Origin of the sequence: Paraburkholderia sp. A3BS-1L (genome assembly GCF_051125215.1) — a bacterium.
Taxonomy (GTDB): Bacteria; Pseudomonadota; Gammaproteobacteria; order Burkholderiales; family Burkholderiaceae; genus Paraburkholderia.
On record NZ_CP120445.1, the window covers coordinates 114,041 to 171,711 of the forward strand.

44 protein-coding genes and 1 pseudogene (2 of these 45 running past the window's edge) are annotated in these 57,671 nt (G+C 60.3%); 36 read left to right on the forward strand and 9 right to left on the reverse strand.

What is annotated here, in order from left to right:
- The 4 genes from P5W99_RS31355 to P5W99_RS31370 all read left to right on the forward strand — a co-directional run.
- Positions 1-235: the final stretch of an SDR family NAD(P)-dependent oxidoreductase gene (locus P5W99_RS31355; RefSeq protein WP_434666137.1), read on the forward strand. The gene continues 566 nt to the left of window position 1, outside the view; only the last 235 of its 801 coding nucleotides appear in the window; the start codon falls outside the window, past its left edge; the stop codon is at positions 233-235.
- 712 nt (positions 236-947) lie between these two features.
- Complete coding sequence (locus P5W99_RS31360; protein ID WP_434666139.1) at positions 948-2,327, forward strand: MFS transporter; 1,380 nt, start codon at positions 948-950, stop codon at positions 2,325-2,327.
- A gap of 398 nt (positions 2,328-2,725) precedes the next feature.
- Positions 2,726-3,544 (forward strand): enoyl-CoA hydratase, encoded by an 819-nt coding sequence (locus P5W99_RS31365; RefSeq protein ID WP_434666142.1) that lies wholly within the window; start codon positions 2,726-2,728, stop codon positions 3,542-3,544.
- 105 nt (positions 3,545-3,649) lie between these two features.
- Positions 3,650-5,191 carry a 2-isopropylmalate synthase gene (locus tag P5W99_RS31370; RefSeq protein ID WP_434666145.1) on the forward strand — a complete coding sequence of 514 codons (1,542 nt, stop codon included), beginning with the start codon at positions 3,650-3,652 and terminating at the stop codon, positions 5,189-5,191.
- 406 nt (positions 5,192-5,597) lie between these two features.
- Here the strand turns inward: P5W99_RS31370 and P5W99_RS31375 are convergent, their stop codons facing one another.
- Positions 5,598-6,749, reverse strand: a complete 1,152-nt coding sequence (locus P5W99_RS31375; RefSeq protein ID WP_434666148.1) for an acyl-CoA dehydrogenase family protein — start codon at positions 6,747-6,749, stop codon at positions 5,598-5,600.
- 251 nt (positions 6,750-7,000) lie between these two features.
- On the opposite strand from P5W99_RS31375, the gene P5W99_RS31380 reads away from it, so the two are divergent.
- The 5 genes from P5W99_RS31380 (at position 7,001) to P5W99_RS31400 (ending at position 13,372) form a co-directional block, all read left to right on the forward strand.
- Positions 7,001-7,876, forward strand: a complete 876-nt coding sequence (locus P5W99_RS31380) for a MaoC/PaaZ C-terminal domain-containing protein (RefSeq protein ID WP_434666151.1) — start codon at positions 7,001-7,003, stop codon at positions 7,874-7,876.
- A gap of 25 nt (positions 7,877-7,901) precedes the next feature.
- Complete coding sequence (gene fabG, locus P5W99_RS31385) at positions 7,902-8,651, forward strand: 3-oxoacyl-ACP reductase FabG (RefSeq protein WP_434666154.1); 750 nt, start codon at positions 7,902-7,904, stop codon at positions 8,649-8,651.
- 100 nt (positions 8,652-8,751) lie between these two features.
- A complete protein-coding gene (locus P5W99_RS31390; protein WP_434666156.1) occupies positions 8,752-9,960 on the forward strand; it encodes an acetyl-CoA C-acetyltransferase in 1,209 nt (402 codons plus the stop codon).
- A gap of 23 nt (positions 9,961-9,983) precedes the next feature.
- On the forward strand, positions 9,984-11,936 hold the full coding sequence (locus tag P5W99_RS31395; protein ID WP_434666159.1) for an AMP-binding protein: 1,953 nt from the start codon (positions 9,984-9,986) through the stop codon (positions 11,934-11,936).
- A gap of 254 nt (positions 11,937-12,190) precedes the next feature.
- On the forward strand, positions 12,191-13,372 hold the full coding sequence (locus P5W99_RS31400) for a CaiB/BaiF CoA transferase family protein (protein ID WP_434666162.1): 1,182 nt from the start codon (positions 12,191-12,193) through the stop codon (positions 13,370-13,372).
- Here P5W99_RS31400 and P5W99_RS31405 read toward each other — a convergent pair.
- On the reverse strand, positions 13,369-14,298 hold the full coding sequence (locus tag P5W99_RS31405) for a LysR substrate-binding domain-containing protein (protein ID WP_434666165.1): 930 nt from the start codon (positions 14,296-14,298) through the stop codon (positions 13,369-13,371). The two genes, P5W99_RS31400 and P5W99_RS31405, sit on opposite strands and share 4 nt — an antisense overlap.
- Positions 14,299-14,409: 111 nt before the next feature.
- Here P5W99_RS31405 and P5W99_RS31410 point away from each other — a divergent pair, with 111 nt between their 5' ends.
- The 6 genes from P5W99_RS31410 (at position 14,410) to P5W99_RS31435 (ending at position 20,923) form a co-directional block, all read left to right on the forward strand.
- Positions 14,410-15,582: an acyl-CoA dehydrogenase family protein gene (locus tag P5W99_RS31410; protein WP_434666168.1), complete on the forward strand. Its 1,173-nt coding sequence runs from the start codon at positions 14,410-14,412 to the stop codon at positions 15,580-15,582.
- A gap of 22 nt (positions 15,583-15,604) precedes the next feature.
- Positions 15,605-16,354 (forward strand): electron transfer flavoprotein subunit beta/FixA family protein, encoded by a 750-nt coding sequence (locus tag P5W99_RS31415; protein WP_434666170.1) that lies wholly within the window; start codon positions 15,605-15,607, stop codon positions 16,352-16,354.
- A gap of 13 nt (positions 16,355-16,367) precedes the next feature.
- Positions 16,368-17,300: an electron transfer flavoprotein subunit alpha/FixB family protein gene (locus tag P5W99_RS31420; protein ID WP_434666173.1), complete on the forward strand. Its 933-nt coding sequence runs from the start codon at positions 16,368-16,370 to the stop codon at positions 17,298-17,300.
- A 42-nt stretch (positions 17,301-17,342) separates the two neighbouring features.
- Complete coding sequence (locus P5W99_RS31425; protein WP_434666176.1) at positions 17,343-18,197, forward strand: FAS1-like dehydratase domain-containing protein; 855 nt, start codon at positions 17,343-17,345, stop codon at positions 18,195-18,197.
- Positions 18,198-18,317: 120 nt separating this feature from the next.
- Entirely contained in the window at positions 18,318-19,172 is an 855-nt protein-coding gene (locus P5W99_RS31430; RefSeq protein WP_434666178.1) for an HpcH/HpaI aldolase/citrate lyase family protein, read from the forward strand.
- Positions 19,173-19,228: 56 nt separating this feature from the next.
- Positions 19,229-20,923, forward strand: coding sequence for an electron transfer flavoprotein-ubiquinone oxidoreductase (locus tag P5W99_RS31435; RefSeq protein ID WP_434666181.1), 1,695 nt, complete (start codon positions 19,229-19,231; stop codon positions 20,921-20,923).
- Positions 20,924-21,098: 175 nt separating this feature from the next.
- Here the strand turns inward: P5W99_RS31435 and P5W99_RS31440 are convergent, their stop codons facing one another.
- From P5W99_RS31440 to P5W99_RS31455, 4 genes are all read right to left on the reverse strand, one after another.
- Positions 21,099-22,169, reverse strand: a complete 1,071-nt coding sequence (locus P5W99_RS31440) for a zinc-dependent alcohol dehydrogenase family protein (RefSeq protein WP_434666184.1) — start codon at positions 22,167-22,169, stop codon at positions 21,099-21,101.
- Positions 22,170-22,224: 55 nt separating this feature from the next.
- Positions 22,225-23,694 (reverse strand): aldehyde dehydrogenase family protein, encoded by a 1,470-nt coding sequence (locus P5W99_RS31445; RefSeq protein ID WP_434666187.1) that lies wholly within the window; start codon positions 23,692-23,694, stop codon positions 22,225-22,227.
- Between the two features lie 212 nt (positions 23,695-23,906).
- Positions 23,907-24,797 carry an SMP-30/gluconolactonase/LRE family protein gene (locus P5W99_RS31450; protein ID WP_434666190.1) on the reverse strand — a complete coding sequence of 297 codons (891 nt, stop codon included), beginning with the start codon at positions 24,795-24,797 and terminating at the stop codon, positions 23,907-23,909.
- A gap of 62 nt (positions 24,798-24,859) precedes the next feature.
- Entirely contained in the window at positions 24,860-25,669 is an 810-nt protein-coding gene (locus tag P5W99_RS31455; RefSeq protein ID WP_434666193.1) for an enoyl-CoA hydratase/isomerase family protein, read from the reverse strand.
- Between the two features lie 394 nt (positions 25,670-26,063).
- On the opposite strand from P5W99_RS31455, the gene P5W99_RS31460 reads away from it, so the two are divergent.
- The 7 genes and pseudogenes from P5W99_RS31460 to panD all read left to right on the forward strand — a co-directional run bounded on the left by P5W99_RS31460 (position 26,064) and on the right by panD (position 32,467).
- Positions 26,064-26,990, forward strand: a complete 927-nt coding sequence (locus P5W99_RS31460) for a LysR family transcriptional regulator (RefSeq protein WP_434666196.1) — start codon at positions 26,064-26,066, stop codon at positions 26,988-26,990.
- Positions 26,991-27,472: 482 nt separating this feature from the next.
- Positions 27,473-28,342 carry an IclR family transcriptional regulator gene (locus P5W99_RS31465; RefSeq protein ID WP_434666199.1) on the forward strand — a complete coding sequence of 290 codons (870 nt, stop codon included), beginning with the start codon at positions 27,473-27,475 and terminating at the stop codon, positions 28,340-28,342.
- A gap of 7 nt (positions 28,343-28,349) precedes the next feature.
- Positions 28,350-29,138 (forward strand): IclR family transcriptional regulator, encoded by a 789-nt coding sequence (locus P5W99_RS31470; protein WP_434666201.1) that lies wholly within the window; start codon positions 28,350-28,352, stop codon positions 29,136-29,138.
- 320 nt (positions 29,139-29,458) lie between these two features.
- The gene (locus tag P5W99_RS31475) at positions 29,459-30,214 is read left to right on the forward strand and encodes an IclR family transcriptional regulator (protein ID WP_434666204.1); all 756 of its coding nucleotides are present in this window, start codon (positions 29,459-29,461) and stop codon (positions 30,212-30,214) included.
- A 59-nt stretch (positions 30,215-30,273) separates the two neighbouring features.
- Positions 30,274-30,441, forward strand: a pseudogene (locus P5W99_RS31480) (helix-turn-helix domain-containing protein); the annotation flags it as partial.
- Between the two features lie 39 nt (positions 30,442-30,480).
- Complete coding sequence (locus tag P5W99_RS31485) at positions 30,481-31,056, forward strand: IclR family transcriptional regulator (protein ID WP_434666584.1); 576 nt, start codon at positions 30,481-30,483, stop codon at positions 31,054-31,056.
- Between the two features lie 1,024 nt (positions 31,057-32,080).
- Entirely contained in the window at positions 32,081-32,467 is a 387-nt protein-coding gene (panD, locus tag P5W99_RS31490; RefSeq protein ID WP_434666207.1) for an aspartate 1-decarboxylase, read from the forward strand.
- A 1,158-nt stretch (positions 32,468-33,625) separates the two neighbouring features.
- Here panD and P5W99_RS31495 read toward each other — a convergent pair.
- Positions 33,626-37,042, reverse strand: a complete 3,417-nt coding sequence (locus P5W99_RS31495; RefSeq protein ID WP_434666210.1) for an adenylate/guanylate cyclase domain-containing protein — start codon at positions 37,040-37,042, stop codon at positions 33,626-33,628.
- A 1,224-nt stretch (positions 37,043-38,266) separates the two neighbouring features.
- Positions 38,267-38,629, reverse strand: coding sequence for a helix-turn-helix domain-containing protein (locus tag P5W99_RS31500; RefSeq protein ID WP_434666212.1), 363 nt, complete (start codon positions 38,627-38,629; stop codon positions 38,267-38,269).
- A gap of 165 nt (positions 38,630-38,794) precedes the next feature.
- Here P5W99_RS31500 and P5W99_RS31505 point away from each other — a divergent pair, with 165 nt between their 5' ends.
- The 8 genes from P5W99_RS31505 to P5W99_RS31540 all read left to right on the forward strand — a co-directional run bounded on the left by P5W99_RS31505 (position 38,795) and on the right by P5W99_RS31540 (position 45,236).
- Complete coding sequence (locus tag P5W99_RS31505; protein WP_434666215.1) at positions 38,795-39,325, forward strand: hypothetical protein; 531 nt, start codon at positions 38,795-38,797, stop codon at positions 39,323-39,325.
- A gap of 30 nt (positions 39,326-39,355) precedes the next feature.
- Positions 39,356-39,493, forward strand: a complete 138-nt coding sequence (locus P5W99_RS31510; protein ID WP_434666218.1) for a hypothetical protein — start codon at positions 39,356-39,358, stop codon at positions 39,491-39,493.
- Positions 39,494-39,499: 6 nt separating this feature from the next.
- Positions 39,500-39,880, forward strand: a complete 381-nt coding sequence (locus P5W99_RS31515; protein WP_434666221.1) for an HAD domain-containing protein — start codon at positions 39,500-39,502, stop codon at positions 39,878-39,880.
- A gap of 562 nt (positions 39,881-40,442) precedes the next feature.
- On the forward strand, positions 40,443-40,961 hold the full coding sequence (locus P5W99_RS31520; RefSeq protein WP_434666224.1) for a hypothetical protein: 519 nt from the start codon (positions 40,443-40,445) through the stop codon (positions 40,959-40,961).
- A 101-nt stretch (positions 40,962-41,062) separates the two neighbouring features.
- Entirely contained in the window at positions 41,063-42,103 is a 1,041-nt protein-coding gene (locus P5W99_RS31525) for a helix-turn-helix domain-containing protein (protein ID WP_434666227.1), read from the forward strand.
- Positions 42,104-42,221: 118 nt separating this feature from the next.
- Positions 42,222-42,668 (forward strand): hypothetical protein, encoded by a 447-nt coding sequence (locus P5W99_RS31530; RefSeq protein WP_434666230.1) that lies wholly within the window; start codon positions 42,222-42,224, stop codon positions 42,666-42,668.
- Positions 42,669-43,883: 1,215 nt separating this feature from the next.
- Positions 43,884-44,255 carry a TIR domain-containing protein gene (locus P5W99_RS31535; protein ID WP_434666232.1) on the forward strand — a complete coding sequence of 124 codons (372 nt, stop codon included), beginning with the start codon at positions 43,884-43,886 and terminating at the stop codon, positions 44,253-44,255.
- A gap of 9 nt (positions 44,256-44,264) precedes the next feature.
- Positions 44,265-45,236, forward strand: a complete 972-nt coding sequence (locus P5W99_RS31540) for a caspase family protein (RefSeq protein ID WP_434666235.1) — start codon at positions 44,265-44,267, stop codon at positions 45,234-45,236.
- Positions 45,237-45,521: 285 nt separating this feature from the next.
- Here the strand turns inward: P5W99_RS31540 and P5W99_RS31545 are convergent, their stop codons facing one another.
- Positions 45,522-46,091 carry a hypothetical protein gene (locus tag P5W99_RS31545; protein WP_434666238.1) on the reverse strand — a complete coding sequence of 190 codons (570 nt, stop codon included), beginning with the start codon at positions 46,089-46,091 and terminating at the stop codon, positions 45,522-45,524.
- Between the two features lie 633 nt (positions 46,092-46,724).
- On the opposite strand from P5W99_RS31545, the gene P5W99_RS31550 reads away from it, so the two are divergent.
- The 6 genes from P5W99_RS31550 to P5W99_RS31575 form a co-directional block, all read left to right on the forward strand.
- Positions 46,725-47,192 carry a hypothetical protein gene (locus tag P5W99_RS31550; protein ID WP_434666241.1) on the forward strand — a complete coding sequence of 156 codons (468 nt, stop codon included), beginning with the start codon at positions 46,725-46,727 and terminating at the stop codon, positions 47,190-47,192.
- Positions 47,193-48,153: 961 nt separating this feature from the next.
- Positions 48,154-50,040: an AAA family ATPase gene (locus tag P5W99_RS31555; RefSeq protein ID WP_434666243.1), complete on the forward strand. Its 1,887-nt coding sequence runs from the start codon at positions 48,154-48,156 to the stop codon at positions 50,038-50,040.
- Positions 50,037-51,338: a hypothetical protein gene (locus tag P5W99_RS31560; protein ID WP_434666245.1), complete on the forward strand. Its 1,302-nt coding sequence runs from the start codon at positions 50,037-50,039 to the stop codon at positions 51,336-51,338. The genes P5W99_RS31555 and P5W99_RS31560 overlap by 4 nt, the downstream gene beginning before the upstream one ends.
- Before the next feature lie 2,750 nt (positions 51,339-54,088).
- Complete coding sequence (locus tag P5W99_RS31565; protein ID WP_434666247.1) at positions 54,089-56,839, forward strand: transposase; 2,751 nt, start codon at positions 54,089-54,091, stop codon at positions 56,837-56,839.
- 26 nt (positions 56,840-56,865) lie between these two features.
- A complete protein-coding gene (locus P5W99_RS31570; protein WP_434666249.1) occupies positions 56,866-57,039 on the forward strand; it encodes a hypothetical protein in 174 nt (57 codons plus the stop codon).
- A protein-coding gene (locus P5W99_RS31575) for a hypothetical protein (RefSeq protein ID WP_434666252.1) crosses the window boundary here: on the forward strand, positions 57,026-57,671 show its 5' portion. Its footprint extends 551 nt past the window's final position; 646 of the gene's 1,197 nt are visible here — the first part of the coding sequence; the start codon lies at positions 57,026-57,028; the stop codon falls past the right edge of the window. The genes P5W99_RS31570 and P5W99_RS31575 overlap by 14 nt, the downstream gene beginning before the upstream one ends.

Consider the following 57,671-nt stretch of genomic DNA (forward strand, 5'->3'; position numbering starts at 1 on the left):
TTGCGTCTGCGTTACGGTCGTACGCGAGAGCCCGTCTTGGGACGCAGTATTTGGCGAGGACAGCAAGGTCTCTGAGCATCACCGCAAGCAATACGAGAAGATTGTGGAAGGCTGTCCGCTTGGTGTCGCGGCTCCGCTTGATATCGGTCAGGTTGTGGCTTTCCTGGCGTCTGACGAATCATCGTATCTGACCGGTGCAACGCTCAGCCCCACAGGTGGCTTGACTGTCCATTGAGGATCGGCGGCAGCGGCGCCCAGGTTTATGGCATCGACTGTCTTGGGAAAGGCGGCGCGCGCCGCCAGGATGTGGCCTGTCTGCCGCCATTCGCCTAACGAGATGCGCCCGGATCGCGCGGGTTGAGGTCAGCGCCGATCCGTCTAGTGTCTATGGCCGCATTGACGTGTGGCTTGAGAGACGTGAATACATGGAAACACTAGTATCGTACGTCGATCCAATATATCAAGCGTTTTTCAGACTATCCTCGGAACATTTATTGCGATTCGAAGTACGGAACAATTCGAGATCCAGCGTTGACCGGCACGCTTGTGGTTGCTCTAATCGACTCGGACGAATCGATAAAATTGCACGAGAGAAATTCCGATCTTGGCATCATCAATATCGGATTTTTTGGGTGGGGTCGCAGTTATTCAACATCTTTTCGGGCGAATTGTTCCTGTGTGATAGGGAAGCTTCGAAGGCGTACGGTCTGCACTTTATGCCGGGGTGTGATCCCCGACTGTTGTGACCTTATTTTATAAGTTGATGAATCGAAAATCACCTCCTGTAAAAATTCGATCAATCAGCTGATTTTACATAATCAATTTTCGCCTGAAGCCTCATTCTACGAGGTCATCGGTGCTTTGCCTTGTCAAAGAAAGTTCGGAAGTTTTAAGAAGGAATTCTGTAAACGGTTCTTGAAAAAGACTCGCTCCGCAGCGGTGGATCAATGAGCGATCGAGTTGACCGACAGTTGGTGCGTACGATTAAAAAGGAAGGAGACAACGTGAGTAACTTAAGTGGATGGAATGCCAGGTCCCTATTTGTCGTCATTCTGTGCTTCCTGACGATAGCGGTGGATGGCTATGATCTTATCGTCTATGGCGCGACGGTACCTCATCTGTTGAAGGAGCCCGGCTGGAATTTGACGGCGACAGGTGTGGGGCTGATTGGGAGCTGGACGCTGGTGGGCTTGATGGCTGGATTGTTGGGCGCCGGCCCTCTGGCTGACCGAATCGGACGCCGGAAGCAACTACTGATCGGCGTGGTGTGGTTTTCCATCGGAACTTTTTTGTGCTCCCAGGTTTCCTCGCCATTCGAGCTTGGCGTTGCCCGCTTCCTCTGTGGTATTGGATTGGGTGCTGTCGTACCATCATCGGTCGCATTATCAGTCGAGTATGCGCCGAGTCGGCGTCGGCAAATGGGCAATGCCATCGCGCTCACGGGTTACTCGGTGGGCGGCGTAGTCAGCGCGTTGGTGGCTCTTGCGCTGCTGCAAAGTCACGGTTGGAGAAGCCTGTATTTCGTTGGCAGTATCTGCATCTTGCTCGTGCCGCTCATGTACTTCACGCTGCCGGAGTCGGTTAATTATCTGGTGGGCAAGGGGCGTGTCGAGGAGGCACGCAGGATCGCGGCCAAGTATTCGATCGACTTCGATCGGGTACTTCGCGATGAGCAGGCTCAACAGGCGCTGCAGAAGGAGCAGAAAAGCCGAGGTAGTTTTCGGATGATGCTGTCGCCGAGGATGCGCGCTGCCTTGATAATGTTTGCGCTTATGGCTTTTTTTGGGCAAATGGTGGTGTACGGTCTCAACGTATGGTTGCCGATGTTGATGCGCAAGCAAGGGTACCCACTCGGTTCTGCTCTCGAGTCTCTCTTGATCATGCAGTGCGGCGCGGCGCTGGGCGGTCTGGGCGGAGCGTGGCTGGCCGACCGTCTGGGCTCGAGGCGGGTGATTGTGCCGTTCTTCATAATTTGCGCGGCATCCTTGCTAGTTCTGAGTCAGAAACCCCAGCAGTTTTGGTTGATGGTCGCGTTGTTTGGCTCCGGTGCGGGTTCGATCGGATCGACAACGCTAGGTTACGGGTATATCGCCGAGTATTTTCCTGCTGTATGTAGGGCTTCGGCGATTGGTGTCGCGCAAGGGTTGGGACGAATTGGCTCCGTTATAGGCCCAATGCTAGGCAGTTGGGTTGTTGGGTCGAATTTCGGGAACGCATGGAACTTCTATGCGTACGTCATCCCGGCTCTGTTGGCTGCGCTGGTGGTCTTGCAGATCCCAGGTGCTCCACGAGTCGAGGTGTCTGAAGAGCGCTTGACCAACGTGTAGCGGCTCGCGCCACCGCTATCGAGGGAGGTGGTACCGAGGCGCTGCGAAGGGTGCTACGACGATTCGAGTGCCGAGTATGTGTGCGGGTCTGCTTGCTCCGCTAGCGGATGCGAGCCAAATAGAACGACGCTTAAGTGTGGCCCCGCGTGAACGGGCTAATTCGCGCGGGGTATCTCTCCGTTGCCACGGCCATGCCAGTTTGAGCAATGTGCTGGTTTCTCGCGCTGAAAGCCTGGCGGCAAGCTACTGGTAAATTCAGGTGGGCATCCTGCGTACATTCGATGTCGGTGTCATTTCTGGTCGTACTGCTGCATGTTTTCGTTCGGCTTTAGTCTCCTGACGATTTCGAAGTGCTACGCGAAGCGATTTTGCTTGATGTGGAAATCTGGAGTAAGCGCATGAAATTTTGGGACGCGATGGAGGTGACTGGACGCTTTGCGGGCGGGAAATTGTTGGCTGGCAAACTGGGCAGCGTTGGCATCATGTTGTTCAATCATCCAGAGAAGCACAATGCTGTGACACTGGATATGTGGAGCGGCATCGTGTCAGCTTTGACTGTCCTCGAACGCGATAGCACGGTGCGAGTGGTTGTCTATGCCGGTACGGGTGGAAAGGCGTTCGTTTCGGGAGCCGACATCAGCCAGTTCGAATCGAAGCTTAATGACAGCGCATCGAGTGAGCATTACACGAGCGTCACAACGAATGCGCGCACCAGGCTGGCCAGTTTTACGAAGCCAAGTATCGCCTGTTTGCAGGGTTATTGCTTGGGCGGTGGTCTTGCGATCGCGATGGAGGCTGACCTGCGTGTGGCGTCCGCCGATGCATTGTTGGGGGTAACTGCCGCGCGCCTGGGAATTGCCTACAACGCACATTCGGTGCAAAGGCTGGTCCAGCTGATCGGTCCTTCGCGCACGCGCCTGTTGCTTTATACGGCACGTCGGTTCACGGCTCAGGAAGCGTTCGATATGGGGCTGGTGGACGTGCTCGTACAAGACCCAATCGAGGAGACTTTGACCCTTGCGCGCGGCATTGCCGCGAATGCACCACTCTCTGTACTGGCGCGCAAATTTGCCATAGCGCAATCGTTGAAAACTGCCGAGTCGCAGGACTGGGAGGGGATAGAGGCCTATAACAGGCTTTGCCTGGAAAGCGCTGATTATCGAGAAGGGCGCCGCGCATTCGTGGAGAAGCGCGAACCCGTGTTTGCCGGAAGATGATCAGCATGTTCCGGCCGGTTGTCTTGTGTAGAGTCAGCTCCAGTGTTGCGAACTCTGTCGGTTGATCACTCTACTCGGTAGTAAAAAAGGCCATGGAGGTCCACGTTGACAGAGAAGCTGATAATTTTTGATACGACGTTGCGCGACGGCGAGCAGTCGCCTGGTGCATCAATGACGAAGGAAGAGAAAGTCCGTATCGCGAAACAGCTTGAGCGGATGAAGGTTGATGTGATCGAGGCGGGCTTCGCCGCGAGTTCAAACGGCGACTTCGCCGCGATCTACTCGATCGCGTCAAGCGTGAAGAACAGTACCGTATGCTCGCTCGCGCGCGCAAACGATAAGGATATTCAGCGCGCTGCAGACGCGTTGAAGCCCGCAAGCAGTTCCCGGATCCACACGTTCATCGCGACATCGCCGCTCCACATGGCGAAAAAGTTGCAGATGACGCCGGAGCAAGTGCACGAGCAGGCGCGGCTCGCGGTACGCTTCGCGCGCCAGTTCACCGACAACGTCGAATTCTCGCCGGAAGACGGCACGCGCTCGGACATTGATTTCCTGTGCCGTGTCCTGGAAACAGTGATCGACGCGGGGGCGACGACGATCAACATTACGGACACGGTCGGCTACGGCGTGCCCGAGCTATACGGCAATCTCGTGAAAACGCTACGGGAGCGAATCCCGAACTCGGATAAGGCGATCTTCTCGGTTCACTGCCACAACGATCTCGGGTTGGCGGTCGCTAACTCGCTCGCCGGCGTGATGATCGGTGGCGCCCGCCAGATTGAGTGCGCGATCAATGGCCTCGGCGAGCGCGCTGGCAATACGTCGCTCGAAGAGATCGTGATGGCGGTAAAAACCCGTAAGGATTACTTTGGCTTCGATCTCGGAATCGACACGACTCAAATCGTGCCGACGTCGAAGCTCGTGTCGCAGGTCACTGGCTTCATCGTTCAGCCGAACAAGGCGGTCGTCGGCGCGAACGCGTTCGCGCACGCGTCGGGTATCCACCAGGATGGCGTGCTGAAGGACCGGGACACATACGAAATCATCCGTGCGGAAGATGTGGGCTGGAGCACGAACAAGATCGTGCTCGGAAAACTTTCCGGCCGAGCGGCGTTCAAGCAGCGGCTACAGGAACTCGGGATCGCGCTAGACAGCGAAGGCGAACTGAACTCCGCGTTTGTGCGTTTCAAGGAGCTTGCAGACCGCAAGGTCGAGATATTCGACGAGGACATCATCGCGATCGTGTCCGAGGAGTCGGCACACGCGCAGCAGCGGGAGCATTACAAGTTTGTGGCGCTTGCGCAGCATTCGGAGTCGGGTGAGCGGCCGCACGCGAAGATAGTGTTCTCGGTCGACGGCAAGGAGGTGACCGGCGAGGCCCACGGCAATGGTCCGGTAGACGCGATAGTAAACGCGATTGAGAGTGAAGTCGGCAGCGGCTCAGAATTACTGTTGTACTCGGTGAACGCGATCACGACTGGCACGCAGGCGCAAGGCGAAGTCACCGTTAGGCTCTCGAGGAACGAGCGCATTGTGAACGGCACCGGCACCGATCCAGATATCGTTGCGGCTTCCGCGAAGGCCTATATTTCTGCGCTGAACAAGCTGTACTCAAACGACAAGCTGAATCCACAGCGTTCATAAGCGCGGGGCGCGTGTTGGACCGGAAAGGCGCCCGTTGCGGCTTGCGTCGATTAGCGCGCTTCCCATCCGGCGCCAGTTTCGCATAGGGGGCGCGAAACGGAGTGCTCGGTCGGGCTGCGTGGGACTGCGCCGCATCACGACTACGCTAGTACGGCCAGCGACCACAGACTCCGGGCGCTGCAGTATTGCTTAATTTCAGTCAGGCATGAACGCGCGTGGCGCATTGCGAGGCGATTGCGGCAGTGTGCGAGTGACCGATCTTGCGCCGCAATGCCTGCCACGTGGACGTGGCAGGCTCACAGTACGAGGAGTTGCTTTCTAGCGCGCGCCTTTGAACCTGGTTGCCGGGAGACAGCGCTGTGAACAACTGCGTTTGCGGTGCTGGCAACCGGGACGACGCGGTTAGCTACTGGGCTTCGCGGATCATGTTGCGGGCAATGACGATCTGCTGGATTTGCGTCGTGCCTTCGTAGATGCGGAACAGTCGGACGTCGCGGTAGAAGCGCTCGATGCCGTACTCGGCCATGTAGCCGGCGCCGCCGAAAATCTGCACAGCACGGTCGGCGACGCGGCCGCACATCTCGGAAGCGAACAGCTTGGCACACGAAGCTTCGGTGCTCACGGGCAGCTTGTCGTCGCGGCGGCGCGCGGCGTCCAGCACCATGCTGCGCGCCGCGTAAATTTCCGCGCGGCTGTCGGCCAGCATGGCCTGCACGAGCTGGAAGTCGGCGATTGGTTGACCGAACTGCTTGCGCTCCATCGCATAGGTGAGCGCCATCGAGAGCATGCGTTCGGCCACCGCCACGCAGACCGCGGCGATATGGATGCGGCCCTTGTCGAGCACCTTCATCGCGGTCTTGAAGCCCTGACCTTCCTTGCCGCCGATGAGGTTGGCGGCGGGCACGCGCACGTTCTCGAAGATCACGTCACAGGTATGGGCGCCTTTCTGGCCCATTTTCCGGTCACGCTTGCCGAAACTGAGGCCGGGCGTGCCGGCATCGACGATGAAGGCGGAGATGCCGCTCGCGCCTTTGTCCTCAGGATTGGTGCGCGCCATCAGTGTGAAGATGCCCGCATGCGGCGCGTTGGTGATGAAGCGCTTCGTGCCGTTGACCACATAGTCATCGCCGTCGCGGATAGCCGTGGTACGCAGCGAGGCCGCGTCGGAGCCGGACTCGGGCTCGGTCAGCGCGAAGGAGGCGATCAGCTCGCCCGTCGCGAGGCGCGGCAGGTATTTTTCCTGCTGCTCGGGTGTGCCGTCGAACAGAATGCCCTGCGAGCCGATGCCTACCGTTGTACCCAGCAGGGAGCGAAATACAGGCGAGGCGCGGCACAGTTCGAATACGGCCAGCACCTCCTCCTCCATAGTCAGCTCGAGGCCACCGAAGCGCTCGGGAATCGTGAGGCCGAACAAGCCCATGGCCTTCATGTCGGCCACAATGTCTTCGGGGATCTCGTCGGTTTCGGCGACCAGTTCCTCGTTCGGTATCAGACGCTCGCGCACAAAGCGCGAGATGGAGTCGAGCAAGCCGTTGAGCGTTTCCTGATCGCGAATCATGTCAGCGTGTCAATCAATCAATGAAGGTGTCCCATGGTGCGATAGCCACAGGCGCCACGCAATGGATCGGTCAAGAACGTTCCGGAGAATGAAAACCGGTGAATTACCCGGCACTATGTATTTGCGCATCAAGATTGGAACAGTGTCGAATTTCCTCGTGCCAAGGTACGGAACAAACAACGCCCGTCGGTTGACTGTGCGCAGTACCGGCTTCATCGTCTGGACTGGTTACTACAGTCGTCAAGCCCGCCATGCCCATCAATCCCGCTCAACTGTTGGCACGTCAGTTTCCTGTCATCGAACAGGTGTTTTCGAATCGCGATACGCAGCTCTATGCCCTTGGCGTGGGAGTCGGAGCTGACCCGCTCGATGCCGGCCAATTGCGCTATGTCTACGAAGGCAGGGACGGTCAATTGCTGCGTGCTATGCCGACCATGGCGAATGTGCTTGCCTACCCCGGCTTCTGGGCGCGTGAGGCAGATACGGGTATCACCTGGCAAAAACTCTTGCATGCCGAGCAGGAAATTCATATCCATTCACCGCTGCCCGCGAGCGGCCGAGTTAAGGGCGCGACCCGCATCACCGGCCTCTGGGATAAAGGCGAGGGAAGAGGCGCTTTTCTGCAGCAGACGCGCGAAATTACGGATGCTGAAACGGGCCAGTTGCTGGCCACCGTGGTGCAACTGAGTCTGTTGCGCGGCGACGGTGGCTTTGGCAATGGCGGCAGCGCCGGCGCGCCGCCCGCGCCGCATGTCATACCCGATAGTAAGCCCGACTACGTGTGTGACCTGGCCACACCTGAGCAATTGGCTCTCATCTACCGGTTGAGCGGCGACCTGAACCCTCTGCACGCCGACCCTGCCGTGGCGACTGCGGCTGGCTTTGCACGTCCGATACTACATGGCATGGCTCTGATGGGCGTGGCCGCTCACGCTGTGCTCCGTAAGGTCTTGGCCTACGACGACACGCACTTCACGGGCATGCGCGTGCGCTTCACGGCGCCGGCATGGCCAGGTGACACGCTGCGCACCGAGATGTGGGTACGCGGCAGCACAGTCTCGCTGCGCGTCACAGCTGTGGAGCGTGATGTGCTGGTTTTAAGCAACGCGCGGGTCGATCTGACCTGAATGGAAAATTAATCAGGAGAGTAAATTGGATCTGGGTTTAATCGGCAAGGTTGCCATTGTCACCGGTTCGGCGCGTGGTCTCGGCGCCGCTACGGCGCGCCGCCTCGCACAAGAGGGCGCGAAGGTCGTCATCACCGACATCAATGCTGAACTGGCCCGGGCGACCGTCAGGGCCCTGCAGGATGAAGGGCTAGCCGCTTACTGCGTGGTGGGCGACATCACGAAGGCCGCCGATGTGCAGCGCCTTGTCGATGAAACCATTGCGCATTTCGGCGGCGTGCACATACTGGTGAACAACGCCGGCGCGCCGCGCGACAAGTACCTCGTGAAGATGAGCGAAGAGGATTGGGACTTCGTCATCACGGTGATGCTCAAAGGCGCGTTTCTGGCGGCCAAGGCCGTGATGCCGCACTTCATCGATCAAGGTTGGGGTCGCCTCATCAACATCAGTTCGCGAGCCTACCTGGGCAATCCTACCCAGGCCAATTATTCGGCCGCGAAGGCGGGCTTGATCGGGATGGCCAAGGCGCTGTCCATGGAAGAGGGACGCTACGGGATCACCGCGAACTGCGTGGCGCCCGGATTCATGGAAACCGAAATGGTCCAGGCGCTCCCGACCTACGAAACCATCAAGGAGCGTGCTGTGGCAGCCCAGCCGATCAAGCGAGTGGGGCGCCCCGAGGACATTGCCGATGCCGTAGCTTTCCTCGCGAGCGAGCGCGCGGGTTTCATCAGCGGCGAAGTGCTGCACGTGACCGGCGGACGATATGGCTGATCGCCGCTGATTCCTCGGCGGCAGTATCGACGACAACGGCCGGCGCGCGACAGGCTCGCGTTGGCGACGAATTAATCCAGCAATTGCAGAGGCATTTCAAATGAAACGAGCAGCTATCGTCTCCCCGCTGCGCACCCCGGTGGGCGCATACGGAGGCGTTCTGAAAGGGGTTCCGGTCGAGGAACTGGGCGCTACGGTGGCGCGCGCCGTTGTAGAGCGCACCGGCCTCGACCCGGCACGTATCGACGACGTGGTGTTTGCCCAGAGCTACGCGAGCGGCGAGACGCCATGCACGGGGCGCTGGGTTGCGTTGCAAGCGGGCTTTCCGATCGAAGTCGCGGGCATGCAGCTCGACCGGCGCTGCGGCGGCGGGGTACAGGCGCTCGCGACGGCTGCCATGATGGTGCAGACGGGCGCAGCAGACGTGGTGATGGCAGGCGGCGTGGAAAGCATGAGCAACGTCGAGTACTACACCACTGACATGCGCTGGGGCAAGCGTGCGGGCAGCGTCAAGATGCACGACCGTCTGGAGCGTGGTCGCGAACGTTCGCAACCCGAAGCGCGCTTTGGCCGCATCAGCGGAATGATCGAAACTGCCGAAACGCTGGCACGCGAGTACGGCATTTCGCGTGAGGCGTCTGACCGCTTCGCTGCGCGTAGCCACCAGCGCGCTGCTGCGGCGCAGGCGGCGGGCCATCTGGACGCGGAAATCGTTTCGGTATCCGTTCCGCAGCGCAAGGGAGATGCGCTGCTCGTCAACAAGGATGAGGGCGTGCGGGGCGACACAACCGCCGAGAGTCTGTCAAAGCTCAAACCCATCATGAAGGACGGCGTGGTCACGGCAGGCAACGCTTGCCAGCAAAACGACGCCGCCGCTGCCTGCTTGATCGTTGCCGAGGACAAGCTCGAAGAGCTGGGTCTCACCCCGATGGGTTGGCTGGTTGGCTGGGCTGCGGCAGGCTGCGATCCCGCTCGCATGGGGATTGGGCCCGTGCCTGCAGTGCAGAAGCTGCTTGCGCGCACGGGCCTGAAGTTCGACCAGATGGACCTGATTGAACTCAACGAAGCCTTTGCCTGCCAGGCGCTCGCCTGCGTCGCGGGTTGGGGCAGTTCCATGGAAGCATTGGAGGACCGTCTCAACGTCAACGGTTCGGGCATCTCGCTTGGCCACCCGGTCGGTGCCACGGGCGTTCGCATCATGAGCACGCTGCTGCACGAGATGCAGCGCCGCAAGGCGCGCTACGGGCTGGAGACGATGTGCATCGGCGGCGGTCAGGGCATTGCCATGATCTTCGAGCGCACCGCATAGAATTAAACGACGGGAGACAGATCATGAGCAATCCTGAATCCGGCAATGTGTGGCAACCGGGCTTGCGCGAGTTGCAGAACGCCGGCATCGTGAAGTTGATGCGCGCGCTGGACGTGCCCTCGTATGAAGAACTGATGCGCGTGTCGATAGCTGAGCCTGAGCGCTACTGGAATACGGTGATGCGCGAATGCGCCATCGCCTGGGATGAGCCGCCCACGGGCTATGCGGACCTGTCGCGCGGGCCGCAGTTTCCCTGCTGGTTCCCTGGCGGCAGGCTCAACTGGGTCAACACTATCTACGCCTGGGCCCAAAATCCTGCCACCGCGCACCAAAAGGCCGTGGTTGCCGAGCGAGAGGACGGCAGCGTAAGCACGCTGACCTATGCCGAATTGGAAGCCCGCGTGCGCGATTTCGCGGCGGGTCTTGCGCAGCGGGGCCTGAAGCAGGGCGACCGCATCGGCCTGCTGATGGAAAACGGCATCGAAGCGACCATTTCCCTGCTGGCGGTCGTCCATCTGGGCGCGCTGGTCGTGCCGCTCTTTAGCGGCTTCGGCGTGGATGCCATCGTGGCCCGCCTTTCTGCCGCCGAGGCGCGGATGGTCATCGCTTCCACGGGCTTTTCGCGCCGCACGAAGCGCGTCGACGTAGAGGGTGCGCTGCGCGACGCATGGCGACAGTTGCCGCTGCTCGAACACGTGATCTGGAAGCGCGCTGAGGGGGAGGCCACCCAGGATGCACGCGATCTCGACTGGCAGGAGACCGCAACCGTGGCACGCGGACATGGCACGGCGGCCGTGTCCGTCACGCCCGACACGCCCTTCATGGTGATCTATACGTCTGGCACCACGGGCAAGCCCAAGGGGGTCGTGCATTCGCACGGCAGTTTCCCGGTCAAGATCGCGCACGATTCGCTGATCCACTTCGACGTGCACCCCGGCGACGTGTACTGCTGGCCGGCCGACATGGGCTGGATCGCGGGCACATTGGTGCTGGGCTGCGCGCTGCTGCGCGGCGCAACGCTGGTCTGTTACGACGGCGCGCCCGATTATCCGGACTGGTCGCGCATGTCCCGGGTCGTGGAGCGCCACAAGGTCACCCATTTCGGCTCGGCGCCCACCCTTATCCGCGGCATGGCGAGCCACGAGGCACTGGCGCTCGCGGGCGACCGTTCCACCGTCCGCCTGCTCATCACGGCGGGCGAGGGTATCGCGCCCGAGCACTTCAATTGGTTTCTGCGGCGCTTCGGCGACGGCACGGCGCCCGTGATCAACTACACGGGCGGCACCGAGGCCTCGGGCGCGTTGCTGGCCAGCGTGCCGATTCGCCCGATCCCTCCCAGCGGTTTCAATACCATCTCGCCAGGTGTGGCTGCCGACGTGGTCGATCCCTCGGGCAACAGCCTGACCGGCGAGGTCGGCGAACTGGCGATCCGCGCTCCCTTCGTGGGCATGACACAGTCATTCTGGCGCGACGACGAGCGCTACCTGGAAACCTACTGGCAGACCATTCCCGGCATCTGGGTGCATGGCGACCTGGCGTTGCGCACTCCCGAGGGTAACTTCTTCATGATGGGGCGCTCCGACGACACACTCAAGGTCGCGGGCAAACGCCTCGGGCCGGCCGAGGTCGAGGAAGTCGTACTGGAGCTGGCCGACGTGGCTGAGGCGGCCGCCATCGGTGTGGCCGATCCCGACAAGGGGCAGAAGCTCGTGGTCTTCGTTGTGCCCAAGCCCGACTCGACGACGGCAGTCTCTGATCTGGAGGCTGCTGTGTCCGGTCATGTGGACAAGCGGCTGGGCCGGCCATTCAGGCCCGGCCGCGTGCATGTGGTGGAGCAGTTGCCCAAGACGCGCAGTTCCAAGATTATGCGCCGCGTAATCCGTAGCGTGTACTGCGGTTTGCCGCCTGGCGATTTGTCGTCGCTGGACAATCCCGCTGCGCTCGAGGAAGTGCGCGCCGTTGCGCCTGCTGCCTGACTGCTCAGACCATGATCGCCACCTGCTAGCTCGCAGGGGCATCCCGCGCCACCAGACAGGCATGCGGCGTGGCTAATCGGTTCCGCGCGCCCCTGGCCGGGCTCGAATGTTGGCAGGCTACTGGTGCTGCGCGCTGGAACTGATTTCGGCTTTTCGGGCAGAGGAGCGCTGGCGATGGCTCATGAGCTGCAATCGGAATTCAACGTGATCGGTCAATGCCCCGGCGTCAGGGCCGATTTTCATGCGAGACAAAAATGAAAGTGCTTCAAGGTATCAGGGTCCTCGATTTCGGACGCTTCATCGCCGGGCCGTTCTGCTCGGCGCTGCTGGCGGACTATGGCGCCGAGGTGATCCGCATAGACCGCGTGGGCGGCGGAGAGGACCGTTTCATCGTACCCGTCACGGAACACGGGGAGGGCGCGCTGTTTCTGCAGGTCAACCGCAACAAGCGTTCGATGACGCTGGACCTGGACAGCCCGGAAGGTCGCGATATCGTGCGCAAGCTCGTTGTCGACGCCGACGTGGTGATTGCCAACATGCCGCCGCGCACACTCAAGAGCCTGGGGCTCGACTACGAGAGCCTGTGCAGCATCAAGCCCGACATCATTCTCGTGGCCTCGAACGCTTTCGGCAGCAGTGAGGCTGTGCGCGACCGCGTGGGATTCGACGGGGTCGGCCAGGCGCTGAGCGGCGCCGTGCACATCGCGGGCACGCCGGATCAGCCGCAAAAGAGCATGGTGCCGGTGGTGGACTTCGCCACGGCCTTTTCCTGTGCCTTCGGCACCATGCTGGCGCTCTATGAGCGCCAGCGCAGCGGCAAGGGGCAGGAAGTCAGCGCATCGCTGCTGTGCACGGGACTGAATATGGCCAGCGGTGCGCTGATTGAGGAGGCGCTGTTGGGCCTCGATCGCGCGGCCATACTCAACCGCGCGTCCAGCTATGCCCCCTCCGATATTTTCAAGGCCAGAGACGGCTGGTTCATCACCCAGGTCATTGGGCGCCCCATGTTCAAGCGCTGGACGCAACTTATGGGCCGCACCGAATTGTTCGACGATCCGCGCTTTGCCGATGACAAGTTGCGCGGCGAGAACGGCGAGTTTTTGAGCGGCGTAATGTCGGCGTGGTGCAAGAACCTTTCACAGGCCGAGGCGGTGGCGCAACTGGAGCAGGCTCGCATTCCGGCCGGTCCTGTGAACTCGCCGCGCCAGGTGCTGCAAGACGAGACCATCAAGGCCGCGAATCTGATTCACTGGATGGACTACCCTGGCGCGCCGAAGAAGGTGCCGATCTTCGCTACGCCAGTGTCGCTGTCGCGCACGCCGCCAGAGATCCATACGCGGCCGCCGCTCACGGGCGAGCACACCGATGAAATTCTGGCGGGCATTGGTCTCGATGCACAGGCCGTGGCCGATCTGCGGCTGCGGAATCTGATTTAACCGAGCCAGCGCGCATCGGGCCAGCGACCCTGTTCGAACGTGTTCTTGACGCATTCCATCAGTACACCGACCACACAGCGCACAGGCGCCGTGGCTTGGCGGCTGCTCGGTGCGGCCAGCACGATTGTGCGTTGCAGCCCGGGAGACGCCAGCGGTGCCGCGCTAAGAAGGCCCTGTTCGACCTCCTGTGTGACGCCGACGGCCGGGAGAATCGTCCAGCCATGGCCTTGTGCGACCAGTTCTTTCTGCACGCTCAGCGCGTTGGTTTCGGCAAAGACGCGCAACGTCACGCCGGCCTCGGCCGCGGCGTGTTCGATCATGGCGCGCAGACCCTGCGGCGCGGCGGGTAAGACGAACGGTTCGCGTGCGACGCGCGCGAGCGACAGCGCTCGTTTGTGCGACAAGCCAACGGAAGACGCGGCCACGGCCCACAGGCTTTCCTCGATCAGTGCCTTGACATGCAGCGTCGGCGTTTCCTTCTGGCCATAGAGCAGGGCGGCGTCCACGTCTCCGGCTTCGAGCCAGTTTTGCAGATGTCCCGCGTATCCGATGGTCAGGCACAGACGGATGTTCGGGTAGCGCCGGGCCACCTCGGCGGCCAGCAACGTTGCCAGCAGGTCCGACGTGCTCGCCAGCAGGCCGATGCTCACGATGCCCGAGACCGGCCCTTCGGAGGGCTGAATTTCGGCCTTGGCGCGCGCCACCTCGTTGAGGATGCGGTGTGCGTATTCAAGCATGGTCTTGCCCGAGGGTGTGAGCTGCATGCCGTGGCGGCTGCGGTCGAACAGTTCAGTGCCCATGTCCTCTTCGAGCAGGCGCAACTGCCGCGACACGGCGGGCTGCACGAGGTTCAGCAGGCTGGATGCACGCGTGACGTTGCCGGTCTCGGCAACGGTGACAAAGGCGCGGAGTTGTTTGAGATCCATCGCAGATACCTCGATACCGAAAACTGATGCTTCAATCAAATAATTCTATTTTTCGCTTAACTAATCAAATATTACTATGGATCAACGCAAGCAACTAACGAGACTTCTTTCATGAGCGCTTCCATTTTTTCTGCCCCCGACCAGTACCAGGAGATCCGCGACGCGGTGCGCGCGCTATGCAGCCAGTTTCCGGCCGACTATCACCGCCGGATCGACGAGAAGCGCGGCTACCCCGAGGAGTTCGTCAGCGCGCTCACCAAAGCCGGCTGGCTTGCCGCGCTGATTCCACAGGACTACGGCGGTCCGGGGCTGTCCATGGCGGAGGCCTCCGTCATCATGGAGGAGATCAATCGATCGGGCGGTAACTCAGGCGCCTGCCATGGGCAGATGTATGTGATGAACACCATCGTATTCAGTGGTACTGAGCAACAGAAGCAGCACTATCTGCCTCGCATCGCCGCAGGTGAACTGCGCGTGCAATCCATGGGCGTGACCGAGCCCACCACGGGCAGCGACACCACCAAGCTAAAGACCACGGCGGTGAAGAAGGACGGCCGCTGGGTCATCAACGGCCAGAAGGTGTGGATCTCGCGCGTGCAGCACAGCGACCTGCTGATCCTGCTCGCGCGCACCACGCCGATCGACCAGGTGCAGAAGAAGAGCGATGGCCTTTCGTGTTTCATCGTCGAGTTGGACAAGGCCATCGGCAACGGCCTCACAGTGCAGCCCATTCTCAACATGGTGAACCACGAGACCAACGAGTTGTTCTTCGACAACCTGGAGTTGCCCGAAGATGCGCTGCTGGGCGCTGAGGGTAAGGGCCTGAAAGTGATCTTCGACGGCCTGAATGCGGAGCGCACACTGATCGCCGCCGAGTGCATCGGCGACGGCTACTGGTTCCTCGAAAAGGCGCGCGACTATGCGAGCGAGCGCAAAGTGTTCGGCCGCCCCATCGGGCAAAACCAGGGCATCCAGTTCCCGCTGGCCGAAAGCTTCATCGAACTCGAAGCGGCCAACCTGATGCGCTGGCGCGCCTGCGAGAAGATCGACGCGCGTCAGAGCGCAGGTGTGGAGGCCAACATGGCCAAGTATCTTGCCGCCAAGGCGAGCTGGGAGGCCGCCAATGCCTGCCTGCAAACACATGGCGGCTTTGGCTTCGCCTGCGAATACGACGTGGAGCGCAAGTTCCGTGAAACGCGTCTGTATCAGGTCGCACCCATCTCCACCAACATGATCCTGGGACATGTGGCCGAACACGTGCTGCAGCTCCCGCGTTCCTATTAATATTCGAAAGGAATCCTTAGAAATGAAGATTATCGTACCCGTCAAGCGCGTGGTGGACTACAACGTCAAGGTCCGCGTCAAGGGCGATGGCTCCGGCGTGGACATCGGCAACGTCAAGATGAGCATGAACCCCTTCGACGAAATCGCCGTCGAGGAAGCCGTGCGCCTGAAGGAAAAGGGCGTGGCCACCGAAATCATCGCTATTTCGGCCGGTGTGGCGCAGTGCCAGGAGACCCTGCGCACGGCCTTGGCCATCGGTGCGGACCGTGGCATTCTGGTCGAAACCGACGCCGAACTGCAACCGCTTGCAGTCGCCAAAATTCTGAAGGCTCTCGTGGACAAGGAGCAGCCCGGTCTCGTCATCCTCGGTAAGCAGGCCATTGACGACGACGCCAACCAGACTGGCCAGATGCTTGCGGCGCTGGCCGACTTGCCGCAGGCGACCTTTGCCTCGAAGGTCGAAGTGGACGGCGACCGCGTCAACGTGACCCGCGAAGTGGATGGCGGCCTCGAAACCTTGTCGCTTTCCACGCCCGCCGTCGTGACCACGGACCTGCGACTGAACGAGCCGCGCTATGTAACGCTGCCCAACATCATGAAGGCGAAGAAGAAGCCGCTGGACACCGTGAAGCCCGCGGACCTTGGCGTCGACGTGGCGCCGCGCCTGAAGACGCTCAAGGTGACCGAGCCCGCAGGGCGCAAGGCAGGCATCAAGGTGGCCGATGTGGCCACTTTGATCGACAAACTCAGGAACGAAGCCAAAGTAATTTAAGGAACCGATGGAAATGACCGCACTCGTTATTGCAGAACACGACAACGCTTCCGTCAAGAGCGCTACGTTGAACACGATTACCGCAGCCGCAGCCTGTGGCGGCGACGTCCATGTGCTGGTGGCCGGGGAGGGCGCCGCAGCCGCTGCCCAGGCGGCCGCGCAGATCGCCGGCGTGGCGAAGGTCGTCCATGCCGATGGCGCATCGCTCAAAGATGGTCTGGCCGAAAACGTCGCCGCGCAAGTACTGGCCATCGCGGGCAATTACAGCCATATCCTGTTTCCAGCCACCGCCGGCGGCAAGAACGTTGCGCCGCGTGTGGCGGCGAAACTGGATGTCGCCCAGATCAGCGACGTTACCCGGGTGGTGAGCAGCGACACTTTCGAGCGCCCCATCTACGCGGGCAACGCGATCGCCACCGTGCAGTCCGATGAGGGCGTCAAAGTCATCACCGTGCGCACGACGGGCTTCGACGCGGCGCCGGAAACCGGCGGCAGCGCTTCGATCGAAACCGTGGCGGCAGTGACCGATTCCGGCAAGACCCGCTTCGTGAGCCGTGAAGTGACGAAGAGCGACCGCCCTGAACTGACGGCGGCCAAAATCATCGTCTCTGGCGGCCGCGCGCTTGGCAGTGAAGACAAGTTCCAGGAAGTCATCACGCCGCTGGCGGACAAGCTCGGTGCAGCGATTGGAGCATCGCGCGCGGCCGTGGACGCGGGCTACGCACCGAACGACTTGCAGGTGGGGCAGACCGGCAAGATCGTCGCTCCGCAGCTGTACATTGCCTGCGGCATCTCGGGCGCGATCCAGCATCTGGCGGGCATGAAGGATTCGAAGGTGATCGTGGCGATCAACAAGGATGCCGAGGCACCTATCTTTAGCATCGCCGACTATGGCCTCGAAGCTGACCTGTTCACGGCCGTGCCCGAACTCGTCAAGGCGCTGTAACGCCCGAAGCGGACGTCATTCTGATTCTTCTGGTGGAGCGCGATGCAAACGAGTCTTGAAAGCCCCGATTCCTTCGAGGCCTGGGTGGGCCGCAACTCGGAAAGCGCGGATTGCGTCACCGAGGCGCCCGTGCGCCTCATGCAGGCCACGCTGGACGCCGTCGAGGCGGGGGTGTTGCCGTCCGGACTGCCGCCGCTATGGCATTGGCTGTACTTTCTGCCAGGCGAGCGCCAGTCCGGCATCGGCCCGGACGGCCATCCGAAGCGCGGCAGCTTTCTGCCGCCGATCGCGCTGCCACGGCGCATGTGGGCCGGAGGACGGCTGCAGTTTTTGCGCCCGCTGAGCGTGGGTGAGCCGATACAGCGCGTATCCACGATCAAGCGCGTTCAGAGCAAGTCAGGGCGCAGCGGCGAACTGGTGTTCGTGACCGTGCTGCATGAAATCAGCAGCGTGAGCGGCATTGCCATTCGCGAGGAGCAGGACATCGTCTACCGTGACGCGCCGGCGCCCGGCGCTGCTTCGCCTCAGCCTGTCACGGCACCCACGGACGAGCAATTCGGCCGCACCGTGACGCCCGACCCCGTGCTGCTGATGCGCTATTCGGCGCTGACCTTCAATGGCCACCGTATCCACTACGACCGGCCCTATGCCATGCAGGAAGAGGGCTACCCGGGCCTTGTGGTGCACGGCCCGCTGCTCGCCACGTTGCTGATGGAAACGTTGCGGGCCGCGCATCCGGAAAAGACTGTCCGAAGTTTCGAATTCAAGGCTGTCAGCCCCTTGTTCGACATCGCGCCGTTTTCGGTCAACGGCAAGCTCGAAGGCGGAACCGCACGATTGTGGGCGCGCGGTTCCGAGGGCCAACTGGCGATGCAGGCCAGCGCGGAAGTTGAATAGCATCGAGCGATTAACACGAAAGCCGAGACAACCATGTCAGAACCCAATCGCATTCTGCGCGAACTGGGGCGCTCAGAGGCCGACATCCAGAACCTGCATGCCGATGGAGTGATCTGAACCATGCCCTTAACTCTCAAGGCTCCCGTGAGCCATGCTCGCAGCCTGCTCTTCGTGCCCGCCACGAAGCCCGAACGCTTCGCAAAGGCGCTCGAATCGGGCGCAGATTGCATCGTCATCGATCTCGAGGACGCAGTGGCCGAAGGCAGCAAGGACAGCGCGCGCGAGCAGCTCGCGCAGCATCTGCCACAATTGACGCCCGTGCAGCTGGCGAGAACTGCGATTCGCATGAATGCCGTGGGCACGCCCTGGCACGAAGCCGATATCGCGTTGCTGCGCGACTGGGTCGGGCAGGGCGTGGCGGTGATGTGCCCCAAGTCCGAAGATGCCGGCGCGCTGTGGACCGTGGCGCAAAAGCTCGGCGAGTCCGCGCGCATCGTCGCGTTGATCGAATCGCTGGCGGGCCTCGACGCGGCCGACGCGCTGGCGCGCGAGCCGCAGGTTGTGCGTCTCGCCTTCGGTCACCTGGATTTCCAGCTCGACCTTGGCATGCGTGCGACGGCCGAGGAGCCCGAATTGGCCTTCGCGCGCAATGCGCTCGTGGCTGCTTCGCGCCGCGCGAGGCTGCCTGCGCCCATCGACGGCGTGACCACCGATACCGGCAATGCGCAACGGCTCGCCGCCGATGCCCGGCGTGCGCGCGCCTTCGGCTTTGGCGGCAAGCTGTGTATCCACCCGGCCCAGGTGGCAGGTGTGAACGAGGCCCTGGGCCATACAGGGGCCGAGCAGGCCTGGGCGCGTCGTGTACTTGAAGAAGCCGCGAAACATGGCGGCGAAGCATTCAGCCTGGACGGCCGCATGGTCGACCTGCCCGTCATCCGCGCAGCCGAGGCGATAGTCGCCGGCACTCAAACATAATCGCTACCGGCGCCGGATCCAGAGGCGCCGGGGTGAGTCTCACTCAAGAAAACACGATGAATAGCAAAGACCTTCTAGCCCAGTATGGCCCTCGCGATTCCATGGAGTACGACGTGGCGATCGTGGGCGGCGGCCCTGGCGGCATGGCCACGGCCATCCGGATCAAGCAACTGGCGGCGGAAAATGGCCAGGACGTTTCGGTAGTGGTGCTCGAAAAAGGCTCCGAGCCCGGCGCGCACATCCTTTCAGGCGCAATCATGGATCCCAGGGCGCTGAGCGAACTCTTTCCCGACTGGCAGCAGCACGGCGCGCCGCTGAACCAGCCCGTCACCGAAGATGCTTACGTGTTCCTCGGCGAGCAATCGTCCTGGCGCGTGCCAAACCTGTTTCTACCGCCGTTTGCGCACAACGAGGGTAACTACATCATCAGCCTGGGCACCCTGACTAAATGGCTGGCTGAACAGGCCGAATCGCTCGGCGTGGAGATCTTTCCTGGTTTTGCCGCGGCTGAGTTGCTCTACAACGAAGATGGCTCGGTCAAGGGCGTGGCCACGGGCAATGTGGGCGTCGACAAGGAGGGCGAGCCCACCGGAAACTTCCAGTTGGGCATGGAGCTGCACGCCAAATACACCATCTTTGCCGAAGGTGCGCGCGGTCACTTGGGCAAACAGCTTATAGCTCGCTACGGGCTTGACGCGGGGCGCGATCCGCAAAGCTTCGGCATCGGCATCAAGGAGTTATGGGAGATCGATCCCGCGCGCCACAGGCCCGGTTTCGTTATGCACACGGCCGGCTGGCCAATGGATAGCAAAACCTATGGCGGTGCCTTCCTCTATCACCTGGATGGGAACAAGATTGCCGTCGGCTTCGTCACAGGCCTGAGCTATACCAATCCTTATCTAAGCCCCTTCGAGGAATTCCAGCGCTGGAAGACGCATCCCAGCATTCGCCGCTACTTCGAGAACGACAAAGGCGAGATTACGGCGCGCCGCCTTTCTTATGGCGCGCGCGCCATCAACGCAAGCGGCATCAGCGCCCTGCCGAAGTTCGTCTTTCCGGGCGGCGCACTGGTGGGCTGCGATGCGGGATTTCTGAACGTAAGCCGTATCAAGGGCAGCCATGCCGCCATCAAGACCGGCATGCTCGCGGGCGAAGCGGCTTACGCTGCCGTGGCGGCAGGCCGCCAGCACGACGAACTCACGGCGTACCCCGAGGCCTTCGAAGAGAGCTGGCTGTACACGGAACTGAAGAAGGACCGTAACTTCAAGAACTGGTTCAGGTATGGCCTGACCGTGGGCACACTGATGAACGGTTTCGAGCAGCTCGTGATGCGCGGCCGCATGCCCTGGACGTTGCACCGCCGCAAGCCCGATTACGCTTACCTCAAGCCGGCCAGCGAGTGCGAACCCATCGTCTACCCCAAGCCGGACGGCAAGCTGACGTTCGACCGCCTTTCCAGCGTATTCGTCAGCAATACGAACCATGACGAGAACCAGCCCGCGCACCTGACGCTCAAGGATGCGAGCGTGCCGGTGAACGTCAATCTGGCCCGGTATGCGGGGCCGGAGGCTCGTTACTGCCCGGCGGGTGTCTACGAGTTCCTCGACGACGAGGCAGGAGGCGGCAAGAGGCTGCAGATCAATGCGCAGAACTGCGTGCACTGCAAGACCTGTGATATCAAGGACCCGTCGCAGAATATCGTCTGGGTAACGCCCGAGGGTGGGGGCGGGCCCAACTACTCAGGCATGTGAGGGTTCTGAGATCAGTCGGTTCGTAGCAGCGCGCAGGGGCGTCGAGGTGCTCGTACTCCAGTTCCGGAACAAGGCGAGCATCCGCCAGTTCGAGACGAGGGGCGTTGACCGGGACGAAGGCTCGACCCCTTGCCTGGTGGTCACGACAGCCTTCTTGTCAGTTCCAGGCTGGAAATTAGAACAAGAACACGCCTTTGCCTCCGGCCTGGCCGTCGAACAACCGATAGGCCTCTTCGGCCTGTTCAAGTTTCCAGCGGTCGGTGAACAGCTTGTCCACGTCCACGCCATGGTCGGCCACGAAGCGGATGCAGTCTTTCATGCTCACTTCCGAAAAGGTATATGAGCCGATGATGCTGCGCTGTTTGACGATCACGTCCTTCATGCCGTCAACATTCAGGCTGCCCCCCACCGCCACTAGCGCGATGCGTCCCCAGGGGGCGGTGCAGCGAACGGCCTGTTGCTTCGGTATGTCGCCACCTGCGCAATCCATTGCGCAGGTGGCCCCCAGGCCACCGGTGAGCTTGAGAATCTCTTCGATGGGGTCTTGCCGGCTGCCGTCGATCACATGCGCCGCACCGAACTCCTTCGCGCGCGCAACGCGGTCGGCCGCAATGTCGACACCGATGACCTCTACGCCCATTGCCGCAGCCAGTTGGACTGCCGAGACCCCGACTGGACCGAGACCGAACACGGCAAGCGTGTCGCGTGCGCTGATGTCGAGGCGCAGGAGCGCGCCCCACGCCGTACCCGTGCCGCAGGAGATGGCCGCTCCGGTGGAGAACGACACTTCATCGGGCATGTGGACCAGCGACGAGACCGGCACCTTCATGTAATTGGCATGGCCGCCGTGCTTGATCAAGCCGTGGATGTCCGCGCCATGGCTACACATCTGCGTCCACCCGGTTCGGCAGTGGTCGCAGTGCTGACAGCCCTCGTAGTGAAACACCGCCACGCGGTCGCCGACCTTGAAGGCTCGCGGATCGACGGCTGACCCGAGGGCGATGATCTGGCCGCAGGGTTCGTGGCCGCCGATGATGGGCGTGTCCTCGGAGATGCCACGCGATGCCAGGTCCTTGAAGCCCATCGACTTGATCACGTCGGCGGGCTTGTTACGGTAGAAGTGCAGATCGCTGCCGCACATGCCCGAGGCCTTCATCTCGATGATGGCGTCGCCCGGGCCGGGTTGGGGATCGTCGAAATCCAGAATCTCCAGCTTTTTGTCGCCTCTGAAAACTACACCTTTCATATGCGTCTCCCTCGATTAAATTGGGAAATAGAACCGGCGGTGGCCGGGCGCCGCGTCAGTCAAGATTGATATATGTCGCCTTGGGGTAGAGGAAGCTCTCGACGTGCTCCTTGCCGCCCTTCCAGCCATATCCGCTCAACTTCGTGCCACCAAAGCCCACGGCGGGATCGATCACCCCATAGCAGTTGACCCAGACCGTGCCCGAACGGATTCCCTGCGAGACTGTGTGCGCGGTGGTGAGGTTGCGCGTCCAGACGCCGCCGGCCAGGCCGTAGGGCGTATCGTTGGCCAGTTGCAGTGCCTCCTCGACCGTGTCGAACGGAATCACAGAGGCCACGGGGCCGAAGATTTCCTCCTGGGCAATCGCCATGTCGTTGCGCACATTGGCGAACACGGTGGGCTCGACGAAGAAGCCCCTCGCCAGATCGCCGCAGAGGCGCTGGCCACCATGCACGATATCGGCCTCCTTGCCGCCGATATCGATGTAGTGCATGACGCGTTCGAGCTGGCGCTGGTTGATTAGCGGTCCGATCTGGACGCCGGGCTCACGGCCGTCGCCGATCTTGATGGTCTTCGCGAACGCGGCCATGCGCTGCACGAACTCATCCTGGACGGCGCGCTGCACCAGAATGCGCGTGCCGGCCACGCATACCTGACCCGTGTTTGCGAACACGCCCATCGATGCACCGGGCACGGCCTTGTCGAGGTCGGCATCGGCGAACACGATGTCGGGCGACTTGCCGCCAAGCTCCAGTTGCAGGCGCTTCAGGTTGCCCGCGGACGCACGCACGATGGCTTGCGCCGTGGCAACCGAGCCCGTGAAAGCCACGCGGTCCACCCCCTTGTGCTCGGCCAGCGCCTGCCCCACCTCCTTGCCGTAGCCGGTGACGACGTTGATCACGCCTTCGGGGACGCCGGCCTCCATCATCAGCTCGGACACACGGAGCGACGACAGCGACGCATCCTCGGCCGGCTTGAGGATGGCTGTACACCCTGTCGCCAAAGCGGGGCCGTAGATCCACCAAAGGCCCATCAGCGGGCCATTCCAGGGAATGATGCCGCCGACTACGCCCACTGGCATCAGGTGTTTGAGGGCTGTGAAGTTTGGCACGATGGACATCGGGCTGGTCGCCACCGAACCGGCGCCCACCTGCGAGGCGTAGAACTGCAGGAGCTGCGAGAGCCATTCCTTGTAGCCGCGAGTGCGCGCGAGCGGCGCGCCCATATCAAGTGTTTCGATCAGCGCGAGTTCGTCGAAGTTGTCGAGGATGACGTCGTGCACGCGCAGCAGCAACTTGCGCCGCTCGTGCGCCGTGAAGCGGCTCCACGGCCCCTCGAAGGCGCGGCGCGCGGCCGCCACGGCGCGGTCGACATCCCGCGCGTCGCCCTGGGCGATGTGGCACAGCAGTTCGCCCGTGGCGGGGTTGATGGCGTCGATGCGCTGGCCAGAGCCGGGTTCGACCCATTTCCCGCCGATCAGCAGTTTCTTTGTGCCTCGCACGAACGCTGGCGTAGTGATGTGCACAGTACGTCTCCTTTGTGTTTTGTTGTGGGATGCGGTGCTTACATACTGACTATGATCGACTTGGTTAGTGTGTCGCCTTGATAGATGCTTGGCCGAATTCACGGCCCCAGCCCGATTGCTCGTAGCCCTTGGGACACGGCCGGCCAGGACTCTCCAGCGCACGGCGTTGGAGGAAGCGGTAATGGGGACTCCACGTGAACGGACACGGGAACTCAGGCGACGGCGACGTCAACCCGGGTCGACAGCACCGCGCTCTGTGGGTTGGCGCGACGCACGTCCGGATTAAAATCGGCGGGTGTGACGCACAGAAAGAGCGTGCGACCGTCTGCCCCGCCCAGGGCGCATGCGTAGCAGTTGCGGTCCTCTGTCTGAACTTCTTCGAGAATGTTGCCGCCAGGCGCCACGCGCAGCGCGCGTGCCTTCGCGAAGTCGGCAACCCAGATGGCGCCCTCGGCGTCTGCCTGCGAGATGCCATCCGCGGCAACCACGATTTCGGCCATGGACTGAATGACGTCTGCGTTCTGCGGCACAGGGCCGAAGATTGCCCAGTCCCGTCGAGCCGATAGCGAACCATCAGACCGGATGTCGAATGCGGAGAGACGATTGCCGAATGATTCCGCCACCACTAGCGTGCGGCCCCCCACAACAGTCGAACCGTTGGGAAAGTGCAGTGGATCGCTGACGATCGTGACTGATCCGTCGGGATCGACTCGCACCAGCCTGGCGGGACGGCGAGGTGCCAGCTTCATGATGTCGAAGCCGAAGTTGCCCACCCACGCGCGACCCTGAGTGTCCACGACCATGTCGTTGGGATCGGACTCCAAGTGTGGAAACAGATCTGCGTGGGTCACCACGGAACCGTCGTGCTCGCGACGTAACAATCTGCGGTCGTGCACGGACACGGCTAGCAGGCGTCCGTCTGGCAACCAGCCAATGCCGGACGGGCACCGGGGGACCTCCATCTCCGTGCGCAGATCGGTGCCATCTTCGCGCATTGAGTAGACCCGTTCGGAGTACAGATCACTGAACCAGAAACGCTCCTCGTGCCAGCGTGCGCCTTCGGTATGCGTCATACCGTCGAGGAGCAGGGTGAGTTGTCGCATATCTAACCATCGCTAGTTGGTTTGGGTGCCGTAAACCGTGACGCAAGCTAACCGGTCGCGCGCTACTGCGGCAGACGGGCCGACGGAAAATCCGGCTGTCGCTTGCTGCGCAGTGCCGCGAGACCTTCTTTGACGTCCGGGCCGAGGAAACACAGCATTTCCATGGCGAGGGAGTTGTCGAAAATTGGCCCGACCATACGCATCCAGTTGTTGAGCGACTTCTTGGTCGCGCGGATCGCGGTCTGGCTACCGCGCGCCAGGTTGGCGGCGATGGCCAGCGATCTGGAGAGCACTTCAGTGCGTGGCGCGCAAAAGGTGACGAGGCCGATGCGTTCGGCTTCCTTGCCGTCGACGAAATCAGCCGTCATCAGATAGTATTTGGCCTTGCCCATGCCGCACAGCAGCGGCCATATGATGGCGGCGTGGTCACCTGCGGAGACGCCAAGGCGCGCATGGCCGTCAGTGAGTTTTGCGTCCACCGCCATCACGCTTACATCTGCGAGTAGGGCCACCACCAGACCAGCACCCACGGCCGTCCCGTTTATCGCGGAGATGATGGGCTTTTCGCAGGCCAGCATGTTGTAGACAATGTCGGATGCCTCCTTCATCACGCGCAAGGTCGCCTCCTGGCTGTTCGACATTTCCTCCACTACGGACAGGTCGCCGCCTGCTGAGAAGGCACGGTCGCCTGCCCCCGTGACCACGATGACCTTCACTGTCGGGTCGTTGCTCGCCACTTCCCAGACCTTGCTTAGTTCCCAGTGCATGCGGTTGTTCGTGGCATTCATGACCTCCGGACGATTGAGCGTGACGAGCAGAACGCCGTCCGGTTGGCGATCGAACAGAATGAATTGAAAGTCTTCGTATCGCATGCTTTATCCATGGTTTATCAAACGGCGGTCTTTCACATTGGGCCTGCCAACGTGGAATGCCACAATATTTTCGATGCTTATGTTCCGTACTTTGATTAATCCACAAATAAGATAGACATAACCGAGGGCGCTTTGCGAACGAAGCACCCTGTCACTACGGTTCGTTCACTCGGCACGCGTTGAATCGCAGAATTACCTGCGCGCAAGTAAAGAGCTGTCTCCTACGTTCAACGTGGACATCGAATCTGCATTTTGATAGGCTCATTCGCATTCAAATCTGAAATAAGATTTTCAACTTTGAACGTTCAGGCGCTCCGGACGAGTGGCTAGGGAACTAGAGTTCCGCAATACGCGCGCATAACGGCGCATTAAGCATACAAATCACATCTTTGAAATGGACACGTTGACCTGCATGCGGATTTTCGTGCGCGTCGCAGAGGAAGGCAGCTTCACTGCTGCCGCGAGGCGCCTCGATGTGGCCACTGCGGTCGTATCGCGAGCAGTGTCGAGTCTGGAGGCACACCTCGAGGCTCGCCTGATTAACCGTAGTACGCGCAGCCTTGCACTTACGGATGCTGGGCAGCGTTATTTGCAGCGTTGTGGGCAGATTCTGGCGTATATCGACCAGGCGGAAGCAGAAGCAGCGAACGCGCAGGCGCTGCCGGCGGGCCGGCTACGAATCCATGCGACGACTGGCTTCGGACAAGCCTACCTCGCTCCCGCCGTAATGCAATATCAGACGCACCACCCCACAGTGTCGGTTGAGTTGACGTTGTCTCAACACGTGCCGGATCTGCTGGACGAAGGCTACGATGTCACGATTCAACTGAGCGCTACGGAGCTGCCTGATTCCGGGCTCGTTTCGCACGCGTTAGGTGCTGTGCATAGCGTCCTCTGTGCATCACCCGAGTACCTGCGGGAGCGCGGTGTGCCGCACACTGTTTCAGAACTGGCGGACCATACCTGTTTGCAGTTCTTTACGCCGGTGTTTCCGCGCGACAAATGGCGTTTGGACGGGCCGCAGGGAGTTGAAACGTTCGAACTGCCTCCCGCGGTGTTCGAGGTGAACGTTGCTGAGGCGCTCGCTGGTGCGCTGCGCGCAGGCAGGGGCATCGGTGTGCTTCCGATGTCGACCGCGGTCCCGGCGCTGCGCAACGGCTCGCTACTGCGGGTTCTGCCGGAATACCAACTCCAAGAGCTCACGGTGTACGCCATCTATGCGTCGCGGCAATATCTCGACGCCAAGATCAGGACCTTCGTCGATTTCCTCAAGGTTTGCATTCCACAGGCGCTTGCCGCCGACGAAGCGGCACTCACTTGACAAACGCCTGTTCAGCTTGAGAAGCCGCCCTCGCATCGATTTCCACTGCAATGGAAGCGGGGCAGAGGGCAAGGCGAATCGCATAGGGTTAGTGAGAATGCCCGAATTTGCCCGCAGATCGCTCTGGACGGAAATTTGAGCTGGTCTCCAGTCGCCGCCTCGTGGGTGCTGAAGCGAGGTGATCATTTGTTCCGTACTATGATCGTACGATTGATTCGTGGGATAGCGCTCGATCGGGTGCAACGCACGAATTTTCCAGTGCTGCCAACGCTTGGACGCCAGTCCGCTATTTCAAAGTACGGAACTGGTAGGTCGGGTTTGTTGACGTGCTCTCGCATGTCTCCTGTAATGCAGAGAACCGCGGCCAGCGTGGAAGTCCTTAATCCTGCCAACAGGTGGAGCAGAGTAGTTGCCATCCCTGACGCTGGCCGCCACATCAGATGGCCAAATTCCATGGCCAGTGGAGACAGACGGAGCGATCGATGTCGTTACAGACAAACGAGGCGTCACCATCCCAACGCGTGCAGTCGGAAGCGAACTGGGACATGGCAGAAAAGGAGGGCGGCGGCGGCATCGAGCGCGCGCGTGGCGACCGCACGATGGTTGTTCCGCTCGCGCGCAGTCTCGCGATTCTTGCTGCCTTCTCGCCGAACGAATCGTGGCTTGGCAATCAGGATCTGGTGCTCGAAACAGGCATTCCCGCGCCGACGATTTCACGCATGGCGCGCTCACTCGTCACGCTCGGGTACCTGCATTATTCGCCCACGCGACGCAAGTATAGGCTTGCCGCCCCCGTACTCTCACTCGGCTACGCGGCGATCGCCCATTCAAGCGTCCAGCGGCTCGCACGTCTTGAGATGCAGTCGTTTGCGAACACGAACGATACCTACGTCATGTTAGGCACACGTGACCGGCTGGACGTGATCGTGCTCGAAACATGTTCGAGTTCCAGACAGTCGGTTGATCTGAAGCTCCATGCGGGCACGCGCCTGCGCATCGCCTCTTCACCGATGGGCTGGGCGATGCTTGCAGCCCTGCCTGAGCTCGAACGGTTTTACCTGCTCAACAACGTCGAGCGTAAGAGTGGGCGGGACTGGCCGCATTTGAGACGGCGTGTTGGCGAAGGAATTTCACAGGTGCACAACACTGGATATTGCATGTCGCTGGGCGAGTGGGAACCCGACCTCACGATACTCGCCACACCACTCGTTATCCAGGATCACACGCCGCTTGTGCTGGCCTGCGTTGGCCAGAGCGCGCGGCTTGGGCGTGCGCGCGTCGAGCGCGAACTCGGCCCCCGGCTTGTGGCCGTCGCGCAAAGCTTGCAGGAGCGGGCGTTGTTCGCCGAGTGACTCAGCCATGAACGTGACGGATACGCACAAGGACGTGACACTTACTGTCGAGCGCGGACTAGAAGTGCTGCGCGCTTTTCGCGCGGCGCGTGCACCGCTGTCAAATGCGGAGCTCGTGAGACGCACAGGCTTTCCCAAGGCGACCGTGTCGCGGTTAACGACGACGCTGATCGCTATCGGCTATTTGCGCAGGGTGGGCGGCGGCCGGCAGTTCGAGCTAAGCGCGGGAGCGCTAAGCATCGGAAACGCCTATCTGGAGGCGAACCCTTTCACGCGCATCGTCAATCCGTTCATCCAGAAGCTTGCCGACAAGCTCGATTTGTCAGTCGCACTTGCGGTCCCACATCGTCTCGACATGATCTATATCGCGTGGTGCGCGAGCGCAAGGATTGCAACGCTGCGCTTGGGCGTTGGTTCGCTGCTGCCGATGGAGTCAACCTCGGTGGGACGTGCTTATCTGTATGCGCTACAGCCGGCGCAGCGCGAATGGCTTGTCGCTGCGCTGCTAGAGGCCGCAGGCGATCACGCTGAGAGCGTGCGCCGGAACCTCGAAGTTGCGTTTGCGGATCTCAGGGAGTCGGGCGTGTGCATGTCAGTGGGCGAATATCAGCGCAACGCATACGGGATCGCTCTGCCAATCGTGGTCGGTCGTTCGAACACGCTCATGACGCTGAATTGCGGCGCAATCGAACTCGATCCGGATATGAATGTGATCCGCAAGCGCGTAATCCCAGAACTGAAGGCGACGGCCAGCAAGCTTATGAAGGAGCTCGCGGACGTCGACTGCGAGCTGTAAGTGTTGACGCACGCCTCCGGTCAGCTGGGTGTCTGTACGGATTCTTCCTGGAAGCCGCCGTGTCATCGACTTGGTCTGTGGGCAACTGCGGGAACTCGCGGAGCGCGCAAAGTCCCGATTCCGCACCCCCGGAGGGTAAAATAGCCAAAATTAATCTGTCCGCAGTCTCATAGGCTATCGGGGCAAATCAGGCAGGAGGTCACGTGTCTTCGGGGAGGTCCTTGACGCCGCATACTAGCGGGCGATCACGCAATGGCCCTCACGGCGTGGATACGGCTTGGCCAAAGCCGCCGCAGGAAAGGCGGCCGGAAAGCCATGCAATGGTCATGCCGCTCGCGCGCGGTTTGTCGATCCTCTCTGCTTTCGGCCCAGAAAGGCAGTGGTGGAGCAACCAGGAAATCGCGCAACAGACGGGTATTCCCGCACCGAGCGTGCTGCGTCTGCTGCGTTCGTTGGTCGCGCTAGGCTATCTTTACCATGATGCGTCGAGCCGAAAATACGCGCTGGCGCCTGCCTCGCTCGCGCTCGGTTATGCCGCCGTTGTCGATCCCGAGGTCATGCGGTTCGCGAGCGCCGAAATGCACAGGTTCGCCGAGGCCACGGACACCTATCTGCTCCTTGGCACACGGGACAGACTCGACATCATTATTCTCGATACGCAAACCGGCAGCCACGCGATGCTCGATCTGCGGCTATTTCCGGGCATGCGCATGCAGATTGCCTATTCGCTGATGGGATGGGCGCTGCTTTCGGCGCTGCCGGATGAGGAGCGTCACTATCTGCAAGCGCAGGTGGAGAGCAGCGCGGGGAGCGACTGGCCACCAACGATACGGCGGCGCATGAACGAAAAGATCAAGCAGGTGCGTGAGCTGGGCTTCTGCATGTTGCATGGCGAGTGGGAGCCCGAACTTGCCTGCGTGGCCGCACCTGTCTGTATTACCGGTCGTTCACCGCTGGTGCTAGGTTGTGTCGGGCGTACCTCGCGCATGGCGCAGCTGCGCATGGAGCTGGAACTGGGGCCGCTGCTCGTCGCCACCGCACAGAGGCTCCGCGAGCGACTATCGACGCGCAAGTAGCCCGTATCGCACGTGATCTGTAACCCCCGACAACCTTGCTGTATCAAACGGGAATCTCGATGCCTCATGCCCCTCAGGTGACTTTGACGCTCGAGCGAGGCCTCCAGCTGCTGCGGGCGTTCCATGCCGTTCGCGCGCCACTTACCAATGGGGAGCTCGCAAGTCGCACAGGACTGTCGCGCTCGGTGGTCTCTCGCCTTACGGCGACGCTCATTCACGAAGGGTTCATCCGCCGTGTCGCGGGTGGTCCTAAATTCGAACTGGCCATGAGCGTATTTGGTATCGGTCAATCATACTTGGCGACCAATCCCGTCACTCAGTTGGCGCAGCCGCTTATGCAGCGGCTGGCTGACCAGCTTGGGGTTTCTGTGGCACTGGCCGTACCTGACCAGTTGGAGATGCTTTATATCGCGTACCGATTTGCCGCACGAGTCTCTACGCTGCAACTAGGAGCCGGCTCGCTGTTGCCGATGGGCACAACGGCCATCGGCAGAGCGTGGCTTGGAGCCTTGCCCGCAACTGAGCGCCGTAAGTACGTCGCGCAGTTACTGGAGAAGGCCGGTCCGCAGGCTGGAGCGCAGAGGAGGTCAATCGAAGCGGCATGGGACGATTTGCACGCAACGGGCGTCTGCATGGCGGTCGGGGAGTATCAACGGAATGCTTGGGGAATTGCATTGCCTGTCAGGCTGAAGCGCGCGCAGATTTCGATGGCGATGAGTTGCGGTGCGGTCGAGGTGGGGCTGGACATTGACGCAGTCCGAAGTCGCACGGTGCCGGTGCTTAAGCAGGCCGCTGCAGAACTGGAAGCGCTGCTGGTCGCTGTCGAGTTCAAAGCGCCATAGCCAAAATACCCGCGCTCGGCTGTCGCGCTAGTGACTAGGAAACGCTAGCAAAATGACTCGCGAGGAGCATTAGCCCTTCGTGTGTGCTCGGTAACATTAGCGCTATGTGTTATGTCCATCATTCTCAACGTGCTTCGTTCGCTGTCGCGATCGCCAAGATGCCCACGAATTTTCATTGTTGCTTGACGCGTGTCGCCCTGGCAGCTCGGCTGCGGCGGTGGCTTTGGTGTCCACCGCATGCACGGTGTATCCACGCAGACTAATTTGATTCGGCTCTCGTCGGCTCACCCGATGTGTCTTGAGAATGCCGAGTTCGAGTGCGGGCGACGCCCGCGCGGCGGTATCCGGCTCGGGTGCTGCGCATAAGGCTCGACGGAGAGCATGCCGGCCGGGCATGCGAGTAGCACGTCGATGCAGGCCATCGGGTTCGAGCAGTTTCACAGATGGAATGAAAAGTTTCATATCTGAATTGCAATGCGATCAATGACGGGCTCCGGGCCTTGGCAGATGTGGGCTACCGCTTGCGTGTTCTCCATGGCGCAATCCTTGCTTTATTCAGGCTGATTGGGGATCTGGGTACTCGCGAGGGTGGCCTATAGATCAACGAATAAGTCTGATCTTTAATATTTAGGATGGTGAATCAAAATGATTGATGAAGATGAATCGAGACTGTCGTTTTTTGCAAGCAACGCGGGCGACAACCCTCATCCTGACGGTGTAATACCTGGCAGGACAGCACGTGGCATCAACGCGGGCCCAAATTGGGCTTGGGCTACCCCGCAGGGTCAATATGACTGGATGGATTCAAATGCGCCTTTCACTGATCCTGTGTAATTGTTTGGATATCCATCCATCATTTGTATTGGTTCATCCCGAGTTTCTCCTTGGAAGCTACATTCAGGGCGCTCCAAGTAAGCAACGTAGTGTCACCTGCTGCGTTGTGCAATTCAAGATCAGTTCGTTCCCGTCAGTCTTCCGGTTAGGAAGCTGACCGAACACTCCTTAGCTTCAAAAGGTAATTCACATGCAACGCAATATGCTCAAGTCAAAGATCCATCGCGCAGCTGTGACCCACTGCGAACTTCACTACGAAGGATCGTGCGCCATCGACGAAGATCTGCTGGACGCGGCCGGGATCGTCGAGAACGAACGAATCGATGTCTGGAACATCAACAACGGTGAACGTTTCTCCACATATGCCATCAAGGGCGAACGAGGAAGCGGCATGATTTCGCTCAATGGTTCGGCCGCAAGAAGGGCACAGCTCGGAGACCTGGTAATCATCGCAGCGTTTGCGCTGGTTGACGAGACCGAGCTCGCTGCGGGCTGGCGCCCGAAGCTGGTGTTTGTTGACGAGGCAAACACGGTGAAGGGCAGCCGTGATCATGTGCCGACCCAGAACTGGTCCTGAACATACTCGACCTGCCGGATTGTTGGAAGGTTTTGCTAGCCGTGGGGAGGCCCAAGGTGAGCTGGGGGGTACGTCCATCCTTTGCAAGTTCTAGCCGCGAGGCTTGACGAGCTGACGCCAGGCAGGCCCGATGGCCTCCGATTCGACGAGATAGGGCCCGGCAGGTAACGTCACAATCCTGGGTCCCGAATGGTATTCCTGCTTTTACGGTGCCAGCGGTACTGGCTGTTGTAATGGTGGTGCGGATTCAGTAGTGCAGTGGCTGAGGGCTTCGGCGCGCAGCGGATTGGCCCGTGGTGGCGAACCGATCGCCGTTCAGTTCGAAGTACGGAACGGCAATGCGATCAGCGTTGACGTTGGCGGTCGACGAATCGCACGATGGACACATGAACGAACCCGCTGTCGTGGCAGGGTAGTGGAGAGCAGGGAGATGTGGGTGGAGACGGTTCGAAATTCGTTGCGCGAGGTAGTGGAGCGTTGGCTGATGCCAAGCCATGCAGTGCCGTTCCGGGTTCGCTCGTTGCGCAATGCGGCGCGAGGTCGTTGTGTTCGGGTGGAGGCGCGCGCACCTTGCGGCGATATCACCATCTGTTTTTTTCGGCACGACGATGGCACATGGCGCGTCTTTCCGCCGTTGCCGCGCCGTCTGACGATGCGCGTCGTGTGATCCGAGCGATGGTGGCTCCGTTCGCACGCGGTCTTGCAATTTTCGCGGCATAAACCGTAGCGCATCAAACAGAAACCAGCCCTCGTGCCTTCAGAATGATCAACCCGTTGAACTCAGCAGTAGCGCAGGATTGGATCGTCGAATTCACGCCGGACTACCGCGTCGTCACTCGTTTGTCGTCGAACAGGCTGGGACGCAGATCGCAGAAAACGGATATTCGTCGTCCCGAACGGAACACAGGAATTGTCGTCGGATTTTACCGTCTCCTGCTGCAGTGGAATGTCACTCAACCGGGCTTTCCGCGACCCGATTCCGTAGTCTTGAAGAAGAATTCGAGTCGACGGAAAAGTATCCAAAATGCAGTCGACGCACGCAGACGGGTTGCTGCCAGAAGCACGCGTGTGAAATATCGAACTTCTGCCGTAGCCTGTGGCATGTGTTGCGCGATTGGGTGTGGGTGAGTTTCGTGTACAACCGCTATGATCCTGGTGCTAGGCACTCGCCTCATTCGCCATCTCGCCAAGCAGCACCTTCGCTTGCCGCATGTCGGCAGTGTCTGCACCTTCAGTGAAGACATCGTATGCTCCACGCAGCACGCTGCTGGCTTTCCCTGACTTGCCCTGTGTTCGCCACAGGCGTGCCAGGCTAATCGCTGCGCGCAACTGTAGCGATGTCGCGCGTTGGTCGGCAGCAATCGCAATTGCCTTCTGAAAGCATGCTTCTGCCTGTTGCTGGTCGATCGAATCGCGTGTTCGACCGCTCGAAGGCGCAAGGATCAGTTCGCCCTTGAGGCGATGCAGTTCTGCTTCGTGAAAGCGCTCTCCAGTCTTTTCAACCAGAGTCAACGCGTCGGCCAGCACGGCGAGGCCGTCGGCAGCTCGTCCGATACGCCTGCATGCCGCGGCACGCAGAGCCAGAAAGTAGGAGTGTGACAGCTCGGCACCCGTAGCGAGGTATGCAGAGAGTCCTTGAGTCATCTCTGCGATGCCTTCATTCACGTTGCCCTGTTCGATCAGCGACGAGCCGCGCAGGATCGTTGCCCACGCAAGGTAGTACGGAAAACCCTGTTCGGTCGAGAGCGTGATAGCCGCCTCGGCAAACTCCTGTGCCGATTGTGGTTCCAGCATGAGCAGGCGCAGCATCGCCGCAGCAACAAGCGAAAACGCCAGCCCAAACGGGTGAGCACCCTTATGGGCGAGAGAAAGGGCCTCCCGGCTTCGCTCATTGGCCCGATCGGGATAGCCCAGATACCACTGGGTCAATGAAGCGATGCTCAATGTGCGCACACCGGGATCCATGCCATAGACGAAGGCGTGAGCATGATGCTGTCCGGAGACGTAAAGTGCACGCAGTTGTTCCTGATGCTGACACGCAGTACTAAAGTCGCCTTGAAAGAACACGCTCGATCCCAGCGCACTATGTGCCTCGACCAGCAAATCCGGATCGTGCGCATTGCGCGCGATCCGCAATAGCCGTTCACCGAGCTCGCGCGAAGTCACGTAATTCGCACGCAATGAATAGTAGGTCCGCAGACCGAATTGCGCCGGAAAGAGCTGCGCGCTGTCGCCGATCTGTTCGCACAGCGCCAGCGCGCGAGTATACGTGGCTTCCACTTCCGGCGAAGCGTAACCTCGGGCCGCCATCAGCGCTGGGCCAAGCGAGAGCCGGAGTGCCAGTTCCTGACGTGTGCGCTCAGGCGTGTCGGGCAAACGGTCAAGTAGCGCGAGAGCCGTCTGGAATTGCCGCATCGCATCGAGACTGGCCGTGCGCTCCATGGCCTGTTGGCCCGCGCGGTGCAGGTATTCCACGGCCTTCTGCGAATTGCTGCTAAGACTGTAGTGATGCGCCAGCTCACTGCAATGCTCGTTGAGCCGGTCAGCGTAGAGGGCTTCGATGGCTCGCGCGGTGCGCTCGTGCAGCAGACTGCGCTGGTCGGAGAGCAGGGAGCTTGCGGCGACCTCCTGCGTCAGTGCATGCTTGAAGGTGTACTCGACCTCTGGGAAAGCCGGCCGCTCGTAGATAAACTCCGCGGCGGCGAGGCGCGTGAGCAGACGCCGCAACTCGTCTTCCGTTTGTTCGACGACCTTCCGGATCAAACTCCAGGGAAACTCCTTGCCGATAATCGCCAGCTGTTGCAGCAACGCCTTTTCCGCGATCGGCAACCGGTCCATCCGGGACGCCAGCACACCATGCACCGTAGTTGGAATGTGCAACTCGGCAGGCGTCCTCGCAATCTGGTAATGGCCGGACACGCCGAGCAACGCGCCTTCTTCGACAAAAGTCTGGACCACCTCTTCCATGAAGAACGGGTTGCCTTCCGTTTTCTCCAGAATGCGTTCCTTCAGCAGCAGGAGGCCGGGGCCATCACCCAGTAGTTCACTGAGCAGGTCTTGCGCCTCGGCAGGGCCAAGTGCGTCCAGCCTCATCTGGCTGTAGTTGTCCTTGTCGCGCCAGGCCGGGCAGTAGTCTGGACGAAAGTTCAGGAGCAGGATGATCCGCGCGCTCGCCACGTGCTCGATGAGAAACGCGAGGAATGCTTCGGTCTCGCTGTCCAGCCATTGCAGATCCTCGAACAGCAATTGCACCGGCTGGTTCTGGCTCTCACGCTCGATTAGCCGCTTGATCGCGTCAAACGTCCGGTCTCGCCTGATTCGTGGGTCCATCGTCGCGACCGTCGAATCCACCTCGCCGGCGCCCAATAGATACAGGAAGTAGGGCACCACATCTTCGAGGCTGCGCTCGAGCGTCAAAACGCGTCCGGTGACCTTTTCGCGACACCGCCGTTCGTCGTCCTGCGTGGTGATCTGGAAGTAATTCCGCAAGAGTTCGATGAGTGGCAAATAGGGGAACGCTTTGCCGTGGGAGACCGAGAACGTCTCGAGAATCAGGCAGCCGCGCTGCGAGCGCTCCTTGAACTCATGAAACAGGCGCGACTTCCCGACGCCGGCCTGACCCACCACACCGACGATTTGCCCATGGCCCGCGGTCGTCTGGTGGAGCGCGGAGTGCAACCGCTTCAGTTCGTCCGTCCGGCCCACGAACCGGGCGAAACCTCGATGTGCCGCCAATTGCAGGCGGGTGCGCAGCGCACCAAGGCCAATCAGCTCGAAGACTTCCAGCGGCTCCTGAATGCCTTTGATCTGGGTCGCACCCAACGCCTTGAACTCGAAGTACCCCACATTCAACCTGTATGTGGATTCGCTGACGAGTACTGAGGAGAGTGCGGCGATCGTCTGCATGCGCGAGGCGATGTTGATGGTGTGCCCGACCGGATCGTAATCCGTGCGCAGATCGTCCTTGCGGATCGAGCGCACCACGACCTCACCGGTGTGGACGCCCACACGAATCTGCAGCGGAATGCCCTCCTGCAGACGGATACGGTCGGCATGTGTGCGCATCGCTTCCTGCATGCGCAGGGCCGCATACAGCGCCCGTTGAGGATGATCCTCGTGCGCAATTGGCGCGCCGAAAAGCGCCAGGATACCGTCGCCCAGTGATTTCGCTACGAACCCCTCGTAATGATGGACAGCCTCCATCATCAATGCGATGACTGGTTCAATCAGGCGATGGGCATCTTCCGGATCCCGTCCATGGATCAACGCAGTCGAACCGGCCATGTCGGCAAAAAGGGCGGTGATCGTCTTGCGTTCGACCGCGGTTCCTTGCTGGGCTTCGTTGGAAGCCTGCTCGGCGAGAATGCGCTCGGACAGATGGGGGGGCGTGTATTGAATCGGCACCGTGGGCGACGGCTGAAGCATACCGACGGGTGCGCCACATGCACTGCAAAAACGCGCGGTCGCGCTCAGTTCACCTCCGCATCGCGCGCAGATTCGTGCCAGCCTCGTTCCGCACTGTTCGCAGAAATTGGCTCCGGCGGCGTTCTCGAAACCACAATCCGCGCAGCGCATATCGCTTCTCGACTTCGACGGCCCTGCGACCGATTAGACGCCGAATCTACCGGCGCATCAAGGCGCAATCCTCGTCATATAAACGTCTGTGGCCCGTCATTCTGGGGTGTTGGCGCGTCGCAAGATTGGACGGAGTATGCACGAGCCGTCAGCACAGAGGAAAGCCAACTCGACGACACGCTGTTACTGGCACGTGAGCTCTTGCTTGGGATCGCAGCCGATATGCGGGGCCACAAACTGATACGTAGCAGGAGGCGAAGTCGCACGGCGAACGGCCCGACCCGAAGTCGGCGTTCAACCAGATCGGGCCCGGATATGCCGGTGACCGGCAGGCGCAAGGTTTTGGGAACCGCCGGGCTTCCGGCTCGCCTTCGCGCGCCCAACGCGGCCTCGAGGTACGTCAGGCTGAGCGAGTGCCCGGCACGAAGAAAGACACGCGAGTTCATGCAGACGGACGTGGAAGCCGTGATCGTGAGGCTCGCGCAGCGCAAAACTGCAGTGATGCCGTCAGGCAAGCCTGGTCCGGGGTCTGCCAGGGCCCGCTGAATGGACGTAAGCGCCTTGCTGCTTCAAACGCTGGCCTTTACCAACACAGGCGCATGGAACCATGAAAGACATGCGACATCTGTATCTGGCCATGACACCATCGAGGCCGTGCCAGCCGGTTGCCTGCGATTTGAGTTGTAGATGCGTGCTCATACTTTCATGAGTCGAGAAACGCAAGGCGGCTGATGCCAGCGTTTATCCAATGGAGGTTCATTCTTTGCCTTCGGCGGCGCGGAGCTGTGGATGTTTCTGGCTCGCGTGCACTTCGCGCTGGTCGCGTGTATGCAATGCTCCTGTCGTTTCAGAGCGCGCATTGCCGTGCCATACGCTCTCCGCTCTCCACACACGCTACCGGCTAACCTCGTGCGAGGATCGCCTTGCGCGCCAAGAAGCGGGGGCGCGCGCGACCTAAGGTGCAGAGGTAATGATGACTATCGCCGGCGGTTCGCGCCGCGGCTTTAGCTGGGTACACGCCGAGTCGCATCTCTTTTGCGAAGCGAACAGGTTAGTGGCCCTCTACCTGGGAATCGCGCGTTCAAGCATCCGGGGCCTCGGGGCCGGAGATACGAGCATCAGCCTGACAACGGCGAGGGCTCCTTTGGTCTCGCAACGGGCTATCTCTGACGGGGCCTCCTGAACTGGAGGCCGCTCACCGTGTCCGACCGCATCGGTGGTTCACTACTTGCGCTGTGCCCGAGGCTTTGCAAGCTTGGCGCAGACTTCAGACATCAGATGCAGCGCCCACGCACGGTCCTCTGCGTTGAGTTTCTTTAGCTGTTCATTCAGGTTGTCCGTCAAGTCCGGGGCATGTGGGGACGGCGGTGTTAGGAGTGTGGTGACGGACACACCATAAAGATTCGCAAAAGCGATGAGGCGCGGCAGCGTTGGCCAATTGGCGCCGCGCTCCTGCCGGCTGATTGTCTGGGTATCGACGCCCAGCCTGTTGGCGACCTCTTCCTGCGTCAGGGCAGATTGGGTCCTAGCCTTGGCTAATGCTCGCCCCAGCATTTTTGCAAACTTCGCTTCATTAATCGCTGCCACCCTCGCGTCACCTCATGTTGCAAACCAACATGGATCGTGTCCGTAACGGACGCTTCTGGTAACATCACGGGATGTTCAGTGACTAGGCATATGATGTTTAGTTTTCGCGCCGAACGACGACGCACTCGCGCCCTTGGGGGCTTGTCCGCCCGCGAAGCTTTGTGCATGAATTTTGAAATTTGCTCGTGTCGGCGAGCTGGTGATATTGGCTGGTGTTTTATGTTTGTGACGAGTGAAAATAACCGGTTACCGCCATACGCATTGCCGTTCGGCGAAGCGGAGGGCGCTACCGCGTGGACCGCAATCGAGCAGCTGATCCCACGGGACGTGTTGATCCTGCGGGTGTCGCCGGTACGCTCGCGGGTCGTCCCGACAATCGTGATGCTTGACCTGTCCACAACGGCGCCGCACCTGGAGCAGTTCGTCAGCGGGGATGTCGTTCTCCGCGGTGCCGCCGTGCTGAGCACACGATTCGCGCACGAGGTCGACCGGTGGACGCTCGATCCGTTGAGCGAGATCCGTGTAGGGGTCACCGAGCCCGAAAAATATAGTCAGGGCGAACGGCTGATGACGGTGACCCGGTTCACGACCGCGGCGGGGCGCACGTTCTCGGTGCCGTATGCCCTGGCGACGCGCCCGGCGCGCGGCAGGCGGCTCTGGCGCGCGAAGGCGCCAGCCACGCCGGCCCGCGCCTGATCGTGGCTCGCCGTGGATGCGCATCCGGACATGGCTATCGATGAGCCGGACCTGCGGCCGCGTGTGCGGGGCGGCGTCGCGCTGTATCTCGATTTCGACGGGATCCTGCATCCGGAGGACGTGTGGCGCCGGCCGGGCTATGGTCCCTACGTCGCCACGCCGCCATGACATGTCGTGTTCGAACACGCCGGACTGCTGGCGCAGTGTCTCGCACCGTATCCCGCGCTGCGCATCGTGCTGTCCACGAGCTGGGTGCGTGTGTTCCGCAGCGTGCGCAAGGTGGCGCGCCGTCTGCCGCCCGAGCTGCGCTGGCGCGTGGTCGGTGCGACCTTTCATCGCCGGATGGATCCGGGGTGGTTCCGGTCCGTGCCGCGTGGCGTGCAGGTCTGGGGCGACGTGTGCCGGCGGCGCCCCGACGCATGGCTCGCGCTCGACGACGATGACGCGGGTTGGCCGGCGGTGTGCCGGGCTCACCTGGTGCACACCGATCCCGTGCTGGGGATCAGTGCGCTGGCGGTCCTCGCGCAACTGCAGGCGCGGCTCGCCGCGATGTAACGGTCCGCGAAGGGCTGGCCGTGATAATCCGTTGTTATCACGGCCAGCGTGCATGTGCCTCGGCCGGCGCAGCATCCCCTAGAGAGGGCATGGGCTGGCACAGGACCGCCGGCGCTGCCGCCGGCCGGGACGTCCACACAGGTGCTCGCGCGGCGGCGCCTTGCGCTTGCCACCCGAGACGAGGTGATCCGGTCACCCGGTGCGGCATGCTTCCATATCCCGGAGACGTGAGCGTGCTCGCGGGGCCGCTGCGCCGCATCCGCCCGCGCCATCCCGGCACCGCACCGCAGCCTGACCCTGCGGGCGGAGAGGGGCCGGAAGAGGACGGCGATCCGCGACGAGGGCAAACGGAAGGTGGCCCACGATGGAAAGGTCGGGGCGCGGCGACGGGCCCGCACGCGTGCGGGCCAGGCCGCTTCAGTCATGCACGGGAATCCCAGATGGTAGTTCTTGAACGATTGGATGGCGACGGTGGGCCGGCGAGCGTGCGGGTAGGGCGGCCGGAAGCGGGGCGCGACGGATGCGCCGTACGCAACGGCGACGGCGTGAGGCGCGCACGGCCATGACGGATACCCGCTTTCACGGCGCGATGGTCTGGCCGGCGCCGCCCGAGGCGGGCAGCAGCTGGAACAACCGCTATTTTCTCGACACGGAGTTCACGGACTTCCAGCGCTGCCAGCTCATCAGCCTCGGCATCGTGGGCGAGAACGGCTGCGAGTTCTACGGCGAGCGCACCGACTACGATGCCGCGCTATGCAGCGACTTCGTCCGCGCAGTGGTGCTGCCGCAGCTCGGCCGCTTCGAGGGGCGTGCCATGCCGTTTGACCGGCTGCGCGAAGCGCTGCGTGCCTGGCTCGCCGACATTCCGGCCACGTCCGGGCCGGTCCTCTGCTACGACTACGAAACGGACCTGAACCTCCTGCGGTTCCTGCTGGGCGGTCCGCTGCCGCGCGGGTGGACGCTCGAGAACATCGCGGGCCGGCGCGACCGGGAGCGGCGTGCAGTGTATTTCGCGCGGCACGGCGGCGAACACCACGCGCTGCATGACGCGCGGGCGAATGCCTATGCCTTTTCAGGTTGAACGCGGAGGACCTGACGCGGCCGCAGGATCGCCACGTTGTTCCGCCCGGACCGGCGCGACTTACTTCATGAAAACAGTAGGGACTCAGGCAGGAGACCACGATGACCGTGGACCGTGAGTGGATACCGCGATCCGATGCACCGCAGATTGCGCAGCGCCTGCGCGAGCGCCGCGAAGCGTCGGGGATGACGCACGCCGACGTCGCCCGCAAGGCGGGCGTGGCGAAATCGACCTATGTCCACTGGGAGCGCGGCAGGGTGCCCGACACCCTTGCGGCGGCGACAGTGACCGCGCTGGAAGCGGCCCTGCAGGTCCCGCCAGGATGGCTGCTCAGTCAAGGAACGCAGCCGTTGCCGGCCCCCGGGGTCGATGCGGTAGCTGCCGCGAACCGAGAAGGAGCGGGCGATCTCTTGGCGCGAATCCCCCTAGCCCGGTGCCCGGAAGTCGGTGCGCACGCAGGGCGGCTGCGCGGGGAACTCGGCCTGTCCGTTGCGGAAGTGGCGCGCGCCTGCGATGTGTCCCGTTCCACGCTCTTGCAGTGGGAGCGGGGAGCGTTTCCGAAGGCGCTCACGGCACAGCGCCTTCACGCCTGGGAACGTGCACTCCTGCTTGCGCCGGGGCAACTGCTGGCGCCTCCGGCCCCGCATCCCATGGTGATCGATGGCCGGTGGCGCGTGGTCATCGAGGCGCAAACGCTTGAAGCCGCAATTCATCGCGTCGCGGGATGCCTCGCCACCCACGGGCGCAACCTGGTTACGCCGGGGCAGCCGATGGAGAGGGCATCCAGCCGGAATGCCGACCTGCTTGCGTACCGTTATGGAATCGGCGCGTACCGCGGGTCGCTCGTCGACGTCGCCGTCGCGTACGGAATGGCGGCCACGGACGTACGCAAAGCCATGGCGCGCCTGATCGAGCGGGCGGCCCGGTTCGCGTTCGAGATTCCGGTGCTGAATGTCATCGAGAAGGCAGGAGCGGCGGACCTTTCGTCTACGACCACCGTTGCCGGTGACCGCATCCGCGACCTGCTGGGGCCGTCGCTGTCCATGGAACGCGCCGCGGCATTCGCCAGTGAGATTTTGTCCCGGCAGATCGCCGGTGCTGAACTCCGCATGGGGGTGGCCTGCGCCAGTATCCGGAAGTAGGCGAGGAATGTTCCGTTGGGTGCGCAGGCGATCGCGGTTGCCTGTACGAGTCCCCGACCCGGTGCGCGTCCCTGGGACTGCCGCACCGGATGAGCAAGTTATCAAGAAGGAGAGGCGGATGCTTCGAGTCACCATTGAGTTGCTGCCCGGCGGACGGGAAAGCGGAAAGTGTGTCATCGCGACAGCGGATATCGCGCGGGTGAGTGACGGGACGCTCGGGGCACTCGCGGACTACAGGGTGGCCCTGGAAGATGCCGTGCTCGGTGAGGTCGGCGAGCGGGCGATTGTGCGCAGCTATCCGAGGTGGGCGGGCAGTGTGTGGGACCTCGTGGCCCGCTGCCTCGCCGCGGCACTGAATCAGGATACCGAAGCGTTGCCACCGCGACCGGCGAAACCGGACGTGACGGTTCGCACGAACGACGCGGGCTTCCGCTACGTGCGTCTGGACGAAATCCCCGAGCCGACCCGAACGTTCTTCGACCAGAAGCTCGCCGGTTCAGGCATTCCCGATCACGGTTGCGCTTACGCGCACGACTGGTTCGACTTTCTCAACGGCCAGCGCTGATAGGAGTCGATCAGCGCAGACTTCAGGGGCGAGATGCGTGGCAGCGCGGATGACGACGAGGGTGGACATGCACAAGAGCTACCCATGCACCGCACCCATTACATTGTCCTTTGCCTCGCATGGGGCTACCGGTCAGATCCTGAAGCACAGCAGCAGGAGAGCCATCTGTGCGCGCCTCGCGGGATTTGCTAAATCTTAGCGAAAACGGCATGTTTAGCTGAACAGTTAAAGTGCGGATCAGCACCTGGATGCGAGCTCGCCCTCAGGCCACGTTTCGGATCGAGTGCCGACGTCTATGTGGGGTCAGCCGTTCAGCCGACGTACAGGGCACGCTGCGGTCGTGCGGTGTTCTCAGTTACCCTCGCGCGAGCACCCTCACGGCCAGTCGCGCTGCCGGGCGCACATTGGCTGAAAACTAAGTGATCCGGACATCAAGCCGAATTCTCACGGACAGCTGCTCGGCCTTCCCTGCAATTCGGGCGGGCTGGGTTCCGCGGTTGCAATGTGGCAGATTACTGACGGTCGCGGCATCGAGCAGGTCAGGCTCGCTATGGCAGCCACACAGCACGTGATGTTGTTCCCGTACAGCAACTAAGGGCAGCACGCTTGGGTGGTGTTATTTGGGGTCGCATAGAAACACAACATGTTGTGGCGCACCATTATTTTCTTATCCTATTTAGTGCGCAGAGTTAACCTCAGACGGTTCGTTTGCGGTAGAGTTTACGTGTGGTTGCACAACGATGTAAGAACTGCGGGGTGACGCCACTTGGTCAGCCGCCGAAATCTTGCTGAGCAAGGCGACTGTTTCTTGGGTAGTGCGCGACAGTATGTTGGCAACTCGCTGGCGTTGATCTGTCACGTGTAATTAGGAGTATTAAGTAATGACCGAGAAACTAAAACCCGGGCAAATCGCGCCAAGATCTGGCGAGTATGGAATTGTGGGTCCGCGAGGCGGTCAGACCGGGGATGAGCGGACGGCGGTGAAAGGCAAGCCTATGCCGCCTACGCCAAAGTCGGGGCAGAGCTATACGATGGACCGCCCGGCCCACAATGGCGCGGGCAAGCCCAGAAAGTAAGTGTCTCCCGCGGAGACGAGCTCCATCAAGGGCTCGTCTCCCTTGATCAAGACGAAACATTTCAAGCATAGGCGAGCCTTCCCGCCAGCCGTCATACGACTACGGTCGAGGATTTTTCGACCCATTGAATGGAGCACTAATGGCCGACAAGAAAGTGATTTTCGTGGCGTTTGCAATCGAGGACGAGAACCAACGCAACTTCCTCAAGGGGCAGTCCCTGCTTACCAACTCCCCTTTTGAATACATCGACATGTCCGTGAAGGAAGCATATGAAACGGGGTGGAAGGAGAAGGTCCGCACCCGGATCAAGCGGTCAGATGGTGTCATCGTCTTGGTGAGTAAGAACTCGGCCGCATCTACGGGGCAGAAGTGGGAAATCGCGTGCGCCAAAGAGGAGGGCAAGAAGATCCTCGGCATTCGGGCCTATCGCGACGATAACAGCACAATCACTGGAATTACTGTGAAAGACTGGACGTGGGACAACATCAAGGCATTCATCAATTCGCTGTAGGAGTTTGAAATGCGCAAGGCGCTCGTCGTCGGCATCGACTATTACGAACACATCGGCAGTCTAAAGGGCTGCGTCAACGACGCATATGGCGTCAAGACGTTGCTCGAGCGGGATGCAGATGGATCGCCCAATTTCGGAGCGAAGCTCATGACTGCGTCGAGCGATCGTGATGCGATAAGTCGCCGGCAATTGAAGGATGCTGTCCAGGAGCTTTTCAGGTCCAGTGACGAAGTCGCCTTGCTCTACTTCGCTGGCCACGGGCACGTCGAGTCTACGGGTGGCTACATTTGCGGCAGCGATGTGCAAGAGGGAGATGAGGGGCTCGGGCTGCCTGACATTATCGCGATGGCGACCAACTGTCGAGCGCAACACAAAATTATCATTCTCGATAGCTGTCATAGCGGCTCCATTGGAGATGACACTCTCAATCCGGCCGTTGCAGAAATCGCAGAAGGCATGACCATCCTGACTGCATCAAGCAAGGATGAATATGCAAGTGAGGAGAACGGCGGGGGCGTATTCACGAACCTGCTCATTGATGCATTGTCAGGAGCTGCTGCCGATTTGCTGGGGCGAATCACCCCGGGAAGCGTATACGCACATATCGATCAGTCGCTTGGAACGTGGAGCCAACGTCCTGTCTTTAAGACGAACGTGAAAAGCTTTGTGTCGCTGCGGCGGGTGGACCCGCCGATCGACCGCGCCATTCTTCGCCGGTTGCCTGAATTTTTCCCGGCAGCGGAGGCCATGTATCAGCTCGACCCGGCGTTCGAGCCGGAGCAGCCGAGCCCCGGCCCAAATCCTCAGGCCGACTCGCAAAAGACGGCTGTCTTCGCGTTGCTGCAAAAGATGAATAGAGTCGGGCTCCTCGTACCGACGCAGGCTCCCCACATGTACTATGCGGCGATCGAGTCCGATTCTGTTCGCCTTACGGCGCTTGGCGAACACTACCGCCGCTTGGCGTCGAAAGGCCTGATCTGACTATGTCACCATTCGTGCCCGATGAGATTCTCGAGCAGCTTGCCGCAGCTGAGCATGAACGTTGGGCTCACTGGCAACGCTACATGCACGGCAAAGCCATTCGCAACAGCGACGGGAGCTTGACGATCCCAGCCGAACTTGTCAGCTGATGGAAACGCCATACACCGAGCTTACTGAGGACGAGCGGCAGAGCGATCGCGAACAGGTACAGCGCTACTTGCCGTTGCTCGCAAAAAATAGAAAAGCCATAGCACGAGTACGCTACTTGGCCGTCCGAGTTCGCACTCACTTGCTGGAGCGGATCTCGTAGTTCGCAAACGGCAGGAAATGGGCGAGCAAGGCGCGCCACCAGCTGATGTGCGTCACATCCTGCGTCTGGCCTCGGGCCCTGGCTAGCTCGTTTTGGCAAATCCGGACGAGCAGGTTATACACCGGCGGTTCTCCCGATTCAATCTCTCGAATTCGGGCGCTCCACGCGCTCAGTTGGTCCTCTGTGAAGGCACGCTCTCCGACGGCTTCAATCGCTGCTTCCAGCATCTTGAAGCTTGTCGCGAGCTCACTATGTCGACGAGCTCGCTCGGAAAAATCGAAAATCAGCGACGAGAAAGCAAGTATCGCGAATGGCAGAGCGTAAAATGGATGGGTGTCCATGTTCACGAGTTTGACAAACGCCGCGCTGCCAAGAAGAAGCGTGAGGATCTTATCCCAACGGTCAAGAAGACCAAAGAAGCGCTCGCGCTTCCGATGGTAAGCGGTCGAAAGTTCGGCCCGATTGATGATATTGAATCGGCGCGCCCAGAGGTAATCGGCTTGCGAGTCGTCTTGCTGACTCTTTTCCTGGCTCGGGTCGCTCATTGAGAATTCGTTACTTTGACGGCGGCCGCTTTGGGATGGTTACCGGTTGCTGCTGACTCACAACGTAGCCTTGGTTGCTTTCATTGAGCCGTCCGGTGCGGCCAGAGGGCCCGCTCTTGTCGCGCCTGACAGCGCGGTCAGCCGAGTCGCCGACCGGCACTCCACGCTTGTCCCCGCCTTTGTTCTGCTTGTCTGCCATCGCTATATCCAGTTCCGCGCTATTTCGGCACGCGATCCGCCGTTGCGTCGTTCATTGCGCGGGAACACGATGTTGAGCGCCCACGCGCCTTCGAAGCATCGCGTATTCTAATGAAAAATGGATTCGTGCTCCAGTCAAAAATGCCGTGATGCAGACGATATGTTCGCAATACAGGGGACAAGCGACCGAACAAAGCAGACGTGGACGACTTGTATTCGCTCACCTGGGCGCCGCAGTCAAGCCGCTTTCCCTTCCTTGGGTGAGATCGCAGCTAGTCTGGTTCCAGCGATTAACGACCGGTGGGTGCGGGCAGTAGCGATTTGCGGCAGCGACCGGAGGACAGCGTTTACAATTCGCTGTGCAGCAAGCCGCAGGCGGAGAAGCATCGCTTATGGACTTCGCGCGTTTTTCTATCGGTCTTCACTGGGAATAACATGTCGAAGGTAGACAGTCAGGAAGTCTGGCGTGCGCGTCAGCACGCTCAATCCGCACTTGAAATCCTTGAAGCCTCAGGCGTTTTTAGCGCCGCTATTGGCGCATACTTTGAGAGACCTTGCGCGGGAAAAGAACTGGGAATCAGTCTGCGAACTGTGTCCGGAGATGAGGCGTTTAGCCTGCAAACTCCGTACGGTCACGTCGAAGCCGTGTTTGACATGGCAATGAAGAACGGCGCCCTTGTCGGGCGTTACTCCTTTTTTCTGCTTCGACCTATTGGCGCAGGCAACCGTGAGGTGGTGTGCGTATGGTCCATGCTTATCAACAGGTACTGTGCCGCCACGTGGTCGGTCGATGAAGACTTCGCCTGGTCGTATGCGGCCGGAACCACGAACTTCGCTGATCAGATGAATCGCTTCCTGCTGACAATTTTGGCGCATCTCCATCGCGCCTTGCCAACCGTCTAGCAGCCCAAGTCGGGCATGGGCGCCGCCTAAGCGTTCTCTCTTTGAGTCCATAGTTCATCCGTTCGGGCAGCCAGCGCATTGGTAAGCGACGGCACTTCTTAGCGCGCGGGCCCCCGACCCTCGCTCGACAGGCCCGGATGTGGTTTTTCCCAGCACAGTTCGCCAATCAAGCAAAACATGGGCCTATCGGCCGATAAGGCATTAGCGTTTCAAATGGCCACTTTTTGCTTAACGGCACAGTGGGTGTCCAAAGAGGCTTGACCGCTACATCATAAGTGGTCCGGTGGATGCCCACGCACGGAGCCAGCGACATCGCTGCGTTGTTGCCGCATCGGTGGCAGCCGAAACCCACAATCGCCTAATCTCGCCCGTCAAGACGGGATCGCTGGCCGCTTACGCTTGGGCAGAGGATTTGCAACTAGTCAATACGATCGGAGTGGTTATGCTTTATGCATGAAAATGGCCACGTTATACGGCTGGGAAAGATGTCTGGCGGTCTGTGAAATTTCTCGCTTCGCCCGAACAGCATGCAGTTCCACGGCGTGTCACGTGTTGCAGATTGCGCCGCCATCGATTTCAGGCGATTTGCAAGGTCGATTCGAGACTGGACGTCGAACGGCCTACTACTGCGGGATAAGAAATTGCTGAATAATGCCAATCAAGAAGACAAATTGAATCTAACCGCTTTTTAAACGCACCCGCACACAAAATGCGCTACGTCAGTAGAGACGAATTTCCCAGCCCACTCGCCCCTATGTCGTCAAGGGATCGCGCTCAGATAGTCAGTCTCATAGAGGCCGGGAAGTCCGAGTACGTTCGTGACATCCTCGAGCGAGGAGGTGAATCCGAGAGCACCAGATCCGCCCTAAGACGTTTGTTTGAATCGAAGTGTGCATATTGCGAAGCGACATGTGAAGACGGCCAGATTGACCATTTCCGCCCGAGACGCGGGGCCGATCGGTTGGACGGCAAGGTCAATCCCAGTCACTACATCTGGCTGGCCGGAGACTGGGATAATCTTGTCTACGCCTGCAAGCTGTGCAACGGCAGGAAGCGCAATATTTTTCCTATACGAGGCGCTTCGCCAATTGGCGCATCCATTAAATACTTGCGGCGCTGGGAAAACGCGCAATTGCTCGATCCGTGCCACGATCGACCGGCGCGTCATTTCTCACTGCGCAGCGACGGACATCTCGTTCCCCTCACCAACAAGGGGGCAACCACGATACGTGTACTCGATCTGAACAGATCGCATCTTCTCGGCGTCCGCTCGACTGTGCTTTCAGAGTTTATGCGAGTTCTTGAAAGCGTCGATCTCAGGAGTGAGAGTGATTCGGTGTATCGCGGCATCGAGCGTCTGTTGGACATTTCTCGACCGCACGTCGGCTACCTCTATCTGTTCCTCTGGCACTTCTCGCGAAAGGAGGGGCGGCGTCTGCTACGGAAAATCGAAGATCAGGGGGTAACTCGCCCGCTACTCACCGGCCTTCTTCGTGACTTAAGTCGCCCCAGTTTTTCTGACCTCGACCGGCATTGGGTACCTGACGAGGGCGAACTCTCCAGCGATCTGTCTGACCCGGCCGCGGACTTTCGCATCCAGCAGCGCAAGCTGGCTGCCATCAAGATTTCGAATTTCAAAGGCATCCATAGCGCAGAAATTAGGTTCAACGGATCCAGCCATGAGAGCGCGAGCGGTTGTGATGCTATCGTCGGTCGCAACGCGATGGGCAAAACGTCTGTTCTGCAGGCCATCGCGCTGGCGCTCATGGGGCCGGAGTCGGCCAACCAGGTTGTCCGTGACGCACGTTCCTTCTTGAAAGACGGTGAAACCAGTGGCTCCGTCATCGCATACTTTCACGACACCGACCAGCAAAATCGCGTGACTTTCGAGCTTGGAAGCCGCAGATTCAGGGGGGAAACTGGCGTACGCAACGTCGTGCTCGGCTATGGAGCTTACCGCATTCTTGCAAAGAGCGAACTCCAGAGCCGGCACGTTGAGCGTACGCATCGCGTCAAAAGTCTCTTCGGTGACAACGTCCGTATCAATGGCCCGCATGGGTGGTTTGCCGAAGTGAGCGAAGAGGCGAAGCGTGATGCCGTTACAACATTGAACGTTCTGCTGGAGGGAAACGAGACTGAAGCCAGTAACGAGAACGGACGCCTTCAGCTTAAAACCCGTGGTCAGCAGCATCGTTTTTCGTCATTGAGTTCAGGTTTTCAGAGCATTGTTTCGCTCGTGATGGACATCCTAGACGTTCTCTACGCGCATCGGGACAGCGTTCTAGCTAGCGAAGCAGTTATTCTCATCGACGAACTCGACGCGCATCTCCATCCGAGCTGGCGTTTGGGCATCGCACAGCGGTTGAGGAAATCATTTCCAGCTATCCATCTGATTTTCAGCACACATGATCCACTTACGCTGCGCGGACTGAAACGGCACGATGTACAGGTGCTTTACCGCTCTGATGACGGCTCTATCGCCGTCGATGACCGAGAGAACTATGCCGATTCATATGATGTCGATCAGTTGCTGACATCGGATCTGTTCGGCTTGTACTCCACTCGCGATGCCGCGACCGAGAAGGCAATGCAGGAGTACTATGATCTGTTATCCGCGGACGGGCCACTCTCGCACGAGGAAGCAGCTCAGCGAGATAAACTCGAAGCACAGCTGAACGGCGATTCCCCGGGAAAAACTAAACGGGAACGGCTTCTAATGCGTATTATCGATTCTGAGATTGCAAGCCGAGAGCGCAATAGGCCCGCTAATGAATACGATCCAGAGTTTGCCGCACACGTACAGACTCTGTTTCGTAGGGCCATCAGCGACGAGGAGAGCGCGCAATGATTCGCCGCCTTAGAAACCGCGAGAATCCGCCTCCTTCACTTTCGTCACCGGAAGCCAACGCGGAGAGAATAGATAATCGCAAACTCGCAGATGCTGCTAAGGCGGCTGGTAACTCAATTCACGACGCCGTTAAGGCTATGAAGTTCAACGCCTACTCGGCGTTGGATGTCCACAATTGGTTGTGGGCACAGTTCGGCCAGAAGTGCGCCTATTGCGAAGCATCTGCTTCGAACACAGACGTGCACGTCGATCATCATCGGCCAAAAGGCGATCTGGACGCGGCCGACAACCCAAACAACGATCATCCCGGATACTGGTGGCTCGGTTCGGACTGGGAGAATCTGCTCCCGGCATGTGGGCACTGCAACCGCTCACCACAATACGATCCGGCCAGCGGAAGACGATACAAAAGCGGCAAGTCGGACCGCTTTCCGCTATTGGAAGGCTCCGCGCGCTGCATGTTCGAGGGAGAGGATGTGGAAGAGCAACCCGCACTGCTCGATCCGAGCATTGATGAACCGAGCTTCTTCTTTGCTGTTCGAATTCACCGTACGCTTCCTTTGATTGGCGTCCGGCGTGGCCGGGACGACGCGGAACGGATCCGCGCGAAGGAGAGTATCAAAATCTACGGTCTCAATAGGCCGGGACTTGTTCGCGATCGCGCGCTACATGTCAGCAGCCTGCTTCTGACGTTGGATCAACTCGCTGAGAATCTCGACGACCTGAACGCTGCTGCCGACGCGAACGCGAAGGAAAAATACGAGAAGCGTAGCCAGGCAACTTGGAAGAAGCTGTACGAGCGATATCTCGGGTCCCATGAATTGCCGTTTCTCATGACATCGATCCGCATCGTCGAAAAGTGGTTCGAGCAGCGAGGAATGAGACTGGGCGATCATCTGCCGCATGACTACGATCTCGTGCCACTTCATCTTGACGATCAGCCCAACGAGGCCGTCGTTAATGCAGCGCCGGCTGCTGCGGCTCAACATCCAGAGCGTATTTTGCCTGCCTCGGTCGTCAACTTCCGAGCGCTTGATCAGGTCAGGAGTCACTTTGTTCGCTGGCAGCAGGAACACGAGCCGCGCGCAGCTGTAATCAAAGAAGCAATCAAAGAAGTACTCAACGCGATCGATATCGCCATTCGGGTGGATCCCGCGGATCAAGCGGGGTGGTATGAAGCTGTCGCCGTCTTGAGGGGCGAACTGGACTCCGTTCGTCGGCGGACCCAACGTTTCGTCCGATTCCCGAATTTCGTTGATGAGCAGAAAGGCTATCTTGTTGCGCGCGATGTCATCTGAAAGCAGGCCGATGTTAGGCTTCTGCAACGTGGTCCCTTGAATGTGCTAGCCGGGGCTAGCGTGTGGTGTTCTGTTAGATTTTGTTCGCTGTCCCGCCCCAACGGCACACAACAGCATTGGATGTGCTGTTGGGCATTGCTACCCGCGTTTGTGTCCTGATACGCCAACATAACAGACGAGTTCTGTCTCCCCGCGATGCGCGCTGAGACACGTGTTCGGCCAGCAGGCGGCGCAGTGTGGCACGCAGTACCTTTCCGTCGACGGGCTTGCGCAGGAATCCGTCGTAGCGGACAAAGGCAGGCGGGGACGGTTCGCCGGAAATCAGGATGAATGCGACATCGGGCAGATCCTGAAGCGTGCGCAGCCGGTGACAATAGTTCGCTGCCTGACATCGCCGGCATGCGCCAGTCGGCGACGACCACGTCCACGGGCGATGTCATCAACGTGGCCAGTGCGGCCGTCGCTGGCACCCCCGATGGCAAAGCGCTCCGCGGCGCAGATCGCTTCCCACGCTGCGAGCACCTATGCATCATGTCGGGCGGCAGTACGCTTGCCATGCCTCAGGCCCGGGATAAACCGTTATTCGTCAGTATAATGCCGGCAAAATTCACCACGCCCCGTTCACCTTGTCCAGGCACCGCCCGGAATAGCCACGCGCTTTGCAACATGCTTAACCGGACATCCGCGAAGCGAGCAGCGGAGAGCTGAGGCGACGCCACTGCGCCCTGACGCCCGAAAACAAAGCGGCCCGCGCGCGGTGGGCCAGAATCCATGGGGGAGACATGGAGGAGACACATTGAACATAATCCTTGGCCTGATCTTCTGCGCGCGGGCGGGGCGGCAGTCGTGCGATGCGACCACGGCAGGCCGGCGAGCGCCGGCGGCCTGGCTGTGATAAGGGGCGTTATCCTAGTTGCTGCCCCGTCGCCCGATCGCGACACCGGGTCCTGACGGGCGCCAGCCACGGTGCCCCGCGACTTGCAGGGTGCCGGGGAACGTTCTGGCCCCGCCGCCGGCATTTCTTCCGCCGGGCTGCGGGCAAAAAGCGGCGCGAGGCCCGAAAGGTTCAACGACAGGCGCCGCCACCGTACCGGTAAGAAACAGGAGGCGTGGTAGCTCGTTTCCTGCCGCAATGTCAACTACCCGTTGGACGGTCCGGACGGTGCAAGGGAAGCTAGCGGAGCGGGGGTGGGGAAATAAGCGTGCTCGCATCGCGCGTCGCGCCCATGACAGTGGTGGTGGCCGCACCGTCTGCGTTTCCTCGGGTTCCGCAGATTGCGTCCAGCCTGACTTCCTCGGACAGACTGCCTCACGCCATCCCGGGACACTCCGGGCCCGTCCTCGAAGCCAGGAAGCCGGACGACTGCGCCGTCTTGGCGTGCGCCTCCCCCGCGCGTGGGGGCCCTGACCGCGCAGTTGCCCTGTCGGCCGCGACTCCGGCGGATAATACCAATCAATATTAGTAAAGCATTTAATTTAACACGGACTATTGCGCGAAATGAAAAATTTTTTTCGGGCGCTCAAAGGGGCCTTCCAGTTCACACCAAAATTAACCAACTGGTACATCATACGGATCAGTAAGGAATGCAGAATTGTTTTCGTGATGGGAATCTGAATAAGGACGGTGATGCCCTAACCGCCCTGGAAGCAGCCCGGGAATCCGCCCACGGCGCTGTTGGGAATTGGACTGCGAGGAGCGCGCAAAAAACCCGGGAATGTGCATGCTGGCACATTTGTCGAGGGGGGTAATCGGACGCTAAACACCGTCCTGTCGGCCTCTCGCCGTTTTTCCCGCTGCTTTACATTTTCGAGATTCGTCCTTGGGCGGGATCATCCCGCGCAGAGCACGCGTTATGGACAATTCCATCCGCGACTGTGTCGGCCATGTCGGCGAGGTCGCGCTATCCAGCCCCGGATGCGCGATTCCCGACGGCCGTTAAGTGGGGCGCAATCTGTTGAAAATTCAACAACTTATCTGTTCGTCGTTACAAATTATCGTTAACAAACGTTATCGGTCGGTTCGAGCTCGAGCTGGCAACCCGTCCCGAGCGGGCTTGAAATCACAGGACGCGTGAATACACTCTGTTCGACGGAAGGCGGACGTAATTGACTGGAGGTGGCCATGGAGCGGCGAAAGATTCGAGGGGGTATTTCGAAGCTGGCGCGGGCGCGTCTGCGGGAACCGCCGCCGCGACGGTCACCGTCTGGCTCATCGCGGAGGCACGGCCGGATACGTAGACAAGGACCGGTGGCACTCGGACAGACGGAACTACGCAACGGGCCGGCGACGGCCGCAAACCGATCCGTCCGCAAAGGGCCTTCGGGCAGTTTGCGCTCGACCGATTCCGTCAATCGAACGCCCCCAATTTGAGGGCCGCCTGAAGTGGGGTTCCGTGCAGAGCTGAGGTAGCGACGTCTCGATGCCTCGGACGTCGACACGGGCACAGCGGGGGCGGTCGAGCGAATGCCAGAACCAGGGCGCACGCGTGCGTCGCGATGCGTGGCGAGTCACATAGACAGACACATCTGCCGAACTCGTTGGATGTGTCAGTGTCGGCAGGCTTCCGTGGGATACGACGAAGTCGAGGTGGAGGCAGTCTTCCTAAATGAACTAATTGAAGGGGAATTGGTTAGGTATCCTATTTTTGTACGAAAATCGTCGCTTCGACGCTCCTTTGCGACTCCAAGATCGCGGGCGAGCGTGCCCGGCAATTTCCTAGGGGCGGCGCAAGTCGGCGATGGGGAGCATCGTGGAACGAATTAACACAGACCTGCTTGAGGCGCTGCTTAAACGCCTGTTCGTTACGGAGCAGGGGATCGAGCTCGTGAACGAGATCCGGGATGGTAAGCCCCTGGAACCAAAACCGCGTGTTCGCACCGGTCGTATGCGGGGGGAACACGTTAGTCAGCTAATGGGCTTTTCGGTGCGGCTTAATGATGCCACGCTGCAGTCGGCGCTGTTGCATGAGCTCGATGATCCGCTCGAAGGATGTGTCGAATATTGGAGCTGGGCGAAGGACATTGGTGGTGTTCGTTACAGCGTCAGCCATGGTACTCGCACACAGGTTGACGTAGTCAGACCATTTGTATTCAAGATTGACAAGGTATCGTGCGGATTCGTCGATGTCTTCCCGACATCGATGCTGAAAAAGAGCGTAGTGGACGGAAGTGCGCTTTACGAGGAAGTCGACGAAGGACACTGGACAAGTCCTCCAGTGGTAGAGCGTTTGTCACAATACGGCCTCCAATACCAGATACTCACAGAGAAGCACTTTGGTCGCTGGTATTTGACCAACATAGCGTTACTCAGCCGCTACCATCTGCCTGACTACAAGGTTCGGAATCCTGCCGCCTGCGAGACTGTGGTGGCGATGATAAAGGCCAGGGGATACATGTTTCGGCGCGATCTGCTTGACCAGCAGCTGATCTGCCCGGACGATCTCAACCATCTGATTATCAGCCAGCGGGTGTTCTTCCCGCTGCGGTCTCAGCCACTGACCGACATGCGTTCTTCTGCGGTTTTCAGGGACGCCACCGCCTATGAGTGTTTCAAGGCGGCCAAGGCCGGGAGCGACGGTTTCTTCTCACTGCATACAACGGACAAAGAACCATCGGGGAGCGGCAAACCGGACACGGAGCCAGACTTCATCCAGTTTGTGTCGCCCGAAGCAGACGACTATGCCCAACGCAAGCTGACCGCGCTCTCTGAGCCAATCTCATACTGGTGGCCCGGAAGTGGTCGCACGCGGGAGGGTACGCTCATCTCTCCGGCGACGAAAGCACTCTGGAAATCACAGGCGGAGCGCGGAGAGCTGATGTACAACAGTGCGATATTTGGGCTGCTCCCGCTATGGCATGCGCGTGGTAATCGAGCGGCGAGGTACCCGGAGATCGAGCGGCTTTGGGACGTTGTTTACTTGAAGCACCGCCTGAAACAAAAATGGACTCTCCGTGCCACACATGGCATGTTCACGAGGCTGGCAGAGCGCCTCCATCTAGTGCCTTTTTCATATACGACCGCCAAAGCGCGTGACAATGCATGCGATCGGAGCGTCTTCGTCCAATTCCGGGATGGGAGTGCAGCTCGCTACGCCATTGCAGGATTTGCGCGGCCGGGTACGATAAATCCCCTCTATCAGGTCACTACGCCACTTATTCTCGCGCATATCGACCACACGCCACTCGCCATCAGAATCGAGAATTCGGCGAATCGTCGACGCATCAAGAGCCAGGTATGGCTCACGGTGATGATCGACGTAGCGACGGGGCGGAAGCTCGCGTGGACGATTTCGTTTAGCGCGCCGAGCGCTGCGGCGGTCATGACGGTATTGTTTGAATGTATCCGTAGGAACAGGTGCCTGCCGCTATTCATCGTCGTCGATAACGCACCGGAGTTCGATGCGATTGTTATGCACCGCATCCTGAAGGAAGCAGAATCACACCTCCTGTGGCGTCCTCCTTACCAACCTCGCTATGGGGCCCCGGTCGAAGCGGCCAACAACAAGATCACCGTCCAGACATTGCAGTTGCTGGCGGGCAACACCGTGGCGGTCAAGAGCCTGTATGACTTTTCGCGGACCTTCATTGCGCGGAATCCGGAACTCATGACCCTCACGCAGTTGAGCGCATACTTCGTGGGTATCTTCGACGAGGTGGAACTGGAGGTGGGGTCAGCGCGGACGGGAGATGAACCCGTCAAGGACTATATCGCGCGCCAGGAGGAGGAAGTCGGTGTCGCATACCGCAAAACTCTTGAGCTCTCGGTTTCATTGCGACGTCTTTGCATGCCACCTGCCTCAAATGAAGGGCTGCGCAAGGTTCGCGACGAAGGTTATATCGAAGTGAATAACCTGGCGTATTTCTCGGAAGACCTGAAGCGGTTCCGGGGAAAGTCCGTACATGTTCGTGTGGATCTGATCCACCCCGGTCTCGTCTACGTCTATGTGAGCAAGGAGGTCGGGTGGATCGACGCGAAATGCATTTACGCGGACTTTTTTGCACTCTATTCGAAGCGCGAACTTCTTGGTGTCATCGCTGAACTCAGACTTGGAAAGCTGAGGGGCGTCCGTAACCCGGCCCACGTCGCCAAAGCGCTCGCAGAAAAGCTCCTCGAGCTGGAGCGCGACCCTGCGCACAAGGAAGTCCTTGCGAAGCAGATGGACAGGTTAATGAACAGGGCGCCGTCTCTTCTTGAGACTGAGCCCGACTCAGACAACTACTTCCATCCACCCCCCGATATTGGAGTGGGTGCAATGGCCAGCGAATCGTCCGACACAACAGCCAGGGAGTGCGCTCAAGTGCCAGGCAACGTGCAATCGGCCTCGGGCACTGCAGCCGCTGTGGCGAGGCAAGGCGTCCCGAAAGTGGACGGGGATGCCCTCAACGCGAACGGCAAACCCGTCGACGCTGTCACGGGCAACAACGGCACCGTTCTGCCGGACGCGACAACAAAAGGTAGGAACTTCGATATCAACGTGCGACCCTCCCGCCTGTCTTTCTAGTTTGAACCGCAAACAGGAGGTGTGTCATGGAAAAACTGACTACACAGCGATGTTGCAGCAGTCGGGAGCTTTCATTGCCTTCATCAAGGCTGGTGGACGTATTAATAAATAATACGGATCGCGATATTGTTGCGTTTGACTTTTCAGACTGTATTTCCCGCTTCAAGAGCAATCGGGGGAGGCATCATGGCAAAACCTGACTACGCAGCGATGGCGCGACAGCTGGAGCTTACACCTCAGCCTGTTATCGACGCAATTGACGATCTTAACCGGTGGGTGTGTCTGCATCCTAAGTTTGCGAATCTCTTGCAGACCATTCTCAATGCGATTAACGGACGTTCTCGAGATCTTCTGATAGTTGTCATCGGTCCTGCCCGTGTCGGAAAGACTACCTTGTTTGAGACATTAGTGGGGATAGTCGATGAGTTGGCGCGGCAGGCAGGGAAAAAGCGGGGCTGTTTCAGATTCTCAGTGCCCTCTCCTGACCGGCAAGGCCGGTTCAACTGGAGAGCGGCAATCACACAAGCTTATGTGTCAAGTGGCGAAATCCTTCCGTTCAACAAGATCTTGTATGGAGATATCACCGAGGGCGCACCACGGAGTATGTTGGCGGCTGCGTCTGGGGCCAGGGAGGAAGAGGCGCTGTGGGACAGTTTCGTCAAAAATGCCCGGTGCGAAGGCCTCGTCACATTCGTCGACGAGGGCAACACGATCCCCGTTACCCTATCGGAACTTCAAATGACGCGCGCCATACATTCACTCAAGGATATCGTCGCCCAAACCCACCAGCCCCTGCTGATTTTCGGAACTTCCAACGTCAGGCATATCGTCG

Bases quoted from the DNA above. Each gene is read 5' to 3' on its own strand.
- P5W99_RS31360 (WP_434666139.1), top strand. From the start codon at position 948: ATGAGCGATCGAGTTGACCGACAGTTGGTGCGTACGATTAAAAAGGAA.
- P5W99_RS31365 (WP_434666142.1), top strand. From the start codon at position 2,726: ATGAAATTTTGGGACGCGATGGAGGTGACTGGACGCTTTGCGGGCGGG.
- P5W99_RS31375 (WP_434666148.1), bottom strand. From the start codon at position 6,749: ATGATTCGCGATCAGGAAACGCTCAACGGCTTGCTCGACTCCATCTCG.
- P5W99_RS31380 (WP_434666151.1), top strand. From the start codon at position 7,001: ATGCCCATCAATCCCGCTCAACTGTTGGCACGTCAGTTTCCTGTCATC.
- P5W99_RS31390 (WP_434666156.1), top strand. From the start codon at position 8,752: ATGAAACGAGCAGCTATCGTCTCCCCGCTGCGCACCCCGGTGGGCGCA.
- P5W99_RS31395 (WP_434666159.1), top strand. From the start codon at position 9,984: ATGAGCAATCCTGAATCCGGCAATGTGTGGCAACCGGGCTTGCGCGAG.
- P5W99_RS31400 (WP_434666162.1), top strand. From the start codon at position 12,191: ATGAAAGTGCTTCAAGGTATCAGGGTCCTCGATTTCGGACGCTTCATC.
- P5W99_RS31405 (WP_434666165.1), bottom strand. From the start codon at position 14,298: ATGGATCTCAAACAACTCCGCGCCTTTGTCACCGTTGCCGAGACCGGC.
- P5W99_RS31410 (WP_434666168.1), top strand. From the start codon at position 14,410: ATGAGCGCTTCCATTTTTTCTGCCCCCGACCAGTACCAGGAGATCCGC.
- P5W99_RS31415 (WP_434666170.1), top strand. From the start codon at position 15,605: ATGAAGATTATCGTACCCGTCAAGCGCGTGGTGGACTACAACGTCAAG.
- P5W99_RS31420 (WP_434666173.1), top strand. From the start codon at position 16,368: ATGACCGCACTCGTTATTGCAGAACACGACAACGCTTCCGTCAAGAGC.
- P5W99_RS31425 (WP_434666176.1), top strand. From the start codon at position 17,343: ATGCAAACGAGTCTTGAAAGCCCCGATTCCTTCGAGGCCTGGGTGGGC.
- P5W99_RS31430 (WP_434666178.1), top strand. From the start codon at position 18,318: ATGCCCTTAACTCTCAAGGCTCCCGTGAGCCATGCTCGCAGCCTGCTC.
- P5W99_RS31435 (WP_434666181.1), top strand. From the start codon at position 19,229: ATGAATAGCAAAGACCTTCTAGCCCAGTATGGCCCTCGCGATTCCATG.
- P5W99_RS31440 (WP_434666184.1), bottom strand. From the start codon at position 22,169: ATGAAAGGTGTAGTTTTCAGAGGCGACAAAAAGCTGGAGATTCTGGAT.
- P5W99_RS31450 (WP_434666190.1), bottom strand. From the start codon at position 24,797: ATGCGACAACTCACCCTGCTCCTCGACGGTATGACGCATACCGAAGGC.
- P5W99_RS31455 (WP_434666193.1), bottom strand. From the start codon at position 25,669: ATGCGATACGAAGACTTTCAATTCATTCTGTTCGATCGCCAACCGGAC.
- P5W99_RS31460 (WP_434666196.1), top strand. From the start codon at position 26,064: ATGGACACGTTGACCTGCATGCGGATTTTCGTGCGCGTCGCAGAGGAA.
- P5W99_RS31465 (WP_434666199.1), top strand. From the start codon at position 27,473: ATGTCGTTACAGACAAACGAGGCGTCACCATCCCAACGCGTGCAGTCG.
- P5W99_RS31470 (WP_434666201.1), top strand. From the start codon at position 28,350: ATGAACGTGACGGATACGCACAAGGACGTGACACTTACTGTCGAGCGC.
- P5W99_RS31475 (WP_434666204.1), top strand. From the start codon at position 29,459: ATGGTCATGCCGCTCGCGCGCGGTTTGTCGATCCTCTCTGCTTTCGGC.
- P5W99_RS31485 (WP_434666584.1), top strand. From the start codon at position 30,481: ATGAGCGTATTTGGTATCGGTCAATCATACTTGGCGACCAATCCCGTC.
- panD (WP_434666207.1), top strand. From the start codon at position 32,081: ATGCAACGCAATATGCTCAAGTCAAAGATCCATCGCGCAGCTGTGACC.
- P5W99_RS31495 (WP_434666210.1), bottom strand. From the start codon at position 37,042: ATGCGCTGCGCGGATTGTGGTTTCGAGAACGCCGCCGGAGCCAATTTC.
- P5W99_RS31505 (WP_434666215.1), top strand. From the start codon at position 38,795: ATGAATTTTGAAATTTGCTCGTGTCGGCGAGCTGGTGATATTGGCTGG.
- P5W99_RS31510 (WP_434666218.1), top strand. From the start codon at position 39,356: ATGGCTATCGATGAGCCGGACCTGCGGCCGCGTGTGCGGGGCGGCGTC.
- P5W99_RS31520 (WP_434666224.1), top strand. From the start codon at position 40,443: ATGACGGATACCCGCTTTCACGGCGCGATGGTCTGGCCGGCGCCGCCC.
- P5W99_RS31525 (WP_434666227.1), top strand. From the start codon at position 41,063: ATGACCGTGGACCGTGAGTGGATACCGCGATCCGATGCACCGCAGATT.
- P5W99_RS31530 (WP_434666230.1), top strand. From the start codon at position 42,222: ATGCTTCGAGTCACCATTGAGTTGCTGCCCGGCGGACGGGAAAGCGGA.
- P5W99_RS31535 (WP_434666232.1), top strand. From the start codon at position 43,884: ATGGCCGACAAGAAAGTGATTTTCGTGGCGTTTGCAATCGAGGACGAG.
- P5W99_RS31540 (WP_434666235.1), top strand. From the start codon at position 44,265: ATGCGCAAGGCGCTCGTCGTCGGCATCGACTATTACGAACACATCGGC.
- P5W99_RS31545 (WP_434666238.1), bottom strand. From the start codon at position 46,091: ATGAGCGACCCGAGCCAGGAAAAGAGTCAGCAAGACGACTCGCAAGCC.
- P5W99_RS31550 (WP_434666241.1), top strand. From the start codon at position 46,725: ATGTCGAAGGTAGACAGTCAGGAAGTCTGGCGTGCGCGTCAGCACGCT.
- P5W99_RS31560 (WP_434666245.1), top strand. From the start codon at position 50,037: ATGATTCGCCGCCTTAGAAACCGCGAGAATCCGCCTCCTTCACTTTCG.
- P5W99_RS31570 (WP_434666249.1), top strand. From the start codon at position 56,866: ATGGAAAAACTGACTACACAGCGATGTTGCAGCAGTCGGGAGCTTTCA.